Below are 57,671 nucleotides of genomic sequence, written 5' to 3' on the forward strand. Positions count from 1 at the left end.
TTTTACGATGCCAAGTTAACCGCATCCATCGCCACTTACAACGAACACAATGCCGTGATGCGACAATTGTCAGACTGTTTAAATGATTATCCGGAAGTTACGGCTGCTGATCGCAACGCGATTTTCCAAAGTGCTTTCTACATGGAGAAATCCGAGCATACCACCCTGGTTAAAGACTTGATCGGTGAACTGACAAAAGCAGAGAAAACAGCAAACCAGAAAATTAAAATTGTCACAACCGGTATTCTGGTTGATGCCGCTGATCTGCTGAAGATACTGGATGATAATGATATGCAAATCGTTGCGGATAATGTCGCCAGCGAATCACGACAATATCAGGTTGATGCCAAACCGGCAGAAACAGGACTGGATAGCCTGGCCGGGAAGTTTGCTGATATGGATAACTGTTCGGTACTCTTTAATGTCGACAAAGCGATTGCAGAGCATACTGTGGATCTGGTTGCGAAATACCAGGCGAAGGGCGTTATTTTCGTAATGACAAAATTCTGTGATCCGGAAGAATTTGATTATGTCATGATTAAAAAGGTTTGTGAAGAAAAGAACATTCCCTTATTGCTGGTTGAAATTGACCGTCAGATGACTAACTATGAGCAAGTCAGAACAGCCGTAGAAACATTTAGAGAAATACTTAGATAAAGCAATGGAATTAAAATCAATAACGATAATTCAGCAGTTTCATCAATCCGTGGCAGAGAAAAAAGATGAAGCGGCCATAATCGATAAAAAGGAGATTTTATCCTGGAAAGATATTGATTTTATTTCGGATCGTCTGGCTTTGATGCTCATCGCTGATCAGGTTGAAAAGGGAAAACACGTGGCCTTGTGGAGCTTCAATTCACTGGCCTGGATTTGCAGCTATATTGCCATCGCCAAAATTGGTGCAGTATCAGTGCTGGTCAATCCCAAGCTTTCAGCCAGAGAAGCGGATGCAATGATGGCATTTGCTGACGTGGATTATATCTGCTACGGTGATCAACTTTATGGAAAACAGGCAGATTGTCTCTCCGGGGGTTACCCCGGACTGTCAATCGGTCAGGAGCTCTGGAAGCAGCTGCGGCATCAGCAACCACTAACAGATGCCGAGATCGGGTTGCTCAAAACCCGGGAAGCAGCAATCAGGCCCGATGATATGGCCAGCATGCTTTTTACCACCGGATCGACAAGTCGGCCCAAGGGGATTTTACTGAGCCATTTTCAGCTGATCAATGTGGCCCGGGAAGCGGTTTCATCGATGCACTGGAACGATCAGGAAAAGGTTTGTCTGGCGCTACCGCTCTTTCATAGTTTTGGTCTGTCGACCGGTCTGCTGTCACTATTTGTTCATCGTGGCCGTCTCTATGTCACCCCGGATTGTCGCACCAAAACCGTAATGGGTGTTATCGATCAATATCACTGCAATGTCTTGAATGCCGTTCCGTCACAGTTTTTAGCCATTGTGCATCACCAGGAACGAGAAAATTTCAGTTTGAAGAGTCTGCGCTCGGGCATCATTGCCGGCTCATCGGTCTTTCCAAACGATTACCTGAAAATTGCTGAGGACCTGGGCATGTATCATCTCAAACAGTCCTATGGGCAGACGGAAGCATCGCCAAGTATCACTTTTTCAAGTTACGATGATTCCCTGGAACGCTGCTCAAAAACAGTGGGGAAAGTCATCAGCAATGTTCAGATACGGATTATCAGCCTTGAGACCGGGATGCCATTAGCAGTGGATCAGCCCGGGCGAATTGAAGTCAGTGGCTACAATGTCATGCAGGGTTATTACAGGGATGAGGCTGAAACCGCCAAAGTGTTTACCGAAGACGGCTGGCTGATAACCGGTGATATCGGTTATCTCGATCAGGACGACAATCTGTATATTGTTGGCCGGATTAAGGAAATGATCATACGCTCAGGTGAAAATATTTCCCCAAAGGAAATCGAAGAGGTGATCGCAATGCATGAGGGTGTAGTCCAAGCAAAGGTCTTTGGGATTCCAATGTCGGTGGTCCAGGAAGAAATTGTTGCCGGTGTCGAAGCTCCGGCGGGGGGTGTTACGGTCACTTCAATCAGAGCCTTGATTAGCGATAATCTTGCTGCTTATAAAATGCCGAAGGTTATTAAGTTATATGAAAAATTTCCCCTGAATGACAGTTGCAAGATTGACGTTAAAAAGATGAAGGAAGAAATTCAATTAGAAATACAAGAGGAGAATTTATAGAATGATTTTTAATGAACAGCATGAATTAATTCGAAAATTGGCAAGCGATTTTGCCAAAAAAGAACTGACATCGGAAGTGTTGGATAAAATAGAAGAAACTGATGTTTTTCCCGAAGAAATCTTGAATAAAATGGGTAAAGCCGGATTCTTTGGAATTAAAATTCCCAAGGAACTGGGTGGTGCCGGATCCGATCACCGGGGTTATGTTGTGGTAATGGAAGAAATTGCCAGAGCCAGTGCCGTTGCCAGTCTGTATGTGTCTTCGCCAAATTCACTGAGCGGTGGCCCGCTATTGTTATCTGGCACCGAGAAACAACTGGAAAAGTACCTAAAACCAGTTGTTACCGGCGAAAAAATCCTGGCCTTTGGATTGACCGAGCCCGGTGCCGGATCGGATGCCAGCGGGATGACAACCACAGCGGTGGAAGATGGCGACAGTTATATCTTAAATGGACGAAAAACATTTATCACCATGGCACCATTTTCCGATTATGCGGTGATCTATGCCAAAACCGATATGAGCAGAGGTGCAAAAGGGATTACCGCCTTCATCGTTGATATGAAATCTGAAGGTGTTTCATGCGGGAAACCTGAACATAAGATGGGTCTGATCGGCTGTGCCACCAGCGATATCATCCTGGAAAACGTGCGGGTTCCGAAAGAGGATATGCTGGGTGAACTCAATCAGGGCTTTACCAATGCCATGAAAACTTTGGACGTCGGTCGCATCGGTGTTGCTGCACAATCCATCGGGGTGGCTCAGGCAGCCCTGGATGAAGCCATTCAATACGCCAAGGACAGAAAACAGTTCGGTCGACGGATTGCCGATTTCCAGGGCATCAGCTTCATGATTGCCGAAATGGCTACCAAGCTGCAGGCAGCCAAACATCTGGTTTACGATGCTGCCTATAAGAAAGACAACAATCAGAATGCCACGATGGCGGCTTCAATGGCCAAGTTTTACGCTTCGGAAGTTTGCAATGAAATCTGTGCCAAAGCGGTTCAGATCCATGGCGGCTACGGCTATATGAAAGAATATCGGGTTGAACGGCTTTATCGGGATTGTCGGGTCTTCACGATCTATGAAGGCACCTCTCAGGTGCAGCAGATGGTCATAGCCGGCCAATTGCTTAAATAAGAATGACAACGCAAGTAGCAGACGAATCAGCAAATAAAGGAGAATGTTAAATATGAAAATATTAGTATGTGTAAAACAGGTGCCGGATACCAACGAAGTTAAAATTGATCCGGTCAAAGGAACACTGATACGGGAAGGGGTGCCCAGTATCCTGAATCCGGATGATGCCAATGCCCTGGAAGCAGCTCTGGCCATTAAGGATAATGACCCTAATGTTAAAGTGTCGGTATTAACGATGGGACCTCCACAGGCCTGCGAAATGCTCAGGGAATGCCTGTCGATGGGCGCCGATGATGCCTATCTGCTCAGTGATCGGGCTTTTGGCGGTGCGGATACTTGGTCCACCTCCAATACTTTGGCAGCGGGGATCCGTAAAATCGGTGAAGTGGATATTATTTTTGCCGGCCGTCAGGCCATTGATGGCGATACCGCCCAGGTCGGCCCACAAACCGCCCAGCGGCTGGATATTCCGGTGGTCACCTATGTTCAGCATGTTGAAGTGATTGGCAATAAGGTCGTAGTTCAGCGTCAAATGGAAGACGGCTATGAACTCATTGAAGTTTCGACCCCCTGTCTGCTGACAGCCGTGAAAGAACTGAATGAACCGCGATTTATGAGCATTTACAACATTGTTGATGCCTGCAGTAAGGAAATAACCATCTGGGGACATGAGGATATCAAGCTGTCACCGGAAAACTGTGGTTTAAAAGCATCACCGACCCAGGTTTTCCGTTCGTTTACACCACCCACCAAGGGCAAAGGCGAAATGCTAAACGGAACAGCGGCCGAAATGAGTAAAAACTTAGTTTCAAAATTAAAAGGGTTACACGTTATTTAGAAAGGACGAAAAAGATGTCGGTTAGAGTAATAGTAGAAAAATGCAAAGGATGTTCCATCTGTGTAAAATGCTGTCCTTTCAGTGCCATTGATATGGAAAATAAAATTGCCGTAATTGGCGACGCCTGTACCGGGTGTGGCGTATGTGTGGATGAGTGTCCTTTTGATGCCATTGAAAAAACAGAAGATCATGTTAAAAAAGATTTAAGCGAGTACAAAGGGGTCTGGGTGTTTGCTGAACAGCGTGAAGGCAAACTGATGCCGGTTGTTATCGAACTCCTGGGCGAAGCAAAAAAACTGGCTGCGGAAATCGGCACCGATGTGAGTGCCGTGGTCTGTGGTGATGAAGTCGATGCACTGACCCATGAATTGTTTGCCTATGGGGCTGATAAGGTGTATCAGGCCGTTCATCCAGAACTGAAAAACTACCGGACGGATGCCTACACCAAGGTTATTGAGGAAGCCATTAATCGATACAAACCAGAAATCATTTTATTGGGGGCTACCCATATTGGACGGGACCTCGGACCATGTCTGGCTGTTCGCTGCGATACCGGTTTAACCGCAGACTGTACCAAACTGGAAATTGATCCGGATGACAAAAAAATTCGTCAGACCCGACCAGCTTTCGGTGGGAATCTGATGGCCACGATTATTTGTCCAAACCATCGACCACAAATGTCAACGGTACGACCTGGAGTCATGGACAAGGCGGAATATGTCGCAGGACGAGAAGGTGTTGCGATCCGACTGGACGTCAACTTTAAAGAGGATGAAATACGCACCAAGATTATCAAAATTGTTAAGGAAGCCGGCGAGCTGGCCTCACTGACAGATGCCGAGTTTATTGTTTCCGGTGGTCTGGGTTTGGGTAATCCGGAAGGTTTTGAATTACTTAAAAAACTGGCCGATAAACTGGGCGGTACCATTGGATCATCAAGAGCCTGTGTTGATTCAGGATGGATTGACCATTCTTATCAGGTCGGTCAAACCGGAACAACCGTTAAGCCAAAAATCTATTTTGCCTGCGGTATCTCCGGAGCGATCCAGCATCTGGCTGGAATGCAAAGCTCGGATTATATTATCGCCATTAATAAAAATGAAAATGCTCCGATTTTTGAAGTGGCTGACTATGGAATTGTGGGTGATCTTTACGAAGTGATTCCAGCCATTTTAGAAGAATTATAAGTTTATTCACAAAGCACTAAAAATATAAAGTTTTAAGGAGAAAAATCATGAGTCAACCATTGAAAAAATCAGTTGTCAACCTTTACGGGTTACCGTCCTTCGGGTTTCAGACCCTCGTCACCATCGAGGTCATGTTTTTTGCGGCATTTTTGACTGACTTTGTCAAATTGCCACTGGCATTGGTTAGTACACTCTTACTGGCAACCAGTCTGGTCGATATTATTTCGGTTCCGACATCGGGTGTTATTCTGGAGAAAAGCAATCTAAAATGGGGGAAATACCGTTCCTGGCTGTTGGTCGGCCCACCAGTTGCCGCGCTATTTTATATTCTGCAGTTTGCCCAGCTGGGCGGGTCTGGAACCGTTACGGCAATCATTATTTTTACGGGTTTTGTTGTTAGCCATTTAGTCTGGAATACCTTCTATGCTGCCCATATCTCGTTGAATAATGCCATGACCTTGGATCGTGGCGAACGAATTTCCATGGCCAGTAACCGTGGGATGTTCAATGCTCTGGGAACCTTGGCATTTACTTACTTTGGGGTGCAAGCCATTACCAGCATTGGCGCTGCTGTTGGCAACCCAGTCTTAGGTTATACCTACATGGCCGCCATTACCGGCTGTATCATGATTGCCTGTAACTGGATTTATTTTGTCCTGACCAAGGATTACGCTTTTAACGGTTGTGCAGCACCTGTGGGAAAAGCAGCTGACAAGATGTCCGTTGGTGAAATGCTCAAACAAATTATTGTCAACCCACCATTAATGGGCTTGATGATCGTTGAGTTGGGCCGATACCTGGGCCGTTTTATTATTTTCGGAATGGCCTTCTATTATTTTAAATATGTTATCAACGATTTACCAGGCATGGCATTATTTATGACGGGATTAACTGTCATTAACTTCCTTTCAGCGATGATTGCCGCTCCGATTGCCAAACGTCTGGGTGAAAAAAATACCTATATGATCGCCTTGAGTCTATTGGTTATCGGTTTGTTAATCGTCTGGTTTATCCCGCTTCAGGCTACCGCCTTTAAAATTATCATGTTACTGGCCTACATTGGTTATGGTTTGCCAGATTCACTGGGTGTTGCCATGTACTCTGCTACCAGTGATTATGGCGAATGGAAAACTGGCAAAAATGCCCGTGGGTTTGTTATGTCACTGATCAGTTTCCCGATCAAAATTTCGATCTTTGTTCGTTCAATGATCATTGCTGCGGTTCTCAGCTCTGTAAACTATGTCGCCGATATGGCCGTTACGCCGGAACTGGTTCAGGGAATCAAAAATGGATTCTCATTATACCCAGCCATTATTATCATCGTTGGTTTACTGTTAATGTTCAAAATGTACTCTTTAACACCGAAACGAATGGAAGAAATGAATGCTGAACTCGCAGAAAAAAGACAAGCAACAAGCACGAATGCTTAAATATTGTTAGAAAAATAACATTTAAAAATAAGCTATTGACAATTGAGTAATGACAGGTATAATAAATATAACACCGTTCTAGAAAATGATTCTAGAACGGTGTTATATTAAGGAGACGTATTCGAAAGAATGACGTAGCTTGGATTTTAACTGGCAGCTAAGCTGGGATAGTGAATTTTCAGACGACCGTCAAAATAAAACGGTAAAAAAAGGAGGACAATAATGAGTAACGGTTACAAAATTGGTATTGTTGGGGCTGGAAATATGGGCGGTGGTATCGCTCAGAAGATGGCCCAGGAAGGTTTAGATGTGACATTGGTTGATATGAATGATGCGCTGGTTGAACGCGGCATCGGAATCATCACCAATATGCTTAAGCAGGCAGTTGAACGAAATGTTATTACCGCCGATAAAATGCAGGAAACCTTAAAAAGAATCAAAGGTACAACCTCTTATGAAGATCTTGAAGACATGGATCTGATTGTTGAAGCAATTTTTGAAGACAAGAAAATGAAGGGTGAACTGTTCAAAATGCTGGATGCAATATGTGATCCCAAAACCATCCTGGCGACCAATACCTCAAGCTTATATGTGCACGAACTGGCAGCTTGGACTGGTCGACCAGACAAAGTGGTGGGGATGCATTACTTCTTCCATCCCGCTAAAAACAGACTGTTGGAAGTCATTCCTCATGAAGGAACTAGCGAAGAAACCCTGAATACAGCATTACTGATCGGAAAACTACATGCCAAAACAAACATCATTGTAAAGGATTCACCAGGATTTTGTGTAAATCGAATCTTCATTCCGTTCTATGTCTCGGCAGTACGGGTTCTGGAACAAGGAATTGCCAATATTCCCACCATTGAAGCAGCTTGCAAAAAAGCCTTTGGCATTGGCATGGGACCGTTTGAACTGATGAACGTGACTGGTATTCCGATTGCGGTTCATTCAGCAAAAACACTGGAAGACGAGCTGGGTAATTTTTATGCAGCACCACAACTGCTGATTGACCAGGTCGAGTCAAAAGAACTGTTCGACCTAAGCGGTGACGTGGATGAATCAAAAATTCAGGAAGTAACCGATTTCCTTTTCGGGGCTTCACTCGGTGTGGCTTGTCAGTTAGTGGATGAAGGGATTGCTTCAATCGAGGATACTGACCGTGGAGCAAAAATTGGATTGGCCTGGAAATTTGGACCATTCGAAATCATGAACAAGCTGGGCATTGACAAAGTATATGAAGTGGTTGAGGCCATGTGTAAGCGTTACCCTGATTTTAAAATGCCGGAATTACTGGTTAAACAACATGAAAGCGGAAAACCGTTTGAATTCAAATATGTTGAACTTGAAGTCAAAGAGGATATTGCTTATATCACCATCAACCGACCAGAGGCGATGAATGCCTTGAATGAAACGGTTGTCAACCAACTGGAAAAGAAATTTGATGAAGCCGAAAGCAATGACGCAGTAAAAGCAATTGCCATCGCTGGCGCTGGGAAAGCATTTATTGCTGGAGCTGACATTAAATTCTTCATTGAAAACATGGAAAACAAAACCCTCGATCGTACCGTTGAGTTTACCCGCAAAGGTCATGAATTATTGCGACGATTTGAAACCTCAGCAAAACCTACAATTGCTGTTGTGGATGGGCTGTCTCTGGGTGGTGGCAGCGAATTGGCGCTGGCATGTCAATATATTGTTGCGACCGAAGCAGGTTCCTTCGGATTCCCGGAAACCGGAATCGGCATCTATCCAGGTTTGGGGGGGATGATCAGAATGGAACGACTGGTTGGCAAAGAGCTGGCTAAATACTATGTTTTCACTGGTAAATCAATCAGTGCTGAAAAAGCCCTAAAGATGGGAATGATCACTGAATTGACCACCGTTGACAAGCTGGAAGAAACGATTAAGAAGGTGGCTGCTCAGGAAAAAAGAGACAAATACCAGGGCAAAAAAGTTGCCGACGGTTTCGAAAATGAAATGGCCATCTTTGTAGGGGAAAACCTCGATAAGATCATGAACGGTATTGTTCCTGACGGTGTAGATGCCGACTTTGCCGAGGCTACCATCAAAATCATCAGTAAAAAAGCCCCGCTGGCCCTGATTGTGGCCAATGAGCTGATGGAAGCCCAGTCAAAGGTTTCAATTGACGAAGCGATCACCATGGAATTAGGACGACTGATCGAGATGTTTTCAACTGAAGATGCCTGGACTGGTTTAACAGCACCTCCAGGAAAAGCTCCAGCTTATAAAAAAGCATAGGCTAAATAAAATCAGTAAAGTTGTGGCGAAAAGAAAGTGAGCTATTATGTTCTAGGTTCATGTCAATAAGAGTAAAGCTCACTGATCTTTCGCAACAAAGCAACAAGAAAATTAAAGGAGAAAAGAATGTTTAAAAATGCATATATTCCCTATGGCGGATATTTTAGCACACCATTTTGTAAATGGCAGGGAAGTCTTCAGAATGAAAACGCCATTAAGCTGGCGGCAGACACCAGCAAACGGTTTTTCGAAGCAAAAGGTTTAGATTCCCAAATGATTGAATTCCTTTATTTGGGTCATACCATTATCCAACCCGGATCTTTCTTTGGTGCCTCCTGGGCCGCCAATGAAATGGGACTAAATATTCCCGGAATGGCGGTTTCTCACGCCTGTGCTACATCGACCAATACCATTTACACAGCAGCGATGGCCGTTGAAACCGGCAATCTGTCAACTGCATATTGTATGATGTTTGATAAAATATCCAATGCGCCGCATATTGTCTGGCCAAATCCACAAGGCCCAGGAGGTGAAGTATTGTCGGAAAATGTCAACATGGACAACATCAACCGCGATCCTTCAACAGGCTTTGGGATGCTGACTACCGCAGAGAATGTCGCCAAAGAAGGTGGTTTTACAAGAGAAGAAGCGGATGAAGTAACCTTAATGCGTTATGAACAATACGCCGATGCCCTGGCCAATGATCGGGCCTTCCAGAAAAAATATATGTTCCCGATCGAATTGAAGTCACGAAAAAGTACCCTGGTCATCAGTGAAGATGAGGGTGTGACCGCAACAACCAGAGAAGGTCTGGAAAGACTTCGACCGGTAGCTGAAGGCGGGATTCATACCTTTGGTTCGCAAACCCACCCAGCTGACGGGAATACCGGGATGATCATTACCACCAAGCAAAAAGCAACAGAATTAAGCACTGAAAAAATACCGGTTCAAGTCATTTCCTATGGCTTTAATCGAACGAAAAAAGCCTTCATGCCGGCAGCACCGGCTGGAGCCGTCCAAATGGCCCTTGACAATGCCGGGATTGGCGTCAATGATTTGGTGGCGATTAAAAACCATAGTCCTTTCATTGCGAATGACCTTCATCTGGGAAAAGCATTGGGGATTGAGCAATCACGAATCAACAATTTTGGAACCTCATTGGTATTTGGACATCCTCAGGGACCAACCATTGCCAGATTGCTGATGGAAGGTATTGAAGAAGCGGTTATCAAAGGCGGTGGCTATGTACTGGCCTGTGGCTGTGCAGCCGGCGATTCGGCTGCGGCAATTATTGTAAAAGTAGGTTAATCACCAGCCTGGACTCACCCCGGGATCAGACCATCCCGGGCAGTTCAGAGAACCATCGAAAAGACAAACTTCCAATTGTTTACATAAGAAATTAATAATTTGACTTATTTCTTCAACCAATGCAGATACACCTCCTGCGTTGGTTGGAGCAGTTATAAGGTTATCAGGACAAAAGAATTGTAAGCGTTAACAACATTCCCATCATGTAGTATTTTATGGGACGAAGCATAGTAACAGGCGCGAAAGAGTTATCAGGATTGATCGATTAGCGGAATTATTGCAGGTATCAACATAGGAATCAAAAGGAAATTGATGCAATAGTGCATCATCACAAGATAAAACCTGTTTCTGGAATAGTAAATGAGAAATTATTAGCTTGAGTGCTCAAGCAAGATTTGAACAGGAGTGTGAATAAAGTGAATTTACCCTTGATTATCGTTATTTTGTATATGTTAATGATTGTTGGAATTGCATATTACTCAACCAAGCTCACAAAAACATCCACCAGTAAAGATTATTTGCTGGCCGGACAACGATTGCCCTGGTACCTGATTGCCGTGATGGTAACCGGGAATGCCGTCGGTGGCTCAAGTACCGTTGGTGTTGCTCAAAATGCCTATACCAAAGGAATATCAGCGGGCTGGTACACCGGTGCCTGGGCAGCCGGAGCGGTGGTGTTTGGCCTTTTCATCTCAGCAAAAGTCAGAAAGTTAAACATTAATACAGTCAGTGAAGTATTTCTAAAAACCTTCGGGAAAGTTGACGGAACCATCGCAATCGTTATTCAGGTAATCATTCTATTTGGCATCAATGCCCTTCAGATCGTTGCGGGCGGGGCTTTGCTGAGTACTCTGTTGCCGGAATTTTTCAATTTTACCAGCGGGATGATTGCATCCACCATGGTCTATATTCTGGTCTCATTTATTGGCGGATTACTGGGTGCCAGTATGGCTAATCTGGTCAATGTTATTGTCATATATTTAGGGCTCATTGTTGCAGTCATTGCCGCCATCACCCAGATGGGTGGTGTCAGTACGGTAGCAGCAGCGATTCCAACAGGAAATCAATGGACTAATTTAGTCAGTGGGATGGGACCTGGTGTTCTGTTGGGCTGGGTCATCACGATGATTATTAACACCCCGGCAAACCAAACCTTGTATCAACCGACGCTGGGGGCGATTGACGAAAAACATGCTAAAAAAGGGATGTTGTCAGCAGCGGTGCTGATTTTTCCGATTGGTTTTGTTGCAGCAGCATTGGGTATTCTGGCCGCCATTCAATTTCCCGGTCTGGAAAACAGTGCCATGGCCTTGCCGGCATTAACAATAACCTTAAATCCGATTATTGCCGGAATGGTATTTGCCGGTCTCTGGGCGGCGGATGTATCAACGGCGATTGCCTTATTATTGGGAATTTCTTCCATCGTCACGAAGAATATTATTGTTGATTTAATTTACAAAAATATGCCGGATAAAAAACAACTGATCATTTCCAAGGTCGTGCTGATCCTTTCAGCGTTAATGGGACTCTTTGTCGCCATGAACATCAGTGGCATCATCAGTTTCCTGATGCAGCTGCTGACGCTTTATACCCCATATACTCTGTTGATCTTTGCAATCTTATACGCACCGAAGATTTTGCGCAAAAGCACCTGTTTTTTAACGGTTCTATCGGCGATGGTTGTCATGGTCATCTGGATTGCCGTACCGCAATCACATATTGTCAGCCAGGCAGTCTATTTATGTCTGCCGATCTCAGCACTGGTAATGGCGCTGACAACCATCTTCGATAAACGGATGGTGGATTTAACAGTGCTCTATGCAACCGACCCAAGTACGAATACATAAAAAGCCATTTCAAAACAGATGAGCTGGAACTTACGATTACAATGTTACACAAAAGAAAGAGGTCCAGTTAATAATCCTGTTTAAATTAAAATAAAGTTACAAGCCTAAGGAGGCAAAAAAATGAATTCGCAAGAGAATGTTTTTAGTGGAATTAAAGTAGTGGAGCTAGCTACTTATGTAGCGGCTCCATGTGCGGGAAGGTATTTTGCCGATTTAGGCGCCAGCGTGGTAAAAATCGAAGGGTTTGGCGGCGATCCGTTGAGAACCACCGCCCCGAGTGAAGGTCGACCCTCTGATCCCTATGAGGATACCACCTGGGATCTGGAAAATGCCGGGAAAAAGGGCATTGCCCTGAATTTAAAAGACCCAGCCGGAAAAGATGTGTTGTTCAAAATGTTGGATGAGGCCGATGTATTTATCACCAACTGGCGCAGTGACGCACTGTTAAGAGCTGGTCTTGATTATGAGACAATCAAAGTTCGTTACCCAAAACTTATCTATGCCCATCTGACCGGTTACGGCGAATTGGGTCCAGATAAAGATTTACCGGGATTTGACTTCACTGCGTTCTTTGCCAGAGGCGGATGGCTGGGCACCTTATATGAAAAGGGCTCGGACCCAATGAATCTGGTTGCGGGGTTAGGTGATCACCAGGCTGGTCTTTACCTGTCTGCGGGGATTATGTCGTCACTTTATAAGGCCGAAAAAACGGGGCAGGGAGAAAAGGTAACCGTTAGTCTTTACCATTGTGCAATTTATGCCCTGGGCTTACTGGTGCAGTCAGCGCAGTATGGCAACCGTTATCCAATCAATAAAAGAGATATGCTAAATCCCTTTATGAATGCCTTCAAAACCAGCGACGAACGATTGATTCAATTGGCGATGCCCCCATACAATGTTTTCTTTCCCAAGTTTATGGAAATCATCGGTCAACCGGAATTAAAGAATGATCCCAAGTATTGTGATTTTGAAACTTTAGGCGAAAATTCAAAGCATATCTACGACCTGGTCAATGACTACATGAAAACCAAAACCGTCGCGGAGCATAAAGAAATCTTTGTCAAAGAAGATATTCCCTTTGCTATTGCCCAGCTTTGGGAAGAAATCCTGGAGGATGAGCAGGCCTGGGCCAACGATTTTCTTTGTTCACTGAAATATGACAATGGTAATACCCGGACATTGCTGCGTCAGCCGATTAAATTCAAAGAAATGGGTCTGCCGGAATACACCAGAGGACCTTATGTGGGAGAGCACAGTCTGGAAGTGTTGCGGGAACTTGGTTATAGCAATGAAGAAATTAGCGAACTAAAGGACAAAAGAATCTTCGTAGAATGGGATGACATCAAAAAAAAGTAACAGCGAATGAATAGATATTGAACCTAAAACAGCAGCTACTCGCGTGGTAATGGGGAGTTGCTGTTTTAGCTACCAACAAAAAATAGAACAGAATTATAGAATGTTGTTTGACTCCTGTGCTTTTATCTGCTAAAATTTTAACGATATGCGACAATCATTTGTTGCAGTCAGGAGGAAAGCAATTGGTTAAAGAAAAGCAGCTTTTAAAGAGAAAAGCAATTATGGACGCCGTTTTAAAACTGATGGAAGAGTATGAATTTGATTCTTTAACGGTCAGGATGATCTGCGATACCGCAAACATCTCGACGGGAACCTTTTATCATTATTTTTCCGATAAGAATGCCCTGATCAAAGAAATTCTCGGAGAAATCGATAATTATCTCGAGGAACAGGCGGTTGATAAACTGACAGATGACGATGAATATGAAAATCTACTGGCATATGGACGAATCGTGATGCGGCAAGTTGCCAGCACCGGTCATGTCATCGCTCGCTTGATCAGCGGAATGCCCTTACCGAACACCCCGGAAGATAGCAAAAAGGAGTGGGAGCGGATGTTTTTTTCAATTCCTCTAAAAATAATTGAAAAAGGCCAGACGAAGGGACAATTTATAACTGAAATGAGCGCCAGTGAAATAACGGATATGTACCTGGTTTTTATCCGGGGGTTCATCCTTGACTGGGCAAGACGAAGCGGCGCTTATGATTTGCAAGAAAAATTTGACTATTATAATCAACGTTTTCTGGGATTTATCAGGACAAAAGATCGAATAATTCCATAAAAACATGATAAGTAAGAATAACTAATGATTTTCCTTTCAAATAAGGGGAAATTATTAGTTTTTTCTTTGTTTAGAAGAATTATTAAATTTTGCTTTTCCTGTGATTAAGACGAGTTTATACTGATGACTTGATGGCGATCGTATGGATCTTTGAAAAGGTATAAATTTTTGTGGTTTTGCATTTTTTCTAACCATTCCGCTGGGTTTTGTGTTATATTCAAACCATTCTAAATAAACTTCGCCGAATCGATGCCGGGCATTGACAGAAAGGAAAAACAAATGAGATTAACACAGGAACTATTAAAACAGGGAATCAGCGAGAAACTGCTTGACGATATAAAATACTTCAAACATTTTTATAAATTGGAAGACCGCCTTCAGGATCGGGTTCCCAGTACCGAAACCGTTTTTTATGGCAAGGACATCTGGTCGATGTGCATTACTGCGATTTTAGAGGGGGAAAACATTCTGCTCTCTGGGCCCAAGGCCACCGGGAAAAATGTTCTGGCCGATAATATCTGCGAGCTTTTTAACCGGCCCCAGTGGAATACCTCCTTCCATGTCAATACCGACAGCTCCAGCCTGATTGGCACCGATACCTTCATTGATAACGAGGTTCGGTTGCGCCGGGGCTCCGTCTATGAGTGTGCCATTAATGGTGGCTTTGGGGTGTTTGATGAAATCAATATGGCCAAAAATGATGCCTTGGTGGTACTCCACTCGGCGCTTGATTACCGCAAGGTTATTGATGTACCGGGTTACGAAAAAATCAAGCTTCATGACGCCACCCGGTTCATCGGTACCATGAACTATGAATACGCCGGAACCAAAGAGCTTAATGAAGCACTGGTCTCCCGGTTTATGACCATTGACATTCCTCAGATTGAAGAAGACACGTTGATGATTATTCTAAAAGAATATTTTCCCGATGCCAATCCCGAAATCCTGCCGCAGTTTGCCGGGATCTTTCTGGATCTTCAGGAAAAATCGAAAAACTCCGAAATTTCGACAAAATCGGTGGATCTGCGGGGAATTATCGGTAGCTTAAAAACCATCCGTCGAGGGCTCAAACCAATGCTGGCCGTGGATATGGGTGTCATCGGCAAAACCTTTGACCAGTTTGAAAAGGAAATTGTCCTGGATGTCATCAAAACCCGGATCCGTGAAAGCTGGGAAGCATCCGATGTCTTTACCATCTAAAATCCTACAATCCTGCGAAGGGAGGAAAGCACTGTGAAGGATGCCAAATGGATCTATGAAGATTACGAATTTGATAATCGGGTCGCCAATCTGATGTGGACGGTTTCCGGGAACTATGACGAAAACATGGACAGTGGCGAGAAAAGTTTTATTTCCAAAAATGTCGCCCTTTACCACGCCGTCACTGCTGGCGGACGACGCAAATACATTAACTGGCCAGCCGTTAAAAAATATGTCATCAGCCGTCATCGGGCTGGTTTTAATAAGGATATTCTATTAAGTCTGATTGCCATGGGCAGTGATGTAGTGGTGGAAGAAAAGATTATTGCCGAGCGCCCCGGGGTTTATGATATCCGTAAAAATGCCTATGACGATATCCTTTCCAATTATTACAAGCTCCACACCGACGATCTGCTGGAAAAGGTTCGCCATGCCATGATTCTAAAAAAAATCGGCAAAACCCCGATGGTCGATACTGAAACCCGGAGTATTGCTAACGACATTATGGCGTTGCAGCAACGGGAGGACACCATTGAACTGCTTAAGGGGATCGAAGATGTTTATGTGAAATATTTCCCGCTGTTTGTCGAGGGTGAAGGCGGTGAAGCGTACGAATCCGGTCACAATAAAAATCACATTCGAGGGGATTTTTCGGACTTTATGCTGGAAGAAATGTTTGAAGATCCGGAAGACCTTGATATCGAAGCTTCGATTGAAGAAATTGCCGAAGCCTTGCTGGGCGAATCTCAGGGGGATATGACCAACGTATCCAATAACGCCGACAACCGGATATTGCGGGTTCAGGAAGAGGACATTAAAAAAATTTATGAAAAGGTGGCCTATTATTATGGCAACTCGTTTTTAGAAACCAGCGAGGTTAAAAAGCTTCAGAACCGGGTTTGTAAAGGGGCTCATGGTAGTTGTCGGATTCACATGACCGATGGTGTGATCCGCAGTGATAGCGACAATGAATTCCAACAAAAATATGTACAGCGTCATCAGGTCAAAAATACCGATGTGTTTCGGGCCAACTACAAGGTGTTCAAGCGCAATATCAATAAGCTGCGGGAGAGCATGTCCCGAACCCTGGTGCAAGAGGAAATTGTCGATGCCATCCCGTCGGATTCCGGACAGCTGATCCCCAGCAAACTATGGCGGATTGGCCGCAGCAGTAACAATAAGGTTTTTGTCAAGAATATCGATAACAACAAAGGCAGCTTTGTGGTGGATATTCTCATCGATTCCAGCGGTTCCCAGCGGCGTAATCAGTCCAAGGTAGCGATTCAGGCCTATATCCTGGCGATGGCCTTAACCCAATTAGGGCTACCCAACCGGGTACTGGGTTTTTCGAGCTTTTTGGATTATACGGTTATTAAACGCTTCCGGGATTACGAATCACCGCTTTCGGCCAATGATAATATTTTTGAGTATTACTGTTCTGGAAACAATCGCGATGGTTTGGCCATTAAGGCGACCTGTGAAGATTTGATTAAACGCCGGGAAGACAACAAGATCCTGATTGTGTTGAGTGATGGCCGACCCAACGATATCAAGGTCGGGAAGGGCCAGGTCAATGATTTGGCCGAGGCATATCGGGGCCGGGTGGCCATTGCCGATACCGCCCGGGAAGTTCGTTTAGCCAGACAGCAGGGCATTATGGTGCTGGGCGTCTTTACTGGCAAGGAACAGGATCTGATGGCTGAAAAGCTGATCTATGGCAAGGATTTTGCCTACATCAAGGACATCAATCGTTTTGCCGATCTGGTTATTAAATATTTAAAACAGATTATTGTGAATTAAAACGTAACGCTGTCCCGTGTGGGCAGCGTTTTTTGCAGGGCAAAAAAATATTGTGGTGTTTTAATATGTGAAATGGAGGGTTCAACGAATGGATAAACTAACCCGAAGAGAACGGGAACGGATAAGAAGAAATCATTGCTGTAGCTGAAAAAATATTTGGTCAAAATGGGTTTGAGTCGGCTTCAATGGATGAAATTGCGTTGGAAGCCCAGTTTACCAAAAGAACGCTGTATCAATATTTTGAGAATAATGGTGAAACTGGCAGTTAACTATGGGTATATTGGAATGGTCTTTTTTCTGGGAGCGCTGATAACCAGGCAATCTGCGTTAAAAAAATCAAACCGACTTAAGGTAAGATAAAATTGAGGGAATAACGCCGAACAAAAATATGAACAGTCAATGTGGAGGAAGTGCTAATGCAGGTCAATCGCTTGTTTGAAATGGTCTATATGCTCATCGAAAAGAAAAAGGTCACAGCCCGGGAATTCGCCGATTACTTTGAAGTATCCATGCGCACTATTTATCGGGACGTGGAGGTATTGAGTGCGGCCGGTATTCCCATTTATACTGAAAAAGGCAAAAGCGGAGGAATTTGCCTGTTAAGTAATTATGTCATACAAAAATCCGTGTTATCGGAAAACGATCAAATCAATGTGCTTTCATCGCTTCAGGGCATGAAGGCGCTCAATGTGCCGGAAGTGGAGCCGGTACTCAGAAAGCTGGCAGTCTTGTTTGAAAAAAACAATGCTGACTGGATTGATGTGGATTTTTCGAATTGGGGCAGCGGTTTGGAAGAGCAGGAGAAGTTTAATCACCTGAAAAACGCTATATTAAAACATCAACGTATTCGGTTTGACTATTACAGTTCCTATGGCGAAGCAACCACACGGACGATTGAGCCCCTCAAGCTGCTCTTTAAAGGACAGGCTTGGTACCTGTACGGATTTTGTCTGAGCAAAGCAGAAAACCGCTTTTTTAAGGTCAGCCGTATCAGAAATCTGGAAGTTCTGGCAGAATACTTTGTTCGGGAGACTCCTCCCCAGGTGGACTTTGAGCTGTTTAAGAGAACACCCCAAGAGTTTTTACTGGTTCTTAAAATTGAGGCATCGATGGCTTTTCGGGTCTATGATGAATTTGATCAGCAGGCCATAAAAAAGCAGGCAGATGATAGCTTTATCGTTTCAGTCAGACTGCCGGAGGATAGCTGGATTGAAGGGTATTTATTGTCCTATGGGGATGCGGTTGAGGTGATGGAGCCCTTGTGGTTACGGGAGCAGATCAGAAAAAAACTGGTCAATAGTTTAAAAAAATATCTTTAATATGACATCAGATGTCATATTAAAGGATGTATACTGAAGCTATCTTATGAAGGAAAGAGGTATACATTATGGAATATGAATTAGTGCAATTGGACGAAAAAAAAGTGGCAGGACTACGAATTAGAACCAGCAACACTGATCCCCAGATGGGTGAAAAGATTGGCGCAACCTGGCAACAGTTTTATGGTGGTGGAATTGATGCCTTGTTAAAAGGCAAAACAAATGAAAAATGTATCGGGCTTTATACCAATTACGAAAAGGCTGAGTTGGGTGCTTACGATGTTATGGTCGGCTGCGAGGTAGAAAACGGGGTTCTACAGCCCGAACAGGTCACGATTGAAACCATTATGCCTGGAAACTATGCAAAATTTATTGTCCATGGGGATGTTCAAAAGGCAGTGGGAGAGTTTTGGATGAAGCTCTGGGAGATGTCCCTTGACCGGAAATTTGGCTGTGATTTTGAGGAATATCAGCCAGGCGAAGACATGGGAAACGCCGAGATACACATCTATATCTCGCTTAATTAAAAGGAGGTTTATTCGTGGAAAAGGTGGAATATAAAAAGCAGTTTAAGGACTTGTACCTTCCCAAGAGGCAGCCGTCAATCATTGACGTGCCTGCAATTCCCTTTGCCCTAATTAAGGGGGAGGGGGATCCAAACGGAGACGAATTTACCGAGGCGGTGGCCGCCCTTTACAGTTTTAGTTATGCCGTTAAAATGTCACATAAGGGCAAGGCGGTTCCCGAGGGGTATTATGATTATGCGGTTTTCCCCCTTGAAGGAGTCTGGGATCTGGTGGATAAGACCAAAGACAGCACCGACAAGAGCAATTATGCTTATACCATTATGATTCGCCAGCCAGATTTCTTAACGGCTGATTTGGCCAAGCGCTTTCTTGATGAGGTGAAAAAGAAAAAGCCCAATCCCTGGCTTGAGGGTCTTCAGGTTGAAGCGCTAAATGAAGGACTTTGTTGTCAGATGCTGCATCTGGGCAGCTATGATGATGAGCCGGCCAGCTTTGAACGGATGGAAGCCTTTTGCAAAGACCATGGCTATTTGCGGATTGATAAAACCCATCGGGAAATCTATCTGTCAGATCCCCGCCGGACAAGCGTCGATAAACGTAAGACCGTACTACGGTTTAAGGTTAAAAAGAACAGGGAATAACTGACCAGTTTTGACAGGATCCTTCTTTCTGCGCCCTCTACATTCAGGTAGTGATTATTTTTTAGTGAGTTTCAAATCCTTATAAATTCCTTATATTCTTCGGATATAGTTGCTTTATCGAAAGGAGATACAACTATGTCAAATATGATTCTAACAACTGAAGCACTCACAAAAACATATCAGGGGCAAAACGCTGTGGATAGACTTTCGCTTTCTATCCCGGAAAATACTGTATACGGATTGCTGGGGCCTAACGGGGCGGGAAAATCCACTGCCTTGAAAATGATAACCGGTATTGCAAAGCCGTCAAAAGGGGAAATACGATACAAAGGGAGGCCGTGGCAACGAAAAGATTTGTCTGAAATCGGCGCATTGATAGAAAGTGCCCCGCTGTATGGAAACCTCACAGCCTACGAAAATCTGCTGGTGAGAACCACAGCGTTTGGCTTACCGAAAACCCGAATTGACGAGGTGCTACATATCGTAGATTTAACAGGCACAGGAAAAAAGAAAGCCCGGCAGTTTTCGATGGGTATGAAACAGCGCTTGGGTATTGCCGTAGCTTTGCTGAACCACCCCAAGCTGCTTATTTTGGACGAACCAACCAATGGACTTGACCCGATGGGTATTCAATCACTACGTGAATTGATACGCTCATTCCCTGCACAAGGCATCACCGTTATTCTGTCAAGTCATATTCTCTCTGAGGTTGAGAACACAGTGGATAAAATCGGCATCATTGCCAATGGGCGGTTAGGCTATCAGGGAGAACTTCCCAATGATACCGCTTCACTAGAAGCCCTGTTTATGGATGTTGTTCGCATGAGCAGTAACAGGGAGGCTTGCTAGAATGGTAAATATTATAAAATCCGAGCTTATAAAGGGACGCCGCAGTTTTGGCAGAAAAAGCTTAGTGCTTTTCCCATCGCTAGTTGCGCTAATGGCTATTGTATTGATGGGCGGGGCATTGACTCAGGTAGGTGCGTATAACTGGTGGTATATGATGTTCCTTCCGGTCACGGTGGCATTGATTTGCATTAATCTAATCGAGCCAGACAAAAGAATGCAGTTTTTCAATGTGGCTACCTTGCCTGCACCGAAGGGCCGTGTGTGGCTTGCAAAGGTTTGGACGGGTTGTTTTTATATTTTCATTGGTAATCTCATTGTTTTTGGTCTGACCACCATTTCCGGTCTTTTCTTTGGTTCTCAGTATCCTATTTGGCGGGGACTGGCTGCCGCATTTGTCTTAACAATTGCATGGGTATGGCAAATACCTTTGGGAATGTTCTTATCCGCCAAGCTAAATTCGGTGGTGACATTTTTAGGGATTCTTGGCGTAAATATAATTTGTTCGATTCAAGATATTGCTGGCGGCCGTTTTTGGTTTATTCCATTTGCAATACCTGCCCGCTTAATGGCACCCATACTGGGGATTAATCCCAATGGTGTGTTGATGGCTCCTGACAGCCCGCTCCATGATAGTAGTGTGTTGTTCCCCGGCATACTCATTACTTCCGTTCTGCTTGCAGTATCACTTCTGTTAACAAAGATCTGGTTTAATGGAAGGAGTGAATAGAATGAAAAAGTTTAGCATGCAACTATCTTCTGATGCCATCAGGCTATCCAAAACCCCTTTTTTTATCGTTCACCTTGCTATTCCTGTATTAGGAATTCTAGTTTTTACGGTATACCAGAGCATGACCATTTATCCCCCGGAAAAATTTACAGTAAACTATTATCAGGTGTTAACACTCATCTATCCGCTTTTAGCGGCATGGATTTGTTCAATCATCACCGAACAGGATGTGGAAGCCGGAGGAGGGTTCCTTCTTTTGAGTGCCCCATCACGGATGAAGAACCTACTGTCTGAACTGATCTTTTTGATTCTTGGGGGTCTTGCAGCATGTCTGATAGTTACCCTGGGCTACAGTGTTGTGGCGGTAATCAGGATACCGGATTTTTCATTTCCTCTTTCTCTCACGCTTTGCATGGCCTTGCTTATTTGGGGCTGTGCTGTTTTTGAATACCTGTTTCACGCCTGGCTGGGCTTTCAGTTTGGTCGGAATGTGAGCTTTGCAGTGGCTGCTGCGGAAATTCTTTTTTCTGCGCTTATGCTTACAGGGCTTGGTGAAACCATTTGGTTTTATGTTCCCAGTGCCTGGGGCGTCCGGCTTGTCAGTCTGTTGTCCAGATATTGGATGCAGGGCGATATGAGCACAGTGCCCGCTATGCAGTTAGGCATAGTCGTAGCTGCAATAGTGACTTTGCTGATGCTGGCAGTTCTGTTTGTATGGTTTCACCGTTGGGAAGGGAGAAAAAACGATGAATAAATGGTCGGTTGTCTTCTTATCCCGGATCATTGTATAATTAAGAATACAGGGGGGGACACGATGGCACATATTTTAGCTGTTGATGATGAACCAGAAATTCTGGCTTTTATAAAAACGGCACTGGAGCGGGAGGGTCATTTGGTGCAAACAGTGACGGCAACCTGCGAAGTATCGCCGGAAATGGCTCGTCTTGCCGACTTGATTTTACTGGATGTCATGATGCCTGGTGAAGATGGATTTTCCTATTGTAAGCGTATCCGAGACACAATCGATATACCGATCCTTTTTGTTACAGCGCGAACGGCTGAAGATGATTTGGTGCATGGCCTTGGGCTTGGGGCGGATGACTATATTCAAAAGCCGTTTTCAGTTGCGGAACTACGGGCACGGGTGGCCGCACATTTACGCAGGGAATCCCGCGGTCATCTACACACGTTGCGCCTGGGGGATTTGGTATTGGATGTGTCCGGAAAGCGGGTGCTATATCAAAATATCGCCATTGCGTTTACCAAAAGTGAGTATGCCATCTGCGCCACCTTAATGGAACATGCTGGGCAGGTGTTTTCCAAAGGCCAAATATATGAAGTGGTTTTTGGATATGATGGAGAATCAGACGAAAGTGTCATTGTGGAGCATATTAAAAATATCCGTGCAAAGCTAAAACCCTATGGAGCTGAGCCGATAGAAACCGTATGGGGGATTGGATACCGTTGGAAAAGAGAAAAGCAATCGGTTTAAAAGGCTATTTCACTCGCACGCTTCTGCTGTTTTTTGTTGGAATCGTTGTTATCTTTGCATTGGCATTCATCATACTTTTTCTTTGTATGGAAGCTGGCGTTATTGCGCCAGCCAATGCAGGTGAGAGGGAAGCCAGGGTGGAAATAGACCGGCAAAGCGAGAGTGGGAAGTTCACAAATGATTTAGAACCCACTTTGTACGATTACATCTATTTTGACAAAGAGGGAAATGTAAGGGCAGCTTCCCTGGAGGGAAGTACCCTTTCACAGGAGGTTTCAAGATATACAGCTGAGAACGTAACCTATGGCACAGGCGTGTATGTATTCTATGAGGATGGAAGCCGTTGCCTGTTCACTTGGCGCTATGTGGCTAGCTTTACCAATCCAACATTGCAAAACGTTTTGCCCAATGCGGAACTGATCATGTTGTTTTTGGCAGTTATGGCATCGGTCTTATTTTTTCTGCTATTTGTCCGTAGCATGGGTCGAAAGCTGGGTAATAAGTTGGCATTGGTAGAAAATGCCAGCAAACAAATCGCACAGCAAGACCTGGATACACCAATCACCACATCTGTGGGCATAAATGAATTTAACCACGCGCTGCAATCAATGGATGATATGCGGAGCATTCTGAAAGATACGCTTATCAAACAATGGGAATCGGAACAACAACGCAAACAAGAAATTGCCGCCCTTGCCCATGACATAAAGACACCGCTGACAGTAATCAATGGTAACGCCGAATTACTTTTGGAAGATACTTTGGAAGAGAAACAGGCAGCGCTGGTTAACTCTATATTTAGCGCAGGAATGCGGGTACAGCAGTATGTGGGTGCTTTGCAGCAGGTCTCGATTATTGATATGGATAATGAAGTAATGGAGAGGATTGATATTATCCCAATGTTGGGCGAGCTTAACGCGATTCTATCTCCACTGGCCAAAGATAAGTCAATATCGCTCGAGTATGTGTATAGCGAGAATTTACGCCCAATAATGGTTTACCCTTCCATGCTGGCCCGTGCGCTGATCAACATTGTCGAAAATGCGATACGCTTCACTAAAACCGGAGGACATATTACTATTTCTGCATGCCAAAATGAACAGGAAACATTATTTAGCGTTCAGGATCAAGGGTCAGGTTTTTCAAAAACAGCGATGCACCATGCAAAGGAAATGTTCTGGCAACAGGATACAAGCCGGACAGGGAGTCGAAATTATGGGATTGGTCTTTCTATTGCCGAAAAAGTGGCACAAAAACATTCAGGACAGTTGTTCCTAGAGAACACCCCACAAGGTGCCTGTGTAAAATTTGTTATCTCTTCTGGCGGTGTTGACAATAGTTAATCCAAAACATTGGCCAATATGGCAATACACCAAACTTGAATCGCCGCACGCATAACTGTGTCAGCGCTATGGCATAATGAGAGCAGTTTGAATATCCAACAGGGCCTCCAATCAGAGTGAACACTCATTTTTGTCCGGCTCTCCATTGCAGCGGTAATCCGGCATTTGGATTCTCTGGGAATACGGTTGAGGCAGCCATTGCGCTCAAGTTTAAATGAATTGGATTGGCACCGGCTAGTTTGGTCAGGAAAAAAGTAATGAAAAAAACAGTTGGTTTACCACAGGAAAATAAAGCAACAGCGCCACGGAGTGATCATTCAATCAGTGGCGCTGTTTGTTTAGGGATTTGTCAGAATTTAATTAAGCGGCGCAATGGTTTAGTAAGCATAACGCATCAGGTTACTGCCGTCATAGACCAGCAGGGAGTTATTAAAGCCACTGGGCAGGGACAGGAATGAGCTAGAGCCGATTGTCTCATTAGTGGCGTCATTAAAACCTCGTTTAATCACATTCTTGTCTGCATCCTGATAAATCAGGTAGTCATTAGTGGCGGTGCCATAATAAGTCGGATTGACGGGCTCGATGTTGATAATTGTGTATGCAGACTCACACCAGTTACCGCCGCTCCAGTAATATAGTAAGTAGCTTGTATTCCCGAAACCATCAGAGGTGGGGGTGTTGGGAATGGCTAAGAGTTCGCTGGAATCGCTATCGAAGCCAATCAGCTGCTTGCCGTCCAAAGTAACCTGATTAACGTTTGTCCAGCTGCTTAAGTTGGTTGAACTGTAGATTTGACCGCCGCTGTCGTAGCCGTAATAGGTCGTGCTACCTGCTTGTTTGGCATAAAAGAGTTTAAAACCAGCAGCTGGCGGGGTCAGGGTGCCGGAGACAGCCCAGTTGTTGCTGTTGTAGGGGGTGGCGACAATCGTATTGTCAGCCAGAATCTGACCTTTTTGTGAATAAGTATAATCGCTCAGAACGTAATTGCCAGCATCGGCATCGGCGCCGGCCAGGGTGCCGCTTAGTTTGATAGTGTAATCGCTGCCCACGGCACCGGTTTTGTTGTTACTGCTATCGTAATAGTCAGCGCTGTAGGATCCGATATAGATATCTTCCAGTGCGTTGCCCGCAAGGCCATCAACACGGGCAACGCCATCCATACCGCCATAAGTTGTCGAATCAGCGTTGGGAGTGTTTATAAACGAGACGCTGCTAGTGCCATCGGCTTTTTTCATGGTGATCAGATTGACATTGGCATAACCCAGGATTCGTGGTGTAATGGCTGCTGATGTTGAGGTATCGGGAGCCGGAGCCAGGTAGTTTTTGGCGGCATCGCCGCCTAGGCTATAGGTAATGGTGATGGCTTTGTTTTCACCAATGTTTTTATCGTCGTAGCTGGCAGTGGCTTTGACCGTTACCGCCTCGCTACCAATTATGCCGCTGATGGCATCAGCATCGAGGACATAGTCCGATAATTTGGTTGTGTTATCTGCCAGATAAACATCGGTGGTGGCGTCATATTTTCGTGTTGCGGCAATGGCTGGCAGCTTGCTAGCGTCGACTGCCAGCTGAATCGGCTTGATCTTACCGCTGCTAATCAGGGGATCAAGCCGGTAATTGCCGGCATCAGCGCCGGAAAGATAAAAGCTGGTGGTGATAGTACGGTCACCGGCATCGGCGCTATCATAATGGTTTGAAGCTGTCGCGGTGACCTGATCGGTGCCGACGATCCCCGTCAGGCCAGTGCCGCCCGTGATGGCAGTGAGATCCGAGTGGGCACTGATGTTACCATCATAGTCTTTCTCGGTTTGCAGCCCCATCGCTTCAGCGGTAACCGATAATTTTCTCGTGGTAATGCTGCCGCCGTTGGAGGTAGCTGTCAGGGTGTTGCTGCCCCCCTCAAAAACATAATTACCGGCCGAAGCCCCCTCCAGGCTGATGGTATATTTAAGGTAAAGGTTATCTCCAACTTGACTGCATTTAGTTTTACACTCATTGTCAGTATAATAGTCTGCTACTATTTTGGAAGTAAGTGTTTTGCCAGCTTCGGCCTGAAAAACACCGTTATTATTGCTGCAGCTTAATGGTATATTAAGTTTTGCGGTGCTGGTGCCGTCATATTCCTTCGTTTTTTCTGTCACGGTTCCGGTATTTAGCGTCAGTGGGGTAATGGCAGCGGTTTTGCTGTGATCATCGGGCAGTGGCTGATAATTCCCGGCAGCATCCCCGGAAAGGGTGTAGCGGATGGTTATGTTTTTTTGGGTGCCAACATCCTTGCCGGTATCATACGTGGCGGTCGCTGTGACTGTCACCTTGCCGGTATCAGTCACAGCTATATTTCCGGGTGAGACCGAGGTATTATAAATAATACCCGTATTATTGACCGCCGTAAAAACATCGGCGGTGCCGTCGTAGGCTTTGGCCACCGGAGTGGGAGTTGCTATTGTCAATGACCGTGCGGTAATGTTAGCCCCACTGATGGTTTCTGTCGCTGGGACCTGATAGCGATTGTTGGCAGAGGTGCTGTCAATTGAATAGCTAATCGTAATGGTTCGGTTGTCGCCGGCGTTCTGATTATCATAAGCAGCGGTGGCCGTGACGATAATAGTGGGGTCGGCTGCCACACCGGTTGCCACGCTGATCACGTTATTGCCAGCTTGAATTTTGCCCTTGCCATTAAACACGTCAGTGGTGCCATCATAGGTTTTGGTTTTATTGATATTCAGGCTGGCGCCAGAGACTGTCAGGGTTCTTTTGGTAATGGTTCCGGTACCCGGGTGGTCGGCCGGGGCGCTATAATTGTTGGCAGCGGTTCCCGACAGGGTGTAGCGACAGGTTACCGGTTTATTGGCTCCTACGTTGTTGTCTAAATAGGTGGCAGTTCGGGAGATTGTGAGATTATCGGCGGCCAGCTGGCCTATGTCTTCGGTAATCACGGTGTCAAGCATCGTTGTTCCGTCATACTCTTTTGAGATTGGTGTTGTCGGGAGGCTCAGGGTTTTTGCCACAATCTCGCCCTTGATTGTCGTGGTCACCGGTGGAGTGTACTTGCTGGCAGCAGCTCCGGATAGACTGTAGGTGATGGTGATATCCTTATTGCTGCCGACATTTTTATTATCATAGGTAGCCGTGGCGGTAACGGTTACGGTATCACCGATCGCAATTCCCGTGATGGTCGCAGCATCGAGCAGCTGATTGGTTACATCGGTGGCGGTAGTGCCATCGTAGGTTTTAGATGGGCTCACAGCTGGTGTGGTCACACTCAGATTGATTTTGCTCGGTGGGGTATAGCCGCCACCGCCGGGTTGGGGTGTGGGTTCTGGGATCACGGGCGGCACTACTACCTCGGGGTCAACCGTATAATTATCGGGAGCCTTTTCAAAGCTGACATTGTCTGAGGAAATCTCGGCTTTGCTGATCCTACCGCTACCAGTGATATTTGTGGGTGCTGACAAGGCCAGGGTTGTTACGGCGGTGGTACTTCCAAGTTCAATGGCCGTATTTTGGCCGTCTTCGCCGACATCCAGGGTTTTAATGCTGGTCTGACCCTGGGTTTTAATCACCGCATTGGGAGCATTGACTGTGACTGAATCGAACTCGCCTTCAAGAATCAGGGTTTCGCCAGCAGCGTTTTCGCTTAGGATAACTGGCACTCCGTCAAGGCCGGTGGCAACAATCCGGACACCGCCGTCAGGAGCCTGTTCGATCAGAATTTTTGAATAGTCGCCACCGTTAATGTGAATACTGTTCTGGCCGCCGCCACGAACCCGCAGCTCACCGGAAACAGTGACATTGTTCAAGGTCACGTTACCGTTGCCTACGGCCTCATCAATGATCAGATTGCCATCAATTGTTAAGTTCTGAAGCGTCACATCACCGGTAGTGACAATTACATCCTGATTGATCGATTCGCTTCCGCTGCTTGGTCCATAGCTACCGGCTTTACTGTAAATGGTTGATTGGGTCAGATCTTCAAGCTGGTTCATCGCCTTTTGGATAGTTGCAATGGCGGTGGCGATTTCAGTGGAACTGCTTTGCTCATCAATATTGTTTTGAGAAACAACGGATTGCAGATTATTCCAGGAAGTTTTGCTAAAGTCGGATTCGTTTAAACTTTCAATTTGTTTTATCAGGGCAGTGTAGGCACTTAAATCGGTGCCAGTCGTGGCATCCTTGACAATTTCCAGTTTTAATGCTTCAAGGCGAAGCGAGCTGCCAACGGTACCAAGCTGTTCACCATCGAGGAACCATTCTTCCGAAACGGATGGCAAGTCGCCAATATTCTGGACATGACCGCGGTAACGGACATGATAACCGGATACCTGTTTGCCGGTGGTGTCAAGCAGAACAATTTTGATCGCTTCAATGCGCAGTCCCTTGCCGCGGGTGCCGGCATAGTCGCCGTTTTTGGCCCAAGTGCTGGGATCATTTTCATCATAGAGCCAGCCGATGTTTTGAACATGGACGTTGTAACGTAGTTCAATCTCCGAGGCCACGTTCGCATCGGGTTTTAATTCGAAGCCTTCGATACGTTTACTCTGGCCAACGGTGCCAATTATCTCCGGGCTTTCGATCCAGGTGTGGTCGGCAGGATAATCACCTAAGTTTTCAATGTGGCCGCGGGATAAAACCGGGACGATTTCAGTCTCGGCAAAGACCGTTTGAATTGGGATGAAGAGGGCAAATAAGAGCAGGATAAGTAGTGTTTTTTTCATGAATGTTCTCCTTACAGGGTTATGCTAAATTGAGTGACGATCGCATCGAATCATCACTTGAATTCTACATTTAAAGCTAGTTTATTCTAACAGATATTAAAGTGTATACTCACAACAATTCACGAAGAAAACAGCCGTTTCGCGAAAGTGGGCGGCTATTTGGGTAAAGGACAGTTACAATAAAAATAGCCACCGTTTGAAATAATATGGTTTCAGTAGTTGACAATTACCGGGGCAGCAGTGTATACTCACAACAACTTGATAAATAGATCAGGCTGAAGAATACAATTAAACGATGGTATGATGAATGATGGATACGGGAGAGACTGCAGAGTGTGCAGCACCGAAGGAATAAGCGGGTATTAGCCATAATATCGGCGATGATCTCAGGTAAAGAGGACCGCATCTGGACATCTCTCTGGAAAGCGAAGACGCACCGAAGGGGCAACTTTAAAACAGGAATCTCTCAGGTCAATAACAGAGCAGAAGGCATTAGCTTTCTGCTTTTTTTGTTTTTTTGTAAAATTAGAAAAATGGAGGATTGAAAAATGAGAATTGTTGAAGGGTTGAAGTATTCGAAGGATCATGAGTGGGTTAAGGTAGAAGGCAATCGGGCCACCATTGGGATTACCGATTACGCCCAACATTCCCTGGGGGACATTGTTTTTGTTGAATTGCCGGAAGTGGGTGATCATATCGATAAGGACGAAACCTTTGGGGTAGTCGAATCGGTTAAGGCGGCTTCCGATATTTATTTGCCCGTAGCCGGAACGGTTGAAAAAATTAACGAAGCACTGGAGGCTGCACCGGAGCTGATTAATGAGGATGCCTTTGAAAACTGGTTGATTTGTGTTGAAATGGATGATTCCTCAGAATATGAAGACTTGATGGACGCTACTGAGTATGAAGCGTTTTGTCAGGATTAGAAAGAGTACGAGATCAGCAAATGGGAGATTTAAAACGCACCGTATTATATGACAATCACGTCAAAGCAGGGGCAACCCTGGTAGATTTTGGGGGCTGGGAGATGCCGATTCAGTATCCTCATGGTATTGTTGATGAGCATCTCCATACCCGAATTAAAGCGGGCATCTTTGATGTTTCACATATGGCCCGCTTCATCATCACTGGCAAAGAAGCCACCGCCTTTTTACAGTATGTCCTGACAAACAATGTTTTTGCGCTGGATCTGCTTCAGGCCCAGTATACGATGATTCCCAATAAAAACGGAGGTGCCATTGATGATGCCTACCTTTACCGCTTTTATGAAGATCGCTACCTGCTGGTAGTGAATGCGGCCAATGCTGACAAAGATTGGCAGCATCTGAATAACGAAATCAAAGCCTTCGATGCCCAAATAACCGATCAATCCGCTGAGCTGGCGATGATTTCACTACAAGGCCCGGAAGCTAAGAATATTTTGAAAAAATTGACCGGGAGCGAATTTTTGACCGAACCCCTTAAGAATGCGTTGGGAATTCTTAATTATCACGGGGCCCCCCTCCTGATTGCCCGAACCGGCTATACGGGGGAACCCCTGGGTTTTGAACTGTTTGCCAAGGCGGAGCAAAGCCCGGAAATCTGGGAAAAGCTGCTGGGGTTGGGCGCCATGGCCGTCGGTTTGGGGGCCCGGGATACATTAAGACTGGAAGCCGGTTTGCCGCTATATGGACACGAACTGGGACTGGATAATGAGGGTCAGGAGATTCCGATTTTCTCCTGTCCACTGGCTAAATTTGCTGTCAGCTTTGCCGCGGATAAGGGCAATTATCTGGGGCGGGCACCACTTCGGGAACAGTATTGCGGCTTTAAGGCCATCATGGAACGGGATTTTAGCGATTTATCCAAACTGCCGAGAATTGTCAGATCGTTGGCGATTACCGGCAAAGGTGTAGCTCGGGCTGGATGCAAGGTTTTTAAAGATGGCAGGGAAGTCGGCGTGATCACCAGTGCCACCATGGTCCCCTATTTAAAAGCCGAGGGCTATGGACTGGATAGCAAGATAACCGATGAGAAAGCAATGCGTGGGATTGGTCTGGCGCTGCTTGATGGCGATGTCGAAATCAATGATCCGGTGGAGGTCGAAATCCGCAACAAACGGGTTGCGGCGGTGATTGTGCCGTATCATTTAAAAAGTGATGCGCCCCCGTATGCCCGCCCGATCCTTTATGGCGTGGAGGTAACAAGACAGTTTGAAAGCGCCGCTAATTATCCCGGCAAAGCCCTCAATCTGGTGAAGAAGAGCCTTGACAATACCCATCACCGGCAGTATGAAACCATTAACCTGATCCCGTCGGAACAGGCTCATTCGTCAGCGGTACGGTTGTTATCAGTGATGGATCCGTCGTTTCGCTACGCGGAGCACAAAAAAACCAAATCCTTTTATGATTATGACGTTTTTTATTATCAGGGAACAGCTTTTATCGACGAGATTGAATATTTGCTGATGGAAGAATTCAAGCAGTACTTTAACTGTGCCGAGGTTGAAACTCGGGTAATCAGCGGGCAAATGGCCAATACGGCAGTCTTTAGTGCTTTGATGGATTACAAGAATCGGGTTAACCGCAAGGTTGAGGCCAAGCGGTTGGGCTATATCCTGAACAATCATATCATCCGTGGTGGCCATTTAAGCGCCCAGCCAATGGGCGCCCTGCATGACTATATCGCCGTCGATCCCCGGACGGAAAAAACGGCAGTTGTCAATTTCCCGGTGGAGCCCGATAACCTCTTTAAGATCGATGTCGAAGAAACCAAAAAGGTCATTACGACGTATCGTCCAGAATTAATTATCTTTGGTAAGAGCATGGTTCTGCACAAGGAACCGGTACAGGAAATACGCCAATTTATCGATGATCAGAAACTCAATGCGGTGATTATGTATGACATGGCCCACGTTTTGGGACTGGTCGGTGATTATTTCCAGGATCCCTTTAAAGAAGGGGCTGAGCTTGTGACCGGTTCCACCCATAAAACATTTTTTGGAACCCAGCGTGGGGTCATTGCCGGAAATTATGACAAGGATGATTATAAGTATGGCCTTTGGGAAACCATCGAGACCCGGGCGTTTCCAGGCAGTGTCAGTAACCACCATCTCGGAACGATGTTGGGTCTGTTAATGGCGGCCTACGAAATGAATTATTTTAAAGATGATTATCAGCGCACTGTCATCGAGAATGCTAAATATTTTGCCAAAGCGCTGGCTGAAGCTGGACTTGATGTGGCCGGTGATCCACAGATTTCCTATACCGAGACCCACCAGGTAGTGGTGCGGGTTGGTTATGGTATCGGTCCGGAAGTGGCGAGACGTCTCGAAGAAAGCAACATCATCATTAATTATCAGGCAACACCGGAGGAAGAGGGCTTCACCGCTTCCGGTGCAATCCGCATTGGTGTTGCTGAGATGACCCGCTTTGGCTTTACCAAGGCAGCCTTTAAAGAGACGGCTGAGCTGATGGCCGATGTGATTTTGCGTAAAAAAACAGTGGCGGAAGACGTTAAAAAGCTCCGAAGCCAGTTTACTACAATGAAATACTGCTTTGATGATGAAGCGATAGCAGAACAGCTTGAAAAACTGAAAGCCACACTATAAAGGAGGAAAACACCGATGGCATCTTATTTATCAACAACCGGGGAAGAACAACAGGCGATGCTAAAAAAACTGGGTCTGACCTCCCGGGATGCACTTTTTGCGGACATCCCCGGGGCAGTCCGGCTAAACCGGGAACTGGCGTTGCCAGAAGCTTTGTCAGAAATGGAACTGATCACATTGATGCGGGAGCTGGCACAAAAAAATACCGATCTGGACAGCTACGCTTGTTTTTTGGGAGCCGGGGTGTATGATCATTTTATTCCCAGTGTTGTTGGCAGTCTGACCTCCCGACAGGAATTCTACACGGCTTACACACCCTATCAGCCGGAAATCAGTCAGGGTACCTTGCAGGCAATCTTTGAGTTTCAATCGATGATCTGTGAACTGACCGGAATGGAGATTGCCAATGCGTCAATGTATGATGGCGCAACGGCACTGGCCGAAGCGGTGGCAATGGCTGTCAGTCAGACGGGTCGGAACGAAGTGCTGATTGCCAGCACCGTTTCTCCCGAGCACCGCCAGGTGGTGCAAACCTATGCCCACTTTAAAAACGTGCGGGTGAGAGAAATTGGTTTTCAAAATGGTACCATCGATTTAAACGAGCTAGAAGCCTCATGCAGCGCGCAGACTGCTGCGGTGATTGTGCAAAGTCCGAACTTTTTTGGCGTTATTGAAGAGTTGAGCCGGGTGGCGGACCTTGCCCATCAACAAAAAGCGTTGTTTATTGCCTCTGTCGATCCATTGTCATTGGCAATCCTTCGATCTCCCGGCGAATTGGGGGCCGATATCGTGGTTGGAGATGGTCAGTGCTTGGGGAATCCAATCAGTTTCGGCGGGCCGGGACTGGGTTTTATGGCAACAAACAAGGCTCTGATGCGAAAATTGCCCGGTCGGGTGGTTGGACAAACCACTGACCATGACGGCAAACGAGCCTTTGTTTTAACCCTTCAGACCAGAGAACAGCATATCCGGCGGGATAAGGCGACGTCCAATATCTGCTCGAATCAGGCCCTGAATGCCCTGGCAGCAACGATTTATCTGACGTTGCTGGGTAAGGCAGGGTTAAAAGAGGTGGCTACCCTATGCCTTCGCAAAGCCCACTACCTTCATGACAGGCTGATTGCCACTGGGAAATTTACCCCGGCCTTTACGGCCCCGTTCTTTAAAGAGTTTGCAGTTATCGGCACGACCGCACCGGAAGGCTTAAACAAAGCCCTGCTGGGAGATGGAATCATCGGCGGTTATGAATTAAAAAAGGCCTATCCGGAGTTTGAGTATGGCTGGTTACTCGCGGTCACTGAAAAACGAACCCGTCAGGAAATTGATCAGCTGGTAGAAAAGGTGGTGAAGCATTGTGATTAAACAAGAAGCGCTTATTTTTGAAAAGTCGGTGTCGGGAAGAAAAGCTGATATTCTGCCAATGTGTGATGTTCCCGAGACATCCATTGACACCATGATCCCCGAAGTGTTTTTACGTACTGAGGAAGCAGCCTTACCGGAGGTTAGCGAGATCGATACAATCCGCCACTTTACGGCCCTTTCGCAAATGAATCACGGGGTTGATTCGGGTTTTTATCCCCTGGGCTCCTGTACCATGAAATATAACCCCAAAGTTAATGAAGCGGTGGCTCAGTACCGTGGTTTTACCGGGGTTCACCCCTATCAGCCCGAGCAGACTGTTCAAGGCTGTCTGGAAGTGCTTTATCAAACTGATCGAATGCTGGCAGAGATTACCGGAATGGAACGGGTATCGCTGCAACCGGCGGCTGGCGCCCATGGCGAAATGGCGGGACTGATGATTATTAAAGCCTATCATCAGCACCGAGGTGATACAAAGCGACGAAAAATTGTTGTACCAGATTCATCACATGGCACCAATCCGGCCTCAGCGGCGGTCGTGGGCTTTGATGTGATCGAGGTGAAGTCCAATCAGGCTGGTGGGGTTGATCTTGAAGCACTGCAGGCGGTGATGAGTGATGAAATTGCCGGACTGATGCTGACGAATCCCAGTACTCTGGGCTTGTTTGAAGAAAATATTGTCGAAATAGCGAAGATCGTCCATCAGGCGGGGGGGCTGCTCTATTATGACGGTGCCAATATGAACGCCATCATGGGCAAAACCCGCCCGGGTGACATGGGCTTTGATGTGGTACATCTCAATCTCCACAAAACCTTTAGCACACCTCATGGCGGTGGCGGCCCGGGTTCAGGCCCGGTGGGAGTGAAAAAAGAATTGGTTCCCTTTCTGCCAGGGCCGGTAGTGGAAAGCGGCACCAACGGCTATTATCTTGATGGTGATCGGCCGCTGTCAATTGGCCGGGTTAAATCGTTCTATGGTAATTTTTTAGTGGTCGTTAAAGCGTTTGCCTACATCCGTTCATTAGGGGCAAAGGGACTACGGGAAGCTTCAGAAATGGCGGTGCTAAATGCTAACTATATCCGTGCTGGACTTTGTGAGGATTATGAATTGCCATTCGGAAAAACCTGTATGCATGAAGTTGTTTTTTCAGCTCAAAAGCAGGCAAAAGCCGGGGTGTCGGCACTTGATATTGCCAAGCGTCTGATTGATTTTGGCTATCATCCACCGACGATCTATTTTCCGTTGATTGTCAAAGAAGCACTGATGATTGAACCAACTGAAACCGAAAGCAAAGAAACCCTGGATGCTTTTATTGCGGCGATGAAACAGATTGCCCGGGAAGCGCAAGAAAATCCGGAAGTAGTTAAATCGGCACCGCATGATACCATTGTCGGGCGGTTGGATGAGGTAAAAGCAGTACGTAAACCAGTTCTTACATTCAGTCAGAAGGCGGATGCTTAAAGAGGACTATTCTGGGTAAGAAAATATCAGAAAAATCGATGGCACCGTTGTAGAGTGGTGAGTAAAAGTCTGGCTGATGCCGAAAGAGTGAGGTTGGGATGAATGTATTTGACATTATTGGACCAATTATGGTGGGCCCCTCCAGTTCCCATACGGCCGGGGCGGTGCGGATCGGAAAAATCGCCCGGGCGGTGTCCGGTGGGCAGCCAGCGACGGTGACGATAGAGCTCTTTGGTTCGTTTGCCCAAACCTATAAGGGTCACGGAACCGATAAGGCAATTATTGCCGGGTTATTGGGGATGGCGCCGGATGATGAACGCATCAAAGACAGTCTGGCGCTGGCCCGGGAGCTGGGTATGGCGTTTAAATTTAAAAAATCCAGCAACAAAGCGTTTCATCCCAATACGGCTTTGATTATGGCGACTGATTCGCAGGGCAAAAAAACCATTGTCCAGGGATCATCGGTGGGTGGTGGCCGAATTATGGTCAACCGGATCAATGAGATCAATGTAAAATTTAACGGCGAATATTACACCTTGCTGGTACCCCATCATGATACGCCGGGAATGATCGCGGCAGTGACCAATTTGCTGGCTGATCAGGGGATCAACATTGCCGAGATGAACATGTATCGTTCCCAACGAGGCGGTGAAGCAATGATGGTGATTGAAACCGACCAGGCCGTTAATGAAGAACTGGTCAGTTTAATTGAAGCAGTGAACTCTGTAAAAAAGGCGGTTTTAATCAAACCAATCTATTAGGAGCGAAGATGATAAGTTATGATTTTGTACAGGAACTGGCAGACAAGGCGACAAAAAAAGGAAAATGTATTTCGGCGTTGGTTCTGGCCGATCAGGCGCTGCAGATGGAAAGATCCCAGCAAGACCTGATCGAAGAAATGAATAAAAGCCTGCAGGTGATGGCCGAAGCCGCAAGTAAAGGCTTAAACAGCGGGAGTAAGTCAGCCAGTGGTTTGAGTGGCGGGGATGCGCTTAAAATGAAACAAGCCATTCATGCCGGCCAGTCCCTCGGCGGGATGGTACTCAGCGAAACCCTGGCCAAGGCTCTGGCCATTGCTGAAGTGAATGCCTGTATGGGACGAATTGTGGCAGCCCCTACCGCTGGTTCCTGCGGGATCATTCCGGCCGTTTTGCTGACCTTGAAAGAAGCGTACGATTTAACAGAAGCGCAGGTAGTGATGAGTCTTTTTACCGCCGCAGGACTCGGTATGGTAATTGCCAAGAAAGCCAGCATATCCGGGGCGGAAGGCGGTTGTCAGGCAGAATGCGGTAGTGCCGCGGCGATGGCAGCAGCAGCAGCGGTTGAGCTGATGGGTGGTACTCCGCAAATGAGTGCCCATGCCTGTGCCATTGCTCTGAAAAGCGTACTGGGGCTGGTCTGTGATCCGGTGGCCGGGCTGGTCGAAGTCCCCTGTGTCAAGCGCAATGCCAGCGGGGCGGCCAATGCCCTGATTGCTGCAGAAATGGCTCTGGCGGGTATTGAAAGTGTCATCCCGGTGGATGAGGTGATTGCTGCTATGAAAGCCATTGGGGATGCGATGCCGAAAACGCTCAAAGAAACGGCAGAAGGCGGACTGGCCGATACCCCCACAGCGAAGAAAATGGCCCGGGAGATTTTTCGCTAATTCTGGCCGTATCAATCTCGAAAAACAGACAAGCAGATAATTCGATTTAAGCCAAGTATTGAAGGGATGATAATAATGTCAGACGACTGGGCATTTTTGGAAATTAACAGCACTATCTTTCATCTTTTTTTAACATTTGCTTAAATAACTGTAAAATTACAGAGAAAGTTAAGTTTAACACTTTATAATTTGGAAGTGAGAAAAGTTTCGACATCTTTTTTCACTTCACTATCATTGGCAGCTGTTTATAAAACAGCTGCTTTTCTGTTTTATTGGATTGACAAACAGGTTTGAATCGTTTATGATAAATAAAATATCAAAAAGACGTTGATGCGGAATAGTAGTTGTTGGATGATTTACAGAGATCTGCTGGGTGGTGTGAAGCGGAAATCAGAAGACGATGAACTCACCTCGGAGTTGCTTGCTGAAACAGTGCTGATACAGTCGGCGAAAGTAGGTTAAGACGGAAGCCCACCGTTACAGGGGATGGATATCGGTTTTATTAAACCCGTATTGAAGACTATGGTATAAAAGAGTGGTATAGCAGATTTTTCGTCTGTCTCGTTTGAGACAGGCGTTTTTTTATACACTAATTTTTTAGACAAAAGAGAATCTTCAGGGGCAGTAAAGGGTATCGATAAAGTGCATACAGGCTTCTGTGTGAATAAGAGTGGTACCGCGGAAAGCTCCCTTTCGTCTCTGATTGAGATGTCAGGGAGCTTTTTTTACCCAAATTCATAAAAGGAGAAAGAGTATGTCACGAAAAATTTATGTTTTTGACACCACTTTAAGAGATGGTGAGCAGGTGCCGGGGGCCAAATTGAATCTGACCGAAAAGTTGGAGGTGGCCCAGCAGATTGCCAAAATGAAGGTCGATATGATGGAGGTGGGCTTCCCGTCGTCATCTCAGGGGGATTTTGAAGCGGTTCGGGCGATCAGCCGCAAAATCGGCCAGGACGTCTGGATTGCCGCTTTGGGCCGGGCAGTACAGGCGGATATTGACTGTATTTATGAGAGCATTCGGGAGGCCGAGAATCCGTTGATTCATATTGTTTTGGGTTCATCGGGTGTTCACGTCGCCAAGAAATTTAGAAAAACGCCGGAGCAAGTTATCGAGATGGGGGTTGGTGCAGTTAAGTATGCCAGTAGCCTGCTGCCTCAGGTTCAGTACTCGCTGGAAGATGCCAGCCGCTCGGAGTTTGAGTATCTCTGGCAAACCATTGAAGCGGTGGTGAAGGCTGGAGCCACTATCATTAATGTGCCGGATACGGTGGGGTTTGCCATTCCCGAGGAATTTGGCAAGCTGATCTACCGCATTAATGATCGGCTTAAAAATCTCGATCCCAGGGTGATGCTCAGTGTTCATTGTCATAATGACACTGGTCTGGCTACCGCCAATACCCTGGCAGCGGTTAAAAACGGGGCGGATAAGGTGGAATGTACCATCAATGGGATCGGTGAGCGGGCTGGAAATACCGCACTGGAAGAAGTGGTCATGGGAATTTCGCTTCACCCGGCTTATTATGGTGGACACACCACGGTGGACTCCAAAAAAATCTATGAAACATCACGGATGGTCAGTGCCACCATGGGGTTGGATATTCAGGTGAACAAGGCCATCACCGGAGAAAATGCCTTTGCCCACTCCTCGGGGATTCATCAGGATGGGCTGCTCAAATCCAAAGATGTTTATGAGATTATGGATCCAGGAACCATCGGGGCACCGGAAATGGAAATTGTCCTCACTGCCAGATCTGGTCGACATGCGTTTATGCACGTCACAAAGCGTCTTGGTTTTGATATTCCTGAGGCCTCAGTGGTAGCCATCTACCAGCAGTTTTTGACGATGGCCGATGCCAAAAAAGAAATCTATGATAATGATGTCCTGACGCTGCTAAAAAACAGTGGCGTTCCCAGCAGTGGTACGAGCCCGGAATTATGGCAGCTGCTTGATTATCAGTTGCAGGTGACTGGCGGTTTACCGGTAGCAATAGTGACACTGGCCAAAGGTGAGCAGGAAGTAGTAATTAGCCGCAGCGGCTCCGGTGTCATCGATGCTCTTTATGGAGCGATTATGGAAGCCATCGGGGCGCCCATTGAACTCATCGATTACCGGATCAACAGCCTCAGTCGGGGCAAAGGGAGTCTGGGCAAGGTCACCGCCCAGATTCGCTGTGAGGACCAATTGTTTTCCGGGAAGGCCATCGAACAGGATGTGATGCAGGCCAGTGCCCTGGCATTAATTAATGCGGTCAATAAGATGTTGCTTAAATAAGTGAGACAGATTAAATTTAAAAGGTCTTTTGATAACCATGGGTATCGGTTGCTGGCAGATGATCAAATGGCGACTAAAAATTTGATAATGCCTACTCCAGGGAAAATTCGATCCCCCGGTGTTCCACCGATGTTGAAAAGACAATCAATGTTTTGGTTCGGCCGAAGCGTTGCAGTTCGCCGATGAAGCTATCCAACTCGCTGGTGCTGGGGAAAAGAACTTCCAGCAGCATTGAATAATCGCCGGTAACGCAATTGCATTCAATGACATTATTGCAGCCCTGGATGTAGGGGTAAAACTCTTTTTTGCGGATCGGCTCAACCTCCAGGTTGACAAAGGCTTTGATATGATAACCCATTTTGATGGGATTTACCATCGCCTGATAACCGCTAATGTAATTATTCTTTTCCAGTTGTTCAATCCGGGAAGAAACCGCCGGCGACGAAAGATAGACCTGAGCGGCCAGTTCTTTGATTGAGATCCGGCCGTTTTTCTGGAGCAGATTTAATATCTGTAGATCGATGGCGTCCAGTTGTTTGTTTTTCATTGGTTTAGTCTCCTGAATTATTTGAAAAATATATGAAAATAGTTTTCAACGTAAATGATCGCTGTTGCTTTACATTATTTTAACATAATTTAATTAAGTAAAATAGGGAAATAATTTTTTTAATTAGGTAGTTACACTTAAAATAATTAGGTATCATTGTTTTATAATGACTGATTGACAATGCAACTGGTTTAAGTTTATGATTGTTTTCAGTTGATGTGCCGCAACAAATTATAAGCAGGAGACAAGTGTATGAGCGAATTCTATGATCCCTATTCGAACGTGGTAGATGTAATGACAGAGGCAATGGAAATTGGTGGGATGAATCAGTATATGTTTGATATCATTAAAAACCCTCAAAGGGAAACAAAGGTCTATTTGCCGGTGGAAATGGATGATGGAACGGTTCAGGTTTTTGAAGGCTATCGGGTTCAGCATTCCAATATCCGGGGGCCGTTTAAAGGCGGGATCCGCTTTCATCAGGACTGCAACTTAAATGAAGTCAAGGCCCTGGCCACCTGGATGTCGTTAAAATGTGCAGTCGTTAATATTCCCTACGGTGGGGCTAAAGGTGGGGTGCGGGTTGATCCCAATACGCTTTCTCAACGGGAACTCCGCAAACTGACCAGACGCTACGCATTTGCCATCGAACCGCTAATTGGTGCGGATATGGATATTCCAGCCCCAGACGTAAATACCAATTCCCAAACGATGGCCTGGATTCTCGATACCTACAGCATGCTAAAAGGCAAGCCATGCCCTGGAGTGGTCACTGGCAAACCGTTGGAGTTGGGTGGTTCCAAAGGACGTAATTCGGCCACTGGCCGGGGCGTCGCCATCAGTACCAAACTGATTCTGGAGCGGGATGGCAAGAAGCTTGAGGATGTCTCCGTGGCGATTTCGGGGATGGGCAATGTCGGTGGCAATGCCGCCCGGATTCTTTTTCATCGGGGCAGCAAAATTGTGGCATTAAGCGATGTTTCGGGAGGAATTTACTGCGAAAACGGCTTGGATGCTGACGAAATATCGGAGTTTTTAGAGCAAACAGGTAAGCAGTTAAAAGACTATCAGAAAGAAGGGGTTCGTCATATTTCCCATGAAGAAGTTCTGATCTGCAAATGTGATGTACTGATTCCGGCGGCGCTGGAGAACCAGATCAATGCTGAAAATGCCGAGAAACTGCAATGTTCCTATATCATTGAGGGCGCCAACGGACCCACCAGTGTGGCCGCCGATGCGCTATTGGAAGAACGGGGCATCGTGCTGGTGCCGGATATCTTTGCCAACAGCGGTGGGGTGATCGTTTCTTATTTTGAGTGGGTTCAGAATATTCAGATCCTGACCTGGAACCGGGAGCAAGTCAATAAAACCCTGGAGAAAATTATGTCAGCTGCGTTTATTGAAATTCTCGAAGAAAGTCAGCAATCCCGGTGTTCATTGCGAATGGCGGCCTATATCATCGCCCTGAAACGGTTGATTTATGCCGAAGAAATTAAAGGTATTTTTCCCTGATGGAAAAGGTTGTAGGAGCAAATGTTAAAGATTTAAATTTTTTTCAACTTTATTTCAAGGTTCACAGATTAAATTAATAGGGTAATAACATCCACCTCACCCAAAGAAAAAACAGCAGACTTTGTATCAGTTTGTTGTTTTTTTTATTTTTCCAGACATTTGTCCGATCTGACAAGCTTAATTTTGAATCAATAGTTAAAAGATATGTCAGTTGCATGACATTATGAAGAACGAACATCCAAGTGACGGCGGTAGAGAATGTTTTTTGAGATGATATAAATTAAGTGATTTTTGGATTACTGTTGACAAAATAGAGAAATAAGGATAATATATTTATGAATAGATTCATAAATGAATGCATTCAATAAAATTGCTGATTAAAGAATAAAATTGCGAAGCAGCGGTTAGAACGCATGCTTCTTTTGCAAATGCCAAGCATGAATAAAAATAGAGGAGACTGAAGATGGAGCAGGATAATTACAAAAATGTATGTGAATATTGGCGACAAAAGGCGCTGGCATTCGATTATGAAGAACGTTATGCAGCCCTGGGTCTGCCTGGGTACAATCAGAATAATCTACCAATCTGTTACTTTGGGGTGGACTACGAAATTAACCGTACCGATGCCAGCATCAGCCGTATTGATAAACCCGAAGAAGAAGTGGATTTTTATACCCAATCGGCAATCTACCACTTATTTCATTTCTCGAAAGAAGCACCGAGAAATTCCGGTAATTTTATTCCACTTCATGAACTCCGGGGTGCAGCACCGTTTAGCCCGGCGTTTAAAAAATCAACCCTCACTCCTTTTGCCAAAACCTTTGAAGGCAAGGTGTCGCAATTGATTGAGGCTGCTGAAAAACTGGGGTTTGAACGGTTGCCAAATTCAGACGCCGGATTTCAGGCCATGGCCTTTGTTTGTATGCCAATTCGTTTTTTGTTTTGGGATGGTGACGATGAACTGCCAGCTCAAGCCACCATTCTTTTTGATGAAAAAATCACCGATTTCACGCATGAGGAAACCGTCATCGGCATTGGCGGTGATTTGGTGAATCGGCTGTTCGGTGCGGCCGGGTTAAAAAGATTAGCATAGTTAAAGTAAGGAGCATAAAGAGAGTCCAAGCTCATGTTTTATTGCAGCATTATTTTGTTAAAAGCCCATCCATAAACAGCTTCAATTTATAGTTGAGGTTTTCCTCAAAAGGAATTCTTGTATGACTGGTAATGGCAGATTTGATTAAACCCATAAACAGTTCAGTGATCATTTCAATGGGAATATCATTTCTGAAGTCGCCATTTATTCGCCCTTCCTGGATCATAGCTACTAAGATATCTTTAAATTCAGTTCCATGGGGGGGGCCCATCAGGGAAAGATGGCGATTGCATAAGTTAAATAACTGCTGATTTTCTTTAAAAATTTTACCGATGGTTAATAGAATTTGAGAAATTTTTTCCGGAGGACTCATGGATGAGCGATTCAGCTCTTCCAGGGAGTCCTTTGTTTCATCCAGATTCTTTGTCAAAACATATCTCAGAACATCTTCCTTCGAATGAAAATAATTATAGAAGGTACCTGTACCAATATCTGCAGCTGATGCAATTTCAGCGATGGTTGTTTCTGCAAATCCTTTTTCCATAAACAGTTTCATTGTCACGTCGACGAGCGTAGTGAGTACCTGGCGTTTTTTTCGATCTCTGCGGCTGATTTCTTTTTCCATAAAGTTACCTTCCTAAATAGGCGGCGGGATGGCCTTGTTGACTATTGATTCCGAATGAGGATTCTTTGTCTAAGGTATATCCTAGCGATTTTTCATAACAAAGTCAAGAATGAACGGCAATCTGAAGAAAGATACCTTAATTAGAATAAGAGATTTACAGATTATCTGATTGGTATTACATACCAACGCAAAAACCACCACTTAATGTGGTGGTCTGCGTTGGTAGTGTAATTGACAAATTATTGTGGATTATCTCAGTTGAAATTGATTAATCATCTGTTTTAATAAAACCGATTGGCCGGATAATTCTTCACTGGCAGCGGCACTTTGTTCGGCGGTGGCTGAGTTCTGCTGAACAACCTGGGCAACTTGTTCGACTCCCAGGTTGATTTGGGCAATGCCTGTGGCCTGTTCATTGGAGGCGGTGGCAATATTGCCAATCAGATCGGTAACTTGACCGATACCACTGACAATTTCATCAAGTGCTGCAGCTGTTTCATCGGCAATTTTTGTTCCTTCCTGAACCTTTTGGATGGACCCTTCGATCAGTCCGGTTGTCTCTTTTGCGGCATCGGCACTGCGGGCAGCCAAGGTTCGGACTTCTTCGGCGACGACGGCAAAACCTTTGCCGTGTTGTCCGGCCCGGGCCGCTTCAACCGCCGCATTGAGCGCCAGAATATTGGTTTGGAAGGCAATATCATCAATGACTTTTATAATTTTAGAAATATCATCAGAGGACTTGTTCATGTCGACCATCGATTGCTGCATCCTGATCATTTGATTAGTACCCTTATCAGCGTTTTCCATGACGTCAGCGGCCAATGATCGGGCCTTATTGGCATCAACGGCATTGTGTTTCGTCTGGTCGGCGATTTCAGCGATGGATGCGGTTAACTCCTGAATCGAGCTGGCTTGCTCGGTGGAGCCCTGAGCCAATGACTGACTACTGTCAGAAATCTGGTTGGCACCGGTATTAACTTGTTCGGCAGCATTGTTAATATCTCCGAGGAGTTCGTTTAATCGTTTAATAATCGCATTAAGCGAAATAGAAATGGCATTGAAATCGCCTCGATAGACACGCATGTCATTGATGCTCAAATTTCCGTTGCCGATTTCTTCAGTCACAGCTGAAATTTCAGTTACTACCGTTCTGAAGCGGCTACCCATGGTGTTGACGGCGGTTTTCAAGGCATCAAAACTGCCTTTGTAGGTACCAGTTACGGTGGCGTTTAAATTTCCTTCGGACATGTCATTCAATACCGCCGCAACTTCGTTAATGGGTTTTGAAATTTTCGCAAGGATTCCGTTCATACCCTTAATCAGTTTTTGCCAGGAACCACTAAAACGGGTTTCATCGGCGCGGATCTCTAACTCACCCTGGATTGCGGCTCGGGTCAGCTGGGTGGCATCGGTGATGAGATCGCCAATGGATTCTTTCACACAGATTAAGTTCTTTTCGATGGCCATAAATTGTTCGTGGGTGGCATGTGTATAGTCATCGGGTGTCTGAATGTCCATATCAAAATCCAGGTTACCGAGCGATAATCGTTCCAGATTTTGCTCCAAACGGCGCACTTCTTTTTTGGTGTACTGGGCGACGCTTTCACTTGGTGTTGTATCGTGTGAGATTTCCAGATAGCCGATTGTAGCCCCATCTTTATCTAGAATGGCGTTTGTATCCATTCGATAGAATCGCCCTCGGAATTCAAAAGGATATTCAATTCGGCCGCTTTTTTTGAATGCGGCAACGCCACAATTTTCAGTTTTACAGATCTCGAGATTACAATCGGAGCAGTCCCGGCCATACATATCTTCCCGATGTTCGGCGGTGCCGTTTTTTTTCATCAGATCACCCAATGCTTTGTTGAGAAAGGTGATTTTCAAATCATTATCAAATACAGAAACACGGTAGGGCATCGCATCCAGGATTGCGGAGAAGAAGTCTTTTTCATAGGTCAGTATTTCGATGGCCTGATGGGTCCGGGTGATCGCATTTTTGAAATCGCCACCCAAAGCATCTTTGAGATTCTGATCCAAATCAAATCCTGGCTTGGTGCTTTCAGGCAGCATCGCCAGATAATCGACGAGATTTACCATTGCGGTTTGCATACGTTGCAAACTGTTCCCCAGCAGATCTTTTTCGGATTTTGGGGTTATTGCGACTGAAAGATCACCATCACCGATCCGGGTTGCAATATCTGCCTGAGATTTAATATTTCCGGCGATTTCCGTTAAGGTGCAACCTAATTGACCCAGCTGGTCGTGGGTCTGTGTTGCTTCATGGTTTATATCGACATCACCTGTAACGATGCGATTGGCAATTTTACATAGCTGAGTTATTTGGTTTGAGGTTTTTTTAAAACCTAGTAAAATCACGCCAACAATGACAAGCAATCCGAGTGCATTGATTAGGATCATGCTGTTCAGGATTGTTGAATACTGGTCGAAGTTCAGGCTCAGGACATACAGCGATAGGCCAACGGTTACTAGAAAAATAAAAGCAACAGGCAAAACAACTGTCAGCAGAATCCTCGACACCAAGGTTTTTTCATGCTTCATTTGATACTCCTTCTAAAAAATATTAAACACGTATAAACAATAATTCAGGTCTTGATTCACCTCTTTTCCTTGAATAACTATACCACTGATCTACACTTGTCTAGATGCTGTTACTCTTCACAGCATGGGTATTCAATCGAATCTGCTTACGAACATCAAATATTATATCCAATCATTTTAGTAAATTCAATTTAAATTTTTGTTTTAAATGGATTTAATTCATTGCGACGAAAAAAAGGCTTATGTAATAAATAAAAGAGGAAACAAATAGAAAAAACGGTGAGAAAAATAAATAGCCGATTCGACTTCTCAAGTAAACGACGGAAGACGTATGAATGAATGCGAAAAATGCCCCCGACGAATGAATCGGCAGGGGCATTTTTTAGAGTGCAAAGCGATTGGTGAGATGTCTTTTCTGAAACTAAAAAATATATCAGCTAACAGCAAGAACAGATCAGGATAATGCGGGAAAGAATTTTGCGAATAAATAAAGGCCATCATCACCAGCAACGACTTCGTGTTCGACACCGGCAGCAATAATTGAGACGGTTCCGGGTGCATAAGGGCTGTTTTGTCCGGCATTGATACAGGTTCCAGAACCCATAATTACTTCATGGGTTTCTAACTGTTTATCGTGAATATGATTTAAGATGCTTTTATTTGGGTCGATTTTTACAAGATGATAACTAAACTGTCCGTTAGTATCAGCAGCGGTGATAAGGTGTTTTAATTCTACACCTTCAAATGCTGGATGCGGTGTCCAGGGAATGTCACAAAATTTTTTGGTGGCATTTGGAACAGCCAATACGCCATTGCTAAAGTTTGAGAAAGTTTCTGATTTTTTCACGTTAAATACCTCACTTTATTTTATAAGCATTGTCAATTCGTATGCTTTCTAAAAATATATCAAAGTCAGATCGGTATTGATTGTAAAAAATTGCCCACTAATCCAAGAATTTTAAGGATTCAAGATATTCGCTTGGCGTTATTCCGACAATTTTTTTGAAATACTTAATAAAGTGGCTCTGATCATAAAACCCGGTTGACTGCGCTGTTTCAGTTATCGTTGATCCGTTTGTCAGAAGATGCTGGGCTTTTCTGATTCGATTTTGGATATGAAAGCGATGGGGCGATAATCCGATTGCTTTTTTAAATTCACGGATTAAATAATATTTACTGATAAAGACCTGTTGCGATAATGTATCCAGGGTGATGATTTTTTCTGGCCGAGCCTCAATGAAATCCTTGGTTTCAGTGATGATTTCGGTAAAATCATCGAATTTTGCAGCCATGTTATATACCAGTTCCAGAGCATCTACAAAAGCTTCTACCTGTCGATGTGTGAGAAAACCATCGTCCAATTGGTTTGCCAGATTTCGAATCAGGCGTTTTCCATTATTAACAGCATAGGTGTCCAAAAACTCTGTTCCAATACATAAAGTAACAATCGAGTACTGACCAGCAGAGGGGGCGAGGGAATGAACCATATATGGCGGGATAATAAACAAATCATCTGAAGAAAGTTTGCAGGCAACATTTTTTTTAGTTAAAGTAACGTCGCCAGCGAGAATCAAACCAATGGCGTAAATTGAAACATGGTTATGATTCTCGAAAGTGAAAGTGCAGTTATCTAATAGTGTGAATTCGATTTTGTACGGATCACATTTGTAATATTTCATTGATTTCACCCAGGACGATCGATTTAGATCGAGCAAGAAAACGAGGTCAACGCCAGCAAAAAAGTAGAATTAGCAACCATGATAATAAAAAAAGTTAGATTTTATAGGGTTACATTATAAGTGCCTTCTTCAAAAATACCTTCTTCGGTGGAATGAAGGTTTAAATTATCGGAAATCTGCGTGCGGATGCTTGAATCCCAATAATTGGATGTTTGGGGGATTTTATCCGGATTAATTGGCGGGTTGTTCGAATACTGAATTTTTTGATTGATCATGTTTGTCCGCCGCTAAGCTTCAGTCTTGTTGATTCAAAAAATGCTGAAGGGTAGCTACCAGTTTGCCAATATGGATGCCATCGACAAAAGAATGATGTGCTTGTACGGAAAAAGGAAGTATCATTTTGCCATCTCTCATAAAATATTTTCCCCAATCAAAAAGAGGGGTTGCATTGTCTTTCTTTCCCGAATTGGTATGTGAGATTTGAGTAAATGAAAACCAGGGAAGCGGTGAAAACTGAAATACATCATTTCCCAGGGGGCCGGTAAAATAATCTTCTTGTTCTGCGGCTGTTTTTGTGGCTAACGCAATATACGCTTCAATAGAATCTTGCATCGGCACGGTAACGACTTTAAACAACTCGGTATCCTTATTCAGATAAGTAAATGCGGTGTCAATCTGCTCAAACAAGATAACCTTACCATCAAGGAATCGATATCGGAATTCTTCTATCTCATTGGCACATTTTGTAACGGCATAAATCATTGCCATCGTGAACGAATAATGATGTGTTTTAATTTTAGTTAAGAAATTGGTAATATCCAATTCAGTTGTTACGCAAAATGCCGGTTCGACACTATTTCTAAAGACGGTGCAATGCACGGCACGTTTCCAGTTCTTTTCGTCAATGATTTTATAGTTCCTACTCATAAATACACGATCTCCTGTTTCTGATTTTTGATCAAAGTATTTTTTAATCAAGCTAGTGTAGTTTTAGTTCGCTCCTGATTATGGTCATTTAGCGGAGTTTCTTACAGCTTCAATTATTAATCAGTATAACATAGTATTTTAGAAATTACGAAAAAATGATTCAGGCTAAAAATGGGAATAAATCCGGTCATATTAGCTGTTAAACTGAATCCAGGACAATGAAATAGTAGATACATGAAATAAATTGACAACTCAACAAAAAGCATTTATAATAATGTTGACAAGTCAATTGTAGAAGGAGTGCAACCATTGGAAATTGAAAACATGCATTTTATTATGCTCAATAATAAAATATTTCGGAATAATCAGATTCAATTGGATAAGGTAATGAAAAAATATGGTTTAAGCAGTGGTTCAATGCCCTATCTTTTTATACTGGAAAAAAACGAGGGCGTCAGCCTTCATCAGCTCAGCCAAAAAATCGGAAATGACAAGGCCATGACCACTCGTACCATTAAGCGGCTGATTGAATTGGGGTATGTTTATCGGGTTGGCAAAGATGGGGATTGTCGGGCCTATCAATTGTATCTGACCGAAAAAGCCAAAGTGATACTCCCCCGAATTCACGGGGAAATTGAGGAGTTGGTGGATCTAATTACCGAGGATTTAACCCCACGGGAAAAGGAGATAACCCTGGCCGCAATGAAAAAAATATTCATGCGGATTCTGTTGCTGAAGACCGAGGAGGAAATTGATGAAAAAAAATAATCAAAATAATTATGAAAAAAATAAATGGCCGATTCTGCTAATTGTGGTGATGTCGACCTTTATGGCAACGTTGGACAGCAGTATTGTCAATGTTGCCCTGCCCCAGATGGCCCGGGCAATGGATGTTGATACCGCCCAGATTCAACTGGTGGTGACCAGTTATCTGATTGTTATTGTAGGAATCATCCTGGTTTTTGGAAAACTGGGCGATATGCTGGGAAAGACGAAGATCTTTACCTTTGGGATTGCGCTGTTTACGCTGGGCTCGCTGCTTTGTGGCATCGCCGGTTCCTTTCCGGTGCTGATTGGGGCCCGGATCGTTCAGGCAATCGGAGCGGCGGCAACCATGGCAAACAATCAGGGAATCATCACCCAGGTTTTTCCGGCCACTGAGCGGGGCAAAGCGCTGGGTTTTACCGGCACATCCGTCGCTTTAGGGTCGTTGGTCGGGCCAGGACTGGGTGGAATCATTGTCGGAGCGGCCAGTTGGGAATATATTTTTCTGATCAATGTCCCGGTGGGCATCGTGGTTTTATTTTTTGCCTTTAAGCTGCTGCCGCGAAGTAATAAAAAAGTAACGGATCGCTTGGATCTCGTGGGAGCAGTGCTGTTTTTATTCAGTATTGTACCATTATTTGTCGCGTTGGGGCAGGTACCAAGTCTTGGTTTTGCCAATCCCCTGATATTAATCGGTTTTGTTGTGTCAATCGGATCATTTATCGCATTTATCATGGTCGAACAAAAACGTGAAAACCCGTTGATCCCGTTGGCTATTTTTAAGAATAAACTATTTTCGCTGAGTATCTTCTGCGCTTTTATTACCTTCGTGGGGCTTTTCTGTAACAGTATTATTCAACCGTTCTATCTGCAGGATGTGATGACCTATTCACCGGAGCAGGCGGGGCTGATAATGATGATCTTTCCACTCATTCTAACCGTTTTGGCCCCGCTCAGTGGTCACGTATCCGACAAAATTGGATCGGAATTGTTAACCTTCATTGGTCTGATGTTGATCAGTTTGGGCTTGTTTTTAATGTCGACCCTGACCGAACAGTCCAGTCTGATGACCATGGTTGTCTTTATTGTCATTTTATCGGTGGGGATGGGCTTGTTTCAATCACCGAATAATTCGCTGATTATGTCAACCGTGGGAAGGCATCAGTTGGGGATTGCTGGGAGTATCAATGCGTTGGTTCGGAATATGGGGATGGTTTGCGGGATTGCCCTGGCGACGACCCTGCTCTATGGCAGTATGAGTGGGGAGTTAGGCTACCGGGTCACCGATTATGTGGCCGGTCAGAATGGGGTCTTTATTAACGGTATGCGAATCGTTTATTTGACAGCGGCAGTGATTTGTCTAGGTGGCGCCTTCTTAACGCTTTTGCGATTGATGACAAAAAAATCTCGAACCTTGGATAAAGCGGTGATTCAGGAAAAAGAAATGAGCGCTGGCCGGGAATAACGGTAAAACCCAGCCGTAAAACATTCCGGATGGGGGCGGTCAACCGGCCAGCGAGACAAAAAGGACGGCGATGATAAAAATGCAGTGCTTTACTTAGATGAGATCGTCGGAGCTACTTTTGGTTTTATACCAAAGCCGATCACCTGTTTGGGGCAAACATCAACACACTCCAGGCAATTGATGCATTCATTTGAATCCATCTGGCTGGTTTGAACCATCGTCGCAACATCGAGGCTCATTGGACATTGCTTGTTACAGCGACCGCAGGAAATACAATTCTGAGTCTCGGCTTTTAGTCGGAAGCGGGGAATATGTAAAAAATCGGCACATTTTTCGCCAATGATCATAAATGGCGCCATCCAGCATAAACTATGGCACATGCCTCTTTTTCCAGTGACCAGCGCAAAGACATAGATCAGGGTGACAACAGCCATATAGATAATTAATATATGACTGTCCAGACCGTACATATTAAAAAAATTAACGGCGAGCGGACGGTTGCTCATCCATAAGAAGACGACAAACGCTAGCCATAAAAACCAGATAATATATTTTGATCGATTTTTCCAGAGACTATTCCAGGCTTTGTTGTTGGAACGGGCTGCTTGTTCCTGAATGGCGCCTCCTGGACAAAGCCAGCCACAGAACAGACGACTGCCGATGATAGAAAATAGCAGCAATGATCCAAAGAACAGGGCGCTGCCATTAATAATGCCGTCGGCGGCCGACATGATAATGACATAAGGGGACATAAAGAAAAAGGTTAGCGGAAAAAGTAGGGCCGAATAGGTGAGTATTCCTTTACGAATTTTTTGTTTCATTTTCTAGCTCCTTATGATTGATGATTCTTTCTTTTGCTTCAACAGCCCAATCTCTCATGGCCGTGTATAAATATTTTCCGCAAAGAGCGGTTAATTCACTTCCCAAAATAGCCTTCCGGGGGATTTCAAGATCATTAAAAATGGTCAGGAAGCCTTCAATCTCGGCAAGGGCGTTTTCATTTCGCTCGATGAATGCATTCAGATGTTCGTCAATAATCTCCGGTTCGGCTGCTGTGCCAAAAGATACTTTAAGCAAAATTTCATAACGCAGCTTTTCAATATCCGGCGCTTCCGATAACCAGCGTTTCAATTCAAGTCGACCTTTTTCGGTGATTGTATAAGTGATTGTTCGCCGTCTATTTTCGCTTGTCTCAGTGTCAGCACAATCAGCAAATCCTTCGTAAACCAGGAGTTTCAAGGTCGGATAAATCTGGCCAAAACTTTCCTGCCAGAAATGGCGAAATTCATTTTCAATTGATTTTTTAATTGAATAGCCGGTTTGTGGTTGCTTGGCCATTAAACCCAATAGAATGTACTTTGTTTTGCCGGTATCTTTTTTCATAACCCCTCCATTTGGAACTATATATCATGAAGATATATTAGCTTAGTTTTTAGAATGTGTCAATAAAAAAGACAGCGCAGTTCGCCGAATTTAGATGGCTTAAGAAAATTGAAGCTTGTTACTTCAATCTGGCAAGAAGCCTTAAACATTTGCATCAATAAATGTTTAAGGCTTAAGTGTGATTATCCGGCGTTTCCTTGGTTGTGATTTCATATTTTTTACAGTATAATTTATCTAGACTAAAAGTGAACGTATCTCGGGTGCATTTTAGCATAAAGAAGCAATGTATCTGTCAAATTGAGATTAAAGAATTGATAACCGATGGGGAGGTCTAAAAGTAATAGAATGATTATTAAGTTCATCAGCGTTTATCTGTTTGTTGGGGTATTGCTTCTTTCTTTTATGTTTGTCAATTCATTCGTCCGCGGAAACTCCAGTTATACTAAGGCGTTTGGGGTATTTTGTTTGACAACGCAGGTCTATCTTTTGGGATATCTCTTAGAAATCAATGCGGGCTCCCTCGAGGACATGTTTTTCTGGAATCAGGTGCAATATTTTGGAATTCCCTTTTTTCCGGCACTGTGGTTAATTGTGAGTATATTGTATACCGGTAAGGGGAAGTATTTAAAGGGTGTTGGCGGGATTGTTGTCTTCATCATCCCGGTGACTACGTTTTTTTTGCGCCTGACCAATGGCTGGCATCATTGGTATTACAGTGCGGTTATACTCCAGGAGTTCAGAGGGATCAACTTCATGCTGTTGACCAAAGGACCATGGTATTTTGTTCAGATTGCCTATGTGTTGACTACGCTGTTTATTAGTACCTGGATTTATTATCAACGGTATCAAAACAGCACTGGTGACGAAAAAATGCAGTTTAGATTGCTGCTTTTAGCATCGGGGTTGATGTATCTTGCAATGCCATTGGTTGCCGTCAACGCCGGCGGAATTGGCATTGATTATACGGCGCTAATCCTGCCGCCATGCATTTTGCTTTTGTATTTGTCGTTGACGCAATACAATTTTTTGGAAATAAAGGATCTGGCCAGGGAACGGGTTTTTGAAGAGAGTGGAACTGGCCTGATCCTGCTGAATCGATTTTATCGGGTTGTTGATTACAATGATGCCAGCATTGCGTTCTTTCGGTGGTTTGATGTATCCATCAGCGAAGAACAACTGAAAATTCTGTTAGCTGATCAACCAGAGCTTCTGAACTGTGTCATGGAATCAAAAACACAGGTTTTTCATTTTTCAGTCGATGGTGAAGTGCGCTATGTCAGCATCCATAGTCGGGATGTTCAAAATAAAAAAGAAATCGTTGGATATCTGATTAGCTTTGAAGATGTTACAGAGCGTGAAACGTTAAAGCAGCGGCTGATTGAAATGGCCAATACGGATGAGCTAACTCGTCTCAATAACCGACGCCGATTCACAGCATGTGCAGAAGCAGCCGATTTGCGGGCCCGTCGCAATCATGAAAATTTGTCGGTGTTAATGATGGATATTGATTTTTTTAAAAAAGTCAACGATTCTTATGGGCATCATGGCGGTGATGCGGTGCTACGCGATTTTGCCGCGATGCTTGCGGATACCTTTAGTGGAACCGATATTGTTGGCCGGATTGGCGGAGAAGAGTTTGCCGTCGTGATGTTAAATACGGATGCAAAAAAAGCGGTTAGCAAAGCTGAAGTATTTAGGAAGGCTGTGGCGGAAAAGATGATAATCCATGAAGATCAGGCCATCCGGGTAACGGTCAGCATTGGTGTCGCAGAACTTAGTGAGGCAACGGCTGATTTTGATGCACTTATGAACTGTGCAGATCGTGCTTTATATAAGGCAAAGAATTCGGGCCGAAACCAAACGGTTCTTTTAAAGAAAACATAAGGAGACGGGCTAGGATCGCAATGCTGCAATCCTAGCCCTTTTTGGGTGCAGGTTTATAAACGGTTTCATAGCGAAAAATGTATTTGGTGCTCTACTATTTCGGACTTGCGAACAGGTTGAAAGAGGACTATACTTAATTCATTATGAAGCGATTAAGAGAAAAGAGGAGAACAATGAAAAAATCAGTGATTACACTATTGCTTGTTTTTGTATTGGCTATGGGGGTATCGGTGTTGCTGCCAAAGAAGGCCGATGTGACAGATCTTGCAACGATTAAGGTCGGGGTTCTGCTTCCGGAAACCGGTACCTGGAACGCCACCGGGACGGCTTCCAACAAAGCTCTCGAGGCAACACTGCCTTATGTCAACAGTTATTTGGCTGACCAGGGCCTAAAAATTGAGCTTGAAATTCGTGATACCAAGAGTGATCCGGTCACCGCTCTGGCAGAACTGGAAAACCTGAAAAATTCCGGAATCTCCACGGTAATCGGTCCGATGATCAGTGAGGAAGCCCTAGCGGTGCTGGACTACGCCAATACTAACGGAATGCTGCTACTCAGTCCGTCGGCAACGGCTAAAGAACTGGCATTACCAGATAATTTCTTTCGAATGGTTGGCACCGATAAAAGTCAGGTTGATGGACTCACCCGGATTATTAAAAGTGGCCAGCAGATCGACAGCCTGATCACGATCTATGTCAATGATACCTATGGTCGTGGCTATAATGACTATCTGACAGAAATCGCTGCGGCCCAAAACATCGCGGTGCTGGGTTCGGTGGCGATTACGGCTGACAGCGCAAAAAATCCCACTGTTGCTGAGACAATTAAATCATTGGCAGCCGGAGCGAGCAATGCGTCAACAGCTGTAGTGGTGGTGGCTCCCAGTCAGATGGCGGCCGATTTGATTGTCAATCTCTCTGATGATCAAAAACTAACGACAATGAAATGGTATGCCAGTGCCGATATCATCGGGAATCAGACAATTCTTGATAATCAGAAAGCGGCGGATTTTCTGGAACAAACAGCGATGGAGGGGTTAACTCTAGGTGATCAGGGAATTGATCTTGATGCCCTGCCATATCTGCGGGCCCGGCTTGATGGCGCCAGTGACATTTCCCCTTTTGCCATAACAACCTGGGATGCTTTATGGTTGCTGGCTGATACCTACAGCGTGGTTGGCGCAAACCCTGAGTATGAGGTTTTGAAATCTGGTTTGGTAAACCAGGCGACAAACTTTCGGAATGCTTTTGGCTTCTTTAACACGATGGACGAAAATGGCGATACCAAGGGCTCTAAGTATATGCGCTACGTTTGCATTAAAGATGGTGATGCCTACCGCTGGAAGTGTATGGGCCATTATGTCAACCTTGGAGCAGGCGAGCCGATTGTTCAGACGATTGAAGAAAAAGTCTCGCCAATTGGCGGCGAGGTCAAAATAGGCGCATTATTGCCGTTAACGGGAAACCGGAGCGAGAATGGCGAAGAAATTAAGATGATCCTTGAATATGCAGTTGATCAGTTCAACAGCTATGCCAAAAATCGCAACTCGGATCTTAGCCTGACCTTGGTGGTCGAGGATACGGGCAGTGACAATGCCCAGGCTGTTACGGCGGCCCAGACCCTAACGGCATCGGGAATAAAAAGTATCGTTGGACCTATTAATAGTGCTGAGTGTGAGGCGGTTAAGCCGGTATTTGATGCGGCTGGTGTGACGGCCATCTCGCCGCTTTCATCAAGCATGGCACTGGCTCAGACTGATCGGCTCTATCGACTGGTGCTCAATGATGGGGTTGAGACCAAAGCGTTATTGACACTGTTGGCCCAACAGGGGATTGAAGAGCTGATTATACTTTATGCCGATGACAGCTATGGTCAGGCGATGGTCAATCAGATGAAAGCTGGCTTTACCGGAGAGGTTGTGGCCCTCGGTTACGATGTAACCAATCCGGATCTGGCTATGCCGGTGTCGATGGCTGAGGCAGCACTGGTAATGGGTGATCCGGCAAAGACGGCGGTTCTAACGGTTTCTTACAATGAAGTGGTTGATCTCTTTGAAACTTTGCCAGAAGACAGTACCTTGCGACAGTTAAAATGGTATGGCACTGACAGCTCGGCTTTGTCAAAGGCCCTTTTGGAAGATTCAGAAGCTGCCAAAACCGCTGCCCAGCTTGATTATACGACCATTGATTTTAGCCCCTACGGCGATAAGTTTGATCCACTTTACTACGTCATCAATGATGAACTGAAAGTTGACAGTCCGCTTAAGGAAAGTTTGATCAGCTCGTTTGATGGGATTTGGTTACTGGGGTGTGCTTATCTTCAGGAAGGTAGTAACGCCAGTCCGGAGGTACTTAACGGATATCTTGCCAAAGCTGGCTTTCATGGTCTTGGTGGAGTGCTCAAACTCGATCGCAATGGTGACCGACAGATCGGTTACTATAAATTCTATCATCTGACACCGACAATGGACGGTTATAATTGGATAAATAACGGTCTTTACAGTCAGGATCTGCTGAAGCCTGGTGTTTTGGAAATGAAATAGCAGTCATCGCTGACAGGATTTGACAACCGCCGTTTCCGGTTACGTCTGCTGCCGGATTATCAGAAACACACGGTGAAAAAAAGAAACCGTCTCGTTGAGCGCATTAGAGCGATCTCGAGGCGGTTTCTTTAAGTTGTTTTTTGATAGTCCGAGGCTAGCCTCTTTTTTTCTGGCAGGTTTTACAATAATAGGTGCCCCGGCCACGAACCATCTCTTTGGTGATGGTGCTCTGGCATACCGGGCAGATCTTTTGGCTATGGACGTTTAACTGAATCTGAAATAAACCCGTAATGCCATTGGCATTAAAGGAGTGAATGGTGGTGCCACCCTGGGCAATGGCCTGCTCCAAAATATTCTGGGATATACTGATCAACTCAGCCACCCGCTTTTTACTGAGCCGTTTTCCCGGGGTGCGGGGATCCATTTTCATCGTGAAACAGATTTCATTGGCATAAATATTGCCGATGCCAGTCATCAGGTGCTGGTCGAGTAACAGGGTTTTTATTGGTAGGTTGCTGTGATGGATTTTAGCATAGATTTTTGCCGGGTCGGCATCCCAGGGCTCGGGGCCAAGCTTGGAAAGTGGCAGATCCTGACGATAGGTATCTTTATTGACCAGTTCGAGACGACCAAATTTACGGGTGTCCTGATAACGTAATGCAGTACCATCAGTAAAGAGAAAGCCAAGATGTTCATGCTTACGTAGCGGCGTTGACGCGTCGACAATATTATATTTGCCTTCCATCCGTAAATGAGAAAGAAAGGCATCCCGATCCAAAATAAAAATCAGATATTTGCCGACCCGATCAATATCACGGATGGTTTGGCCGGTTAAGGTTGTCCTGAATTGATTGGAATCCCCGGTGATAATCTTATCATAATGAACCTGGACATCCTTAATTTCTTTGCCAATAATAAAATGTTTTAACGTTCGGCGGACGGTTTCGACTTCTGGTAGTTCGGGCATAAGATTCACCTGCTTTGATTTGGTATTGTTATGGAGTATCTACCATGAGTATACACCAACTGAAACCATCACGGCAAATGGAAAAAGAAACATGACTGACGGAATATTCCCAAATTATTGAGAACGGAATTTTTCGATAGCATCTTCTTAATTAAATAGCCGATCCGTCAATTTTACAGTATAATAGAAAAATAATAAAGAAAACGGTGCTAAAAAATACCTGATTAATCTGTTTTTTAAGGAGCTTTATGATCGAAAAAATACGTGAAACACCTGAGATTTATAACATCCATATCCCTTTGCCGAATAATCCGCTGAAAAACCTGAATTGTTATGTGATCAAAACAGCAGCCGGAAGTCTGGTGGTGGACACCGGTTTTGCTAAACAAGAGTGCTTTGATGCGCTGACC

At 45.0% G+C, this 57,671-nt stretch carries 47 protein-coding genes, 1 riboswitch and 1 other annotated feature (2 of these 49 cut by a window edge); of the genes, 36 read left to right on the forward strand and 11 right to left on the reverse strand.

What is annotated here, in order from left to right:
* From Q7P33_RS12470 to Q7P33_RS12570, 22 genes are all read left to right on the forward strand, one after another.
* Positions 1–657, forward strand: partial view of a 2-hydroxyacyl-CoA dehydratase subunit D gene (locus Q7P33_RS12470; protein WP_303870752.1) — the 3' portion only. 468 nt of this gene lie to the left of the window's left edge; only the last 657 of its 1,125 coding nucleotides appear in the window; its start codon lies off the left edge, out of view; its stop codon occupies positions 655–657.
* 49 nt (positions 658–706) lie between these two features.
* Positions 707–2,221 (forward strand): class I adenylate-forming enzyme family protein, encoded by a 1,515-nt coding sequence (locus tag Q7P33_RS12475; protein WP_303870754.1) that lies wholly within the window; start codon positions 707–709, stop codon positions 2,219–2,221.
* A gap of 1 nt (position 2,222) precedes the next feature.
* Entirely contained in the window at positions 2,223–3,359 is a 1,137-nt protein-coding gene (locus tag Q7P33_RS12480) for an acyl-CoA dehydrogenase family protein (RefSeq protein WP_303870756.1), read from the forward strand.
* Positions 3,360–3,411: 52 nt separating this feature from the next.
* Positions 3,412–4,197 carry an electron transfer flavoprotein subunit beta gene (gene etfB, locus Q7P33_RS12485; RefSeq protein ID WP_303870758.1) on the forward strand — a complete coding sequence of 262 codons (786 nt, stop codon included), beginning with the start codon at positions 3,412–3,414 and terminating at the stop codon, positions 4,195–4,197.
* Between the two features lie 14 nt (positions 4,198–4,211).
* On the forward strand, positions 4,212–5,384 hold the full coding sequence (locus tag Q7P33_RS12490) for an electron transfer flavoprotein subunit alpha (RefSeq protein ID WP_303870760.1): 1,173 nt from the start codon (positions 4,212–4,214) through the stop codon (positions 5,382–5,384).
* Positions 5,385–5,431: 47 nt separating this feature from the next.
* Positions 5,432–6,814, forward strand: coding sequence for an MFS transporter (locus tag Q7P33_RS12495; protein ID WP_303870761.1), 1,383 nt, complete (start codon positions 5,432–5,434; stop codon positions 6,812–6,814).
* Positions 6,815–7,036: 222 nt separating this feature from the next.
* Positions 7,037–9,076, forward strand: coding sequence for a 3-hydroxyacyl-CoA dehydrogenase/enoyl-CoA hydratase family protein (locus Q7P33_RS12500; RefSeq protein ID WP_303870763.1), 2,040 nt, complete (start codon positions 7,037–7,039; stop codon positions 9,074–9,076).
* Between the two features lie 126 nt (positions 9,077–9,202).
* Positions 9,203–10,384 carry a thiolase family protein gene (locus Q7P33_RS12505; RefSeq protein WP_303870765.1) on the forward strand — a complete coding sequence of 394 codons (1,182 nt, stop codon included), beginning with the start codon at positions 9,203–9,205 and terminating at the stop codon, positions 10,382–10,384.
* Between the two features lie 416 nt (positions 10,385–10,800).
* Entirely contained in the window at positions 10,801–12,231 is a 1,431-nt protein-coding gene (locus Q7P33_RS12510; protein WP_303870767.1) for a sodium:solute symporter family protein, read from the forward strand.
* Positions 12,232–12,351: 120 nt separating this feature from the next.
* Complete coding sequence (locus Q7P33_RS12515) at positions 12,352–13,587, forward strand: CaiB/BaiF CoA-transferase family protein (RefSeq protein WP_303870769.1); 1,236 nt, start codon at positions 12,352–12,354, stop codon at positions 13,585–13,587.
* Between the two features lie 182 nt (positions 13,588–13,769).
* Positions 13,770–14,369, forward strand: a complete 600-nt coding sequence (locus Q7P33_RS12520; RefSeq protein ID WP_303870771.1) for a TetR/AcrR family transcriptional regulator — start codon at positions 13,770–13,772, stop codon at positions 14,367–14,369.
* A 279-nt stretch (positions 14,370–14,648) separates the two neighbouring features.
* Complete coding sequence (locus Q7P33_RS12525; protein WP_303870772.1) at positions 14,649–15,569, forward strand: AAA family ATPase; 921 nt, start codon at positions 14,649–14,651, stop codon at positions 15,567–15,569.
* A gap of 33 nt (positions 15,570–15,602) precedes the next feature.
* Positions 15,603–17,369, forward strand: a complete 1,767-nt coding sequence (locus Q7P33_RS12530; RefSeq protein WP_303870774.1) for a VWA domain-containing protein — start codon at positions 15,603–15,605, stop codon at positions 17,367–17,369.
* A 134-nt stretch (positions 17,370–17,503) separates the two neighbouring features.
* Positions 17,504–17,638: a helix-turn-helix domain-containing protein gene (locus Q7P33_RS18055; RefSeq protein ID WP_369693305.1), complete on the forward strand. Its 135-nt coding sequence runs from the start codon at positions 17,504–17,506 to the stop codon at positions 17,636–17,638.
* Positions 17,639–17,785: 147 nt separating this feature from the next.
* Positions 17,786–18,688, forward strand: a complete 903-nt coding sequence (locus Q7P33_RS12535; protein ID WP_303870776.1) for a YafY family protein — start codon at positions 17,786–17,788, stop codon at positions 18,686–18,688.
* 68 nt (positions 18,689–18,756) lie between these two features.
* Positions 18,757–19,215, forward strand: coding sequence for a GyrI-like domain-containing protein (locus tag Q7P33_RS12540; RefSeq protein WP_303870777.1), 459 nt, complete (start codon positions 18,757–18,759; stop codon positions 19,213–19,215).
* A gap of 14 nt (positions 19,216–19,229) precedes the next feature.
* Positions 19,230–19,856, forward strand: a complete 627-nt coding sequence (locus Q7P33_RS12545; RefSeq protein WP_303870779.1) for a GyrI-like domain-containing protein — start codon at positions 19,230–19,232, stop codon at positions 19,854–19,856.
* A 135-nt stretch (positions 19,857–19,991) separates the two neighbouring features.
* Positions 19,992–20,705, forward strand: coding sequence for a lantibiotic protection ABC transporter ATP-binding protein (locus Q7P33_RS12550; protein ID WP_303870781.1), 714 nt, complete (start codon positions 19,992–19,994; stop codon positions 20,703–20,705).
* 1 nt (position 20,706) lies between these two features.
* Entirely contained in the window at positions 20,707–21,432 is a 726-nt protein-coding gene (locus Q7P33_RS12555) for a lantibiotic immunity ABC transporter MutE/EpiE family permease subunit (RefSeq protein WP_303870783.1), read from the forward strand.
* A gap of 1 nt (position 21,433) precedes the next feature.
* Positions 21,434–22,186 carry a lantibiotic immunity ABC transporter MutG family permease subunit gene (locus tag Q7P33_RS12560; RefSeq protein WP_303870785.1) on the forward strand — a complete coding sequence of 251 codons (753 nt, stop codon included), beginning with the start codon at positions 21,434–21,436 and terminating at the stop codon, positions 22,184–22,186.
* Between the two features lie 60 nt (positions 22,187–22,246).
* Complete coding sequence (locus Q7P33_RS12565) at positions 22,247–22,924, forward strand: response regulator transcription factor (RefSeq protein ID WP_303870787.1); 678 nt, start codon at positions 22,247–22,249, stop codon at positions 22,922–22,924.
* Positions 22,897–24,267: a sensor histidine kinase gene (locus Q7P33_RS12570; RefSeq protein ID WP_303870788.1), complete on the forward strand. Its 1,371-nt coding sequence runs from the start codon at positions 22,897–22,899 to the stop codon at positions 24,265–24,267. Before Q7P33_RS12565 ends, Q7P33_RS12570 begins: the two co-directional genes overlap by 28 nt.
* A gap of 377 nt (positions 24,268–24,644) precedes the next feature.
* On the opposite strand, the gene Q7P33_RS12575 is transcribed toward Q7P33_RS12570, so the two are convergent.
* Complete coding sequence (locus Q7P33_RS12575) at positions 24,645–28,982, reverse strand: YDG domain-containing protein (RefSeq protein ID WP_303870791.1); 4,338 nt, start codon at positions 28,980–28,982, stop codon at positions 24,645–24,647.
* 307 nt (positions 28,983–29,289) lie between these two features.
* A riboswitch (glycine riboswitch) is annotated at positions 29,290–29,395 on the forward strand.
* 135 nt (positions 29,396–29,530) lie between these two features.
* Here Q7P33_RS12575 and gcvH point away from each other — a divergent pair.
* The 7 genes from gcvH (at position 29,531) to Q7P33_RS12610 (ending at position 39,312) form a co-directional block, all read left to right on the forward strand.
* Complete coding sequence (gene gcvH, locus Q7P33_RS12580) at positions 29,531–29,908, forward strand: glycine cleavage system protein GcvH (RefSeq protein WP_303870793.1); 378 nt, start codon at positions 29,531–29,533, stop codon at positions 29,906–29,908.
* A gap of 20 nt (positions 29,909–29,928) precedes the next feature.
* A complete protein-coding gene (gene gcvT, locus Q7P33_RS12585; protein ID WP_303870795.1) occupies positions 29,929–32,571 on the forward strand; it encodes a glycine cleavage system aminomethyltransferase GcvT in 2,643 nt (880 codons plus the stop codon).
* 15 nt (positions 32,572–32,586) lie between these two features.
* Entirely contained in the window at positions 32,587–33,933 is a 1,347-nt protein-coding gene (gene gcvPA, locus Q7P33_RS12590) for an aminomethyl-transferring glycine dehydrogenase subunit GcvPA (protein ID WP_303870797.1), read from the forward strand.
* Positions 33,926–35,392 (forward strand): aminomethyl-transferring glycine dehydrogenase subunit GcvPB, encoded by a 1,467-nt coding sequence (gene gcvPB, locus Q7P33_RS12595; protein ID WP_303870799.1) that lies wholly within the window; start codon positions 33,926–33,928, stop codon positions 35,390–35,392. The genes gcvPA and gcvPB overlap by 8 nt, the downstream gene beginning before the upstream one ends.
* A 98-nt stretch (positions 35,393–35,490) precedes the next feature.
* Positions 35,491–36,153: an L-serine ammonia-lyase, iron-sulfur-dependent subunit beta gene (gene sdaAB / locus Q7P33_RS12600; protein ID WP_303870801.1), complete on the forward strand. Its 663-nt coding sequence runs from the start codon at positions 35,491–35,493 to the stop codon at positions 36,151–36,153.
* Positions 36,154–36,161: 8 nt separating this feature from the next.
* Complete coding sequence (sdaAA, locus tag Q7P33_RS12605; protein WP_303870803.1) at positions 36,162–37,037, forward strand: L-serine ammonia-lyase, iron-sulfur-dependent, subunit alpha; 876 nt, start codon at positions 36,162–36,164, stop codon at positions 37,035–37,037.
* 318 nt (positions 37,038–37,355) lie between these two features.
* Positions 37,356–37,741: a binding site (T-box leader), on the forward strand.
* Between the two features lie 50 nt (positions 37,742–37,791).
* The gene (locus Q7P33_RS12610) at positions 37,792–39,312 is read left to right on the forward strand and encodes a 2-isopropylmalate synthase (protein ID WP_303870804.1); all 1,521 of its coding nucleotides are present in this window, start codon (positions 37,792–37,794) and stop codon (positions 39,310–39,312) included.
* Between the two features lie 91 nt (positions 39,313–39,403).
* On the opposite strand, the gene Q7P33_RS12615 is transcribed toward Q7P33_RS12610, so the two are convergent.
* Positions 39,404–39,844, reverse strand: coding sequence for an Lrp/AsnC family transcriptional regulator (locus Q7P33_RS12615; protein ID WP_369693306.1), 441 nt, complete (start codon positions 39,842–39,844; stop codon positions 39,404–39,406).
* Positions 39,845–40,111: 267 nt separating this feature from the next.
* On the opposite strand from Q7P33_RS12615, the gene Q7P33_RS12620 reads away from it, so the two are divergent.
* The gene (locus Q7P33_RS12620) at positions 40,112–41,371 is read left to right on the forward strand and encodes a Glu/Leu/Phe/Val dehydrogenase (RefSeq protein ID WP_303870806.1); all 1,260 of its coding nucleotides are present in this window, start codon (positions 40,112–40,114) and stop codon (positions 41,369–41,371) included.
* Between the two features lie 463 nt (positions 41,372–41,834).
* A complete protein-coding gene (locus Q7P33_RS12625) occupies positions 41,835–42,464 on the forward strand; it encodes a DUF3786 domain-containing protein (protein ID WP_303870807.1) in 630 nt (209 codons plus the stop codon).
* A gap of 49 nt (positions 42,465–42,513) precedes the next feature.
* On the opposite strand, the gene Q7P33_RS12630 is transcribed toward Q7P33_RS12625, so the two are convergent.
* The 6 genes from Q7P33_RS12630 to Q7P33_RS12655 form a co-directional block, all read right to left on the reverse strand.
* Positions 42,514–43,089: a TetR/AcrR family transcriptional regulator gene (locus tag Q7P33_RS12630; RefSeq protein ID WP_303870809.1), complete on the reverse strand. Its 576-nt coding sequence runs from the start codon at positions 43,087–43,089 to the stop codon at positions 42,514–42,516.
* Positions 43,090–43,338: 249 nt separating this feature from the next.
* A complete protein-coding gene (locus Q7P33_RS12635; protein WP_303870811.1) occupies positions 43,339–45,648 on the reverse strand; it encodes a methyl-accepting chemotaxis protein in 2,310 nt (769 codons plus the stop codon).
* 454 nt (positions 45,649–46,102) lie between these two features.
* Positions 46,103–46,495, reverse strand: a complete 393-nt coding sequence (locus tag Q7P33_RS12640; RefSeq protein WP_303870813.1) for a cupin domain-containing protein — start codon at positions 46,493–46,495, stop codon at positions 46,103–46,105.
* A gap of 97 nt (positions 46,496–46,592) precedes the next feature.
* Positions 46,593–47,327, reverse strand: a complete 735-nt coding sequence (locus Q7P33_RS12645; RefSeq protein WP_303870815.1) for an AraC family transcriptional regulator — start codon at positions 47,325–47,327, stop codon at positions 46,593–46,595.
* Positions 47,328–47,428: 101 nt separating this feature from the next.
* Positions 47,429–47,602, reverse strand: a complete 174-nt coding sequence (locus tag Q7P33_RS12650; protein ID WP_303870817.1) for a hypothetical protein — start codon at positions 47,600–47,602, stop codon at positions 47,429–47,431.
* Positions 47,603–47,621: 19 nt separating this feature from the next.
* Complete coding sequence (locus tag Q7P33_RS12655) at positions 47,622–48,305, reverse strand: CatA-like O-acetyltransferase (protein ID WP_369693304.1); 684 nt, start codon at positions 48,303–48,305, stop codon at positions 47,622–47,624.
* A gap of 258 nt (positions 48,306–48,563) precedes the next feature.
* Here Q7P33_RS12655 and Q7P33_RS12660 point away from each other — a divergent pair, with 258 nt between their 5' ends.
* On the forward strand, positions 48,564–49,022 hold the full coding sequence (locus Q7P33_RS12660) for a MarR family winged helix-turn-helix transcriptional regulator (protein WP_303870819.1): 459 nt from the start codon (positions 48,564–48,566) through the stop codon (positions 49,020–49,022).
* Positions 49,009–50,484 (forward strand): MFS transporter, encoded by a 1,476-nt coding sequence (locus tag Q7P33_RS12665; RefSeq protein WP_303870821.1) that lies wholly within the window; start codon positions 49,009–49,011, stop codon positions 50,482–50,484. Before Q7P33_RS12660 ends, Q7P33_RS12665 begins: the two co-directional genes overlap by 14 nt.
* Positions 50,485–50,573: 89 nt before the next feature.
* Here Q7P33_RS12665 and Q7P33_RS12670 read toward each other — a convergent pair whose 3' ends face one another.
* Both Q7P33_RS12670 and Q7P33_RS12675 read right to left on the reverse strand, forming a co-directional pair.
* Complete coding sequence (locus Q7P33_RS12670) at positions 50,574–51,305, reverse strand: 4Fe-4S binding protein (RefSeq protein WP_303870823.1); 732 nt, start codon at positions 51,303–51,305, stop codon at positions 50,574–50,576.
* Positions 51,286–51,867, reverse strand: a complete 582-nt coding sequence (locus tag Q7P33_RS12675) for a PadR family transcriptional regulator (protein WP_303870825.1) — start codon at positions 51,865–51,867, stop codon at positions 51,286–51,288. Before Q7P33_RS12675 ends, Q7P33_RS12670 begins: the two co-directional genes overlap by 20 nt.
* Positions 51,868–52,212: 345 nt before the next feature.
* Here Q7P33_RS12675 and Q7P33_RS12680 point away from each other — a divergent pair, with 345 nt between their 5' ends.
* Both Q7P33_RS12680 and Q7P33_RS12685 read left to right on the forward strand, forming a co-directional pair.
* Entirely contained in the window at positions 52,213–53,751 is a 1,539-nt protein-coding gene (locus Q7P33_RS12680; protein ID WP_303870826.1) for a diguanylate cyclase, read from the forward strand.
* Positions 53,752–53,924: 173 nt separating this feature from the next.
* On the forward strand, positions 53,925–56,294 hold the full coding sequence (locus Q7P33_RS12685; protein WP_303870827.1) for an ABC transporter substrate-binding protein: 2,370 nt from the start codon (positions 53,925–53,927) through the stop codon (positions 56,292–56,294).
* 154 nt (positions 56,295–56,448) lie between these two features.
* Here the strand turns inward: Q7P33_RS12685 and mutM are convergent, their stop codons facing one another.
* A complete protein-coding gene (gene mutM, locus Q7P33_RS12690) occupies positions 56,449–57,261 on the reverse strand; it encodes a DNA-formamidopyrimidine glycosylase (RefSeq protein WP_303870828.1) in 813 nt (270 codons plus the stop codon).
* Between the two features lie 248 nt (positions 57,262–57,509).
* Here mutM and Q7P33_RS12695 point away from each other — a divergent pair, with 248 nt between their 5' ends.
* Positions 57,510–57,671, forward strand: partial view of an MBL fold metallo-hydrolase gene (locus Q7P33_RS12695; RefSeq protein WP_303870830.1) — the start only. 825 nt of this gene lie beyond the right edge of the window; the window shows 162 of its 987 coding nt (coding positions 1–162); the start codon lies at positions 57,510–57,512; its stop codon lies off the right edge, out of view.

This window comes from Acetobacterium wieringae (assembly GCF_026646375.1).
GTDB lineage: Bacteria > Bacillota > Clostridia > Eubacteriales > Eubacteriaceae > Acetobacterium > Acetobacterium wieringae_A.

Bases quoted from the DNA above. Each gene is read 5' to 3' on its own strand.
- Q7P33_RS12480 (WP_303870756.1), top strand. From the start codon at position 2,223: ATGATTTTTAATGAACAGCATGAATTAATTCGAAAATTGGCAAGCGAT.
- etfB (WP_303870758.1), top strand. From the start codon at position 3,412: ATGAAAATATTAGTATGTGTAAAACAGGTGCCGGATACCAACGAAGTT.
- Q7P33_RS12490 (WP_303870760.1), top strand. From the start codon at position 4,212: ATGTCGGTTAGAGTAATAGTAGAAAAATGCAAAGGATGTTCCATCTGT.
- Q7P33_RS12495 (WP_303870761.1), top strand. From the start codon at position 5,432: ATGAGTCAACCATTGAAAAAATCAGTTGTCAACCTTTACGGGTTACCG.
- Q7P33_RS12500 (WP_303870763.1), top strand. From the start codon at position 7,037: ATGAGTAACGGTTACAAAATTGGTATTGTTGGGGCTGGAAATATGGGC.
- Q7P33_RS12505 (WP_303870765.1), top strand. From the start codon at position 9,203: ATGTTTAAAAATGCATATATTCCCTATGGCGGATATTTTAGCACACCA.
- Q7P33_RS12515 (WP_303870769.1), top strand. From the start codon at position 12,352: ATGAATTCGCAAGAGAATGTTTTTAGTGGAATTAAAGTAGTGGAGCTA.
- Q7P33_RS12525 (WP_303870772.1), top strand. From the start codon at position 14,649: ATGAGATTAACACAGGAACTATTAAAACAGGGAATCAGCGAGAAACTG.
- Q7P33_RS12535 (WP_303870776.1), top strand. From the start codon at position 17,786: ATGCAGGTCAATCGCTTGTTTGAAATGGTCTATATGCTCATCGAAAAG.
- Q7P33_RS12540 (WP_303870777.1), top strand. From the start codon at position 18,757: ATGGAATATGAATTAGTGCAATTGGACGAAAAAAAAGTGGCAGGACTA.
- Q7P33_RS12550 (WP_303870781.1), top strand. From the start codon at position 19,992: ATGTCAAATATGATTCTAACAACTGAAGCACTCACAAAAACATATCAG.
- Q7P33_RS12555 (WP_303870783.1), top strand. From the start codon at position 20,707: ATGGTAAATATTATAAAATCCGAGCTTATAAAGGGACGCCGCAGTTTT.
- Q7P33_RS12560 (WP_303870785.1), top strand. From the start codon at position 21,434: ATGAAAAAGTTTAGCATGCAACTATCTTCTGATGCCATCAGGCTATCC.
- Q7P33_RS12565 (WP_303870787.1), top strand. From the start codon at position 22,247: ATGGCACATATTTTAGCTGTTGATGATGAACCAGAAATTCTGGCTTTT.
- Q7P33_RS12575 (WP_303870791.1), bottom strand. From the start codon at position 28,982: ATGAAAAAAACACTACTTATCCTGCTCTTATTTGCCCTCTTCATCCCA.
- gcvH (WP_303870793.1), top strand. From the start codon at position 29,531: ATGAGAATTGTTGAAGGGTTGAAGTATTCGAAGGATCATGAGTGGGTT.
- gcvT (WP_303870795.1), top strand. From the start codon at position 29,929: ATGGGAGATTTAAAACGCACCGTATTATATGACAATCACGTCAAAGCA.
- gcvPA (WP_303870797.1), top strand. From the start codon at position 32,587: ATGGCATCTTATTTATCAACAACCGGGGAAGAACAACAGGCGATGCTA.
- sdaAB (WP_303870801.1), top strand. From the start codon at position 35,491: ATGAATGTATTTGACATTATTGGACCAATTATGGTGGGCCCCTCCAGT.
- sdaAA (WP_303870803.1), top strand. From the start codon at position 36,162: ATGATAAGTTATGATTTTGTACAGGAACTGGCAGACAAGGCGACAAAA.
- Q7P33_RS12610 (WP_303870804.1), top strand. From the start codon at position 37,792: ATGTCACGAAAAATTTATGTTTTTGACACCACTTTAAGAGATGGTGAG.
- Q7P33_RS12620 (WP_303870806.1), top strand. From the start codon at position 40,112: ATGAGCGAATTCTATGATCCCTATTCGAACGTGGTAGATGTAATGACA.
- Q7P33_RS12625 (WP_303870807.1), top strand. From the start codon at position 41,835: ATGGAGCAGGATAATTACAAAAATGTATGTGAATATTGGCGACAAAAG.
- Q7P33_RS12630 (WP_303870809.1), bottom strand. From the start codon at position 43,089: ATGGAAAAAGAAATCAGCCGCAGAGATCGAAAAAAACGCCAGGTACTC.
- Q7P33_RS12635 (WP_303870811.1), bottom strand. From the start codon at position 45,648: ATGAAGCATGAAAAAACCTTGGTGTCGAGGATTCTGCTGACAGTTGTT.
- Q7P33_RS12645 (WP_303870815.1), bottom strand. From the start codon at position 47,327: ATGAAATATTACAAATGTGATCCGTACAAAATCGAATTCACACTATTA.
- Q7P33_RS12650 (WP_303870817.1), bottom strand. From the start codon at position 47,602: ATGATCAATCAAAAAATTCAGTATTCGAACAACCCGCCAATTAATCCG.
- Q7P33_RS12665 (WP_303870821.1), top strand. From the start codon at position 49,009: ATGAAAAAAAATAATCAAAATAATTATGAAAAAAATAAATGGCCGATT.
- Q7P33_RS12670 (WP_303870823.1), bottom strand. From the start codon at position 51,305: ATGAAACAAAAAATTCGTAAAGGAATACTCACCTATTCGGCCCTACTT.
- Q7P33_RS12675 (WP_303870825.1), bottom strand. From the start codon at position 51,867: ATGAAAAAAGATACCGGCAAAACAAAGTACATTCTATTGGGTTTAATG.
- Q7P33_RS12680 (WP_303870826.1), top strand. From the start codon at position 52,213: ATGATTATTAAGTTCATCAGCGTTTATCTGTTTGTTGGGGTATTGCTT.
- Q7P33_RS12685 (WP_303870827.1), top strand. From the start codon at position 53,925: ATGAAAAAATCAGTGATTACACTATTGCTTGTTTTTGTATTGGCTATG.
- mutM (WP_303870828.1), bottom strand. From the start codon at position 57,261: ATGCCCGAACTACCAGAAGTCGAAACCGTCCGCCGAACGTTAAAACAT.